42 protein-coding genes and 1 pseudogene (1 of these 43 running past the window's edge) are annotated in these 57,671 nt (G+C 71.4%); 18 read left to right on the top strand and 25 right to left on the bottom strand.

Annotated features, from left to right (window positions below; genetic code table 11):
• The 11 genes from ACH4SP_RS20765 to ACH4SP_RS20715 all read right to left on the bottom strand — a co-directional run.
• On the bottom strand, positions 1-646 hold the beginning of the coding sequence (locus ACH4SP_RS20765) for a tetratricopeptide repeat protein (protein ID WP_398416955.1). It extends 2,150 nt beyond the left edge of the window; the window shows 646 of its 2,796 coding nt (coding positions 1-646); its start codon is at positions 644-646; its stop codon lies beyond the left edge, outside the window.
• Complete coding sequence (locus ACH4SP_RS20760; protein ID WP_398416953.1) at positions 643-1,971, bottom strand: hypothetical protein; 1,329 nt, start codon at positions 1,969-1,971, stop codon at positions 643-645. The genes ACH4SP_RS20765 and ACH4SP_RS20760 overlap by 4 nt, the downstream gene beginning before the upstream one ends.
• 143 nt (positions 1,972-2,114) lie before the next feature.
• Positions 2,115-3,224, bottom strand: coding sequence for a glutamate ABC transporter substrate-binding protein (locus tag ACH4SP_RS20755; RefSeq protein WP_398416951.1), 1,110 nt, complete (start codon positions 3,222-3,224; stop codon positions 2,115-2,117).
• A complete protein-coding gene (locus ACH4SP_RS20750) occupies positions 3,224-4,615 on the bottom strand; it encodes a hypothetical protein (protein ID WP_398417208.1) in 1,392 nt (463 codons plus the stop codon). Before ACH4SP_RS20750 ends, ACH4SP_RS20755 begins: the two co-directional genes overlap by 1 nt.
• 359 nt (positions 4,616-4,974) lie before the next feature.
• On the bottom strand, positions 4,975-5,955 hold the full coding sequence (locus ACH4SP_RS20745; protein WP_398416949.1) for an N-acetylglucosamine kinase: 981 nt from the start codon (positions 5,953-5,955) through the stop codon (positions 4,975-4,977).
• Positions 5,952-7,217: a 6-phospho-beta-glucosidase gene (locus tag ACH4SP_RS20740; RefSeq protein ID WP_398416947.1), complete on the bottom strand. Its 1,266-nt coding sequence runs from the start codon at positions 7,215-7,217 to the stop codon at positions 5,952-5,954. Before ACH4SP_RS20740 ends, ACH4SP_RS20745 begins: the two co-directional genes overlap by 4 nt.
• 9 nt (positions 7,218-7,226) lie before the next feature.
• Entirely contained in the window at positions 7,227-8,129 is a 903-nt protein-coding gene (locus ACH4SP_RS20735) for a carbohydrate ABC transporter permease (RefSeq protein ID WP_398416945.1), read from the bottom strand.
• 5 nt (positions 8,130-8,134) lie between these two features.
• Positions 8,135-9,076: a carbohydrate ABC transporter permease gene (locus tag ACH4SP_RS20730; RefSeq protein ID WP_398416943.1), complete on the bottom strand. Its 942-nt coding sequence runs from the start codon at positions 9,074-9,076 to the stop codon at positions 8,135-8,137.
• A gap of 7 nt (positions 9,077-9,083) precedes the next feature.
• Positions 9,084-10,418, bottom strand: a complete 1,335-nt coding sequence (locus tag ACH4SP_RS20725) for an ABC transporter substrate-binding protein (RefSeq protein WP_398416941.1) — start codon at positions 10,416-10,418, stop codon at positions 9,084-9,086.
• Positions 10,419-10,542: 124 nt separating this feature from the next.
• Positions 10,543-11,748: an ROK family transcriptional regulator gene (locus ACH4SP_RS20720; RefSeq protein WP_398416939.1), complete on the bottom strand. Its 1,206-nt coding sequence runs from the start codon at positions 11,746-11,748 to the stop codon at positions 10,543-10,545.
• A 264-nt stretch (positions 11,749-12,012) separates the two neighbouring features.
• Positions 12,013-13,134, bottom strand: coding sequence for a mechanosensitive ion channel domain-containing protein (locus tag ACH4SP_RS20715; protein WP_398416937.1), 1,122 nt, complete (start codon positions 13,132-13,134; stop codon positions 12,013-12,015).
• A 238-nt stretch (positions 13,135-13,372) separates the two neighbouring features.
• Between ACH4SP_RS20715 and ACH4SP_RS20710 the strand changes: the two genes are divergently transcribed.
• Entirely contained in the window at positions 13,373-13,924 is a 552-nt protein-coding gene (locus tag ACH4SP_RS20710; protein ID WP_398416934.1) for an HNH endonuclease, read from the top strand.
• Between the two features lie 120 nt (positions 13,925-14,044).
• Here the strand turns inward: ACH4SP_RS20710 and ACH4SP_RS20705 are convergent, their stop codons facing one another.
• A complete protein-coding gene (locus tag ACH4SP_RS20705) occupies positions 14,045-16,996 on the bottom strand; it encodes a beta-N-acetylglucosaminidase domain-containing protein (RefSeq protein ID WP_398417207.1) in 2,952 nt (983 codons plus the stop codon).
• A 282-nt stretch (positions 16,997-17,278) separates the two neighbouring features.
• Between ACH4SP_RS20705 and ACH4SP_RS20700 the strand changes: the two genes are divergently transcribed.
• The 4 genes from ACH4SP_RS20700 to ACH4SP_RS20685 all read left to right on the top strand — a co-directional run bounded on the left by ACH4SP_RS20700 (position 17,279) and on the right by ACH4SP_RS20685 (position 21,250).
• Positions 17,279-17,521, top strand: coding sequence for a hypothetical protein (locus ACH4SP_RS20700; protein WP_398416932.1), 243 nt, complete (start codon positions 17,279-17,281; stop codon positions 17,519-17,521).
• The gene (gene malQ / locus ACH4SP_RS20695; protein WP_398416930.1) at positions 17,522-19,738 is read left to right on the top strand and encodes a 4-alpha-glucanotransferase; all 2,217 of its coding nucleotides are present in this window, start codon (positions 17,522-17,524) and stop codon (positions 19,736-19,738) included. It abuts the gene before it with no gap.
• A 101-nt stretch (positions 19,739-19,839) separates the two neighbouring features.
• A complete protein-coding gene (locus ACH4SP_RS20690; protein ID WP_398416928.1) occupies positions 19,840-20,067 on the top strand; it encodes a hypothetical protein in 228 nt (75 codons plus the stop codon).
• Between the two features lie 214 nt (positions 20,068-20,281).
• Positions 20,282-21,250, top strand: coding sequence for a DMT family transporter (locus ACH4SP_RS20685; RefSeq protein ID WP_398416926.1), 969 nt, complete (start codon positions 20,282-20,284; stop codon positions 21,248-21,250).
• Here ACH4SP_RS20685 and ACH4SP_RS20680 read toward each other — a convergent pair.
• Complete coding sequence (locus ACH4SP_RS20680) at positions 21,244-22,044, bottom strand: polysaccharide deacetylase family protein (protein ID WP_398416924.1); 801 nt, start codon at positions 22,042-22,044, stop codon at positions 21,244-21,246. The two genes, ACH4SP_RS20685 and ACH4SP_RS20680, sit on opposite strands and share 7 nt — an antisense overlap.
• A 64-nt stretch (positions 22,045-22,108) precedes the next feature.
• On the opposite strand from ACH4SP_RS20680, the gene ACH4SP_RS20675 reads away from it, so the two are divergent.
• On the top strand, positions 22,109-23,014 hold the full coding sequence (locus ACH4SP_RS20675; RefSeq protein ID WP_398416922.1) for a LysR substrate-binding domain-containing protein: 906 nt from the start codon (positions 22,109-22,111) through the stop codon (positions 23,012-23,014).
• 169 nt (positions 23,015-23,183) lie between these two features.
• Positions 23,184-24,332 carry an allantoicase gene (alc, locus tag ACH4SP_RS20670; protein ID WP_398416920.1) on the top strand — a complete coding sequence of 383 codons (1,149 nt, stop codon included), beginning with the start codon at positions 23,184-23,186 and terminating at the stop codon, positions 24,330-24,332.
• A gap of 86 nt (positions 24,333-24,418) precedes the next feature.
• Here alc and pepN (ACH4SP_RS20665) read toward each other — a convergent pair whose 3' ends face one another.
• Positions 24,419-26,998, bottom strand: coding sequence for an aminopeptidase N (pepN, locus tag ACH4SP_RS20665; protein WP_398416918.1), 2,580 nt, complete (start codon positions 26,996-26,998; stop codon positions 24,419-24,421).
• A gap of 200 nt (positions 26,999-27,198) precedes the next feature.
• A complete protein-coding gene (locus ACH4SP_RS20660; RefSeq protein ID WP_398416916.1) occupies positions 27,199-28,227 on the bottom strand; it encodes an aspartate-semialdehyde dehydrogenase in 1,029 nt (342 codons plus the stop codon).
• Between the two features lie 174 nt (positions 28,228-28,401).
• Between ACH4SP_RS20660 and ACH4SP_RS20655 the strand changes: the two genes are divergently transcribed.
• Positions 28,402-29,103 carry a nitroreductase family protein gene (locus ACH4SP_RS20655; protein ID WP_398416914.1) on the top strand — a complete coding sequence of 234 codons (702 nt, stop codon included), beginning with the start codon at positions 28,402-28,404 and terminating at the stop codon, positions 29,101-29,103.
• 92 nt (positions 29,104-29,195) lie between these two features.
• On the opposite strand, the gene ACH4SP_RS20650 is transcribed toward ACH4SP_RS20655, so the two are convergent.
• Positions 29,196-32,498: a S8 family serine peptidase gene (locus ACH4SP_RS20650; RefSeq protein ID WP_398416913.1), complete on the bottom strand. Its 3,303-nt coding sequence runs from the start codon at positions 32,496-32,498 to the stop codon at positions 29,196-29,198.
• 235 nt (positions 32,499-32,733) lie between these two features.
• On the opposite strand from ACH4SP_RS20650, the gene ACH4SP_RS20645 reads away from it, so the two are divergent.
• Both ACH4SP_RS20645 and ACH4SP_RS20640 read left to right on the top strand, forming a co-directional pair.
• Positions 32,734-33,198 (top strand): NUDIX hydrolase, encoded by a 465-nt coding sequence (locus ACH4SP_RS20645; RefSeq protein ID WP_398416911.1) that lies wholly within the window; start codon positions 32,734-32,736, stop codon positions 33,196-33,198.
• Positions 33,199-33,351: 153 nt separating this feature from the next.
• Positions 33,352-34,605 (top strand): serine hydrolase domain-containing protein, encoded by a 1,254-nt coding sequence (locus tag ACH4SP_RS20640; protein WP_398416909.1) that lies wholly within the window; start codon positions 33,352-33,354, stop codon positions 34,603-34,605.
• A 42-nt stretch (positions 34,606-34,647) separates the two neighbouring features.
• Here ACH4SP_RS20640 and ACH4SP_RS20635 read toward each other — a convergent pair whose 3' ends face one another.
• Together ACH4SP_RS20635 and pepN (ACH4SP_RS20630) are read right to left on the bottom strand one after the other, a co-directional pair.
• Positions 34,648-35,859 (bottom strand): hypothetical protein, encoded by a 1,212-nt coding sequence (locus ACH4SP_RS20635; RefSeq protein ID WP_398416908.1) that lies wholly within the window; start codon positions 35,857-35,859, stop codon positions 34,648-34,650.
• A gap of 329 nt (positions 35,860-36,188) precedes the next feature.
• A complete protein-coding gene (gene pepN / locus ACH4SP_RS20630) occupies positions 36,189-38,780 on the bottom strand; it encodes an aminopeptidase N (protein ID WP_398416906.1) in 2,592 nt (863 codons plus the stop codon).
• 158 nt (positions 38,781-38,938) lie between these two features.
• Between pepN (ACH4SP_RS20630) and ACH4SP_RS20625 the strand changes: the two genes are divergently transcribed.
• Both ACH4SP_RS20625 and ACH4SP_RS20620 read left to right on the top strand, forming a co-directional pair.
• A complete protein-coding gene (locus ACH4SP_RS20625) occupies positions 38,939-39,571 on the top strand; it encodes a DsbA family protein (protein WP_398416903.1) in 633 nt (210 codons plus the stop codon).
• Positions 39,572-39,916: 345 nt separating this feature from the next.
• Positions 39,917-40,450, top strand: coding sequence for a hypothetical protein (locus tag ACH4SP_RS20620; RefSeq protein WP_398416901.1), 534 nt, complete (start codon positions 39,917-39,919; stop codon positions 40,448-40,450).
• Positions 40,451-40,629: 179 nt separating this feature from the next.
• Here ACH4SP_RS20620 and ACH4SP_RS20615 read toward each other — a convergent pair whose 3' ends face one another.
• The 3 genes from ACH4SP_RS20615 to ACH4SP_RS20605 form a co-directional block, all read right to left on the bottom strand.
• The gene (locus ACH4SP_RS20615) at positions 40,630-41,277 is read right to left on the bottom strand and encodes a superoxide dismutase (protein WP_398416899.1); all 648 of its coding nucleotides are present in this window, start codon (positions 41,275-41,277) and stop codon (positions 40,630-40,632) included.
• A gap of 193 nt (positions 41,278-41,470) precedes the next feature.
• Positions 41,471-42,922 (bottom strand): amino acid permease, encoded by a 1,452-nt coding sequence (locus tag ACH4SP_RS20610; protein ID WP_398416897.1) that lies wholly within the window; start codon positions 42,920-42,922, stop codon positions 41,471-41,473.
• Positions 42,923-43,052: 130 nt separating this feature from the next.
• Complete coding sequence (locus tag ACH4SP_RS20605) at positions 43,053-44,441, bottom strand: amino acid permease (RefSeq protein WP_398416895.1); 1,389 nt, start codon at positions 44,439-44,441, stop codon at positions 43,053-43,055.
• 271 nt (positions 44,442-44,712) lie between these two features.
• Here ACH4SP_RS20605 and ACH4SP_RS20600 point away from each other — a divergent pair, with 271 nt between their 5' ends.
• On the top strand, positions 44,713-45,297 hold the full coding sequence (locus ACH4SP_RS20600) for a biotin transporter BioY (protein ID WP_398416893.1): 585 nt from the start codon (positions 44,713-44,715) through the stop codon (positions 45,295-45,297).
• A gap of 150 nt (positions 45,298-45,447) precedes the next feature.
• Here the strand turns inward: ACH4SP_RS20600 and ACH4SP_RS20595 are convergent, their stop codons facing one another.
• Positions 45,448-46,236, bottom strand: coding sequence for a hypothetical protein (locus ACH4SP_RS20595; protein WP_398416891.1), 789 nt, complete (start codon positions 46,234-46,236; stop codon positions 45,448-45,450).
• Positions 46,237-46,307: 71 nt separating this feature from the next.
• Here ACH4SP_RS20595 and ACH4SP_RS20590 point away from each other — a divergent pair.
• Both ACH4SP_RS20590 and ACH4SP_RS20585 read left to right on the top strand, forming a co-directional pair.
• Positions 46,308-47,174, top strand: a pseudogene (locus tag ACH4SP_RS20590) (serine/threonine-protein kinase); the annotation flags it as partial.
• Positions 47,175-49,304: 2,130 nt separating this feature from the next.
• Positions 49,305-50,120 carry a hypothetical protein gene (locus tag ACH4SP_RS20585; protein WP_398417224.1) on the top strand — a complete coding sequence of 272 codons (816 nt, stop codon included), beginning with the start codon at positions 49,305-49,307 and terminating at the stop codon, positions 50,118-50,120.
• Here the strand turns inward: ACH4SP_RS20585 and ACH4SP_RS20580 are convergent.
• The gene (locus tag ACH4SP_RS20580; RefSeq protein WP_398416889.1) at positions 50,084-51,655 is read right to left on the bottom strand and encodes an amino acid permease; all 1,572 of its coding nucleotides are present in this window, start codon (positions 51,653-51,655) and stop codon (positions 50,084-50,086) included. The genes ACH4SP_RS20585 and ACH4SP_RS20580 overlap by 37 nt on opposite strands.
• A gap of 255 nt (positions 51,656-51,910) precedes the next feature.
• Here ACH4SP_RS20580 and ACH4SP_RS20575 point away from each other — a divergent pair, with 255 nt between their 5' ends.
• Together ACH4SP_RS20575 and ACH4SP_RS20570 are read left to right on the top strand one after the other, a co-directional pair.
• A complete protein-coding gene (locus ACH4SP_RS20575) occupies positions 51,911-52,399 on the top strand; it encodes a ribose-5-phosphate isomerase (protein ID WP_398416887.1) in 489 nt (162 codons plus the stop codon).
• A gap of 334 nt (positions 52,400-52,733) precedes the next feature.
• Positions 52,734-53,564, top strand: a complete 831-nt coding sequence (locus ACH4SP_RS20570; RefSeq protein ID WP_398416885.1) for an Fpg/Nei family DNA glycosylase — start codon at positions 52,734-52,736, stop codon at positions 53,562-53,564.
• Positions 53,565-53,573: 9 nt separating this feature from the next.
• Here ACH4SP_RS20570 and ACH4SP_RS20565 read toward each other — a convergent pair whose 3' ends face one another.
• The gene (locus ACH4SP_RS20565) at positions 53,574-54,821 is read right to left on the bottom strand and encodes a GNAT family N-acetyltransferase (protein WP_398416883.1); all 1,248 of its coding nucleotides are present in this window, start codon (positions 54,819-54,821) and stop codon (positions 53,574-53,576) included.
• 106 nt (positions 54,822-54,927) lie between these two features.
• Between ACH4SP_RS20565 and ACH4SP_RS20560 the strand changes: the two genes are divergently transcribed.
• The gene (locus ACH4SP_RS20560; RefSeq protein WP_398416881.1) at positions 54,928-56,070 is read left to right on the top strand and encodes a PP2C family protein-serine/threonine phosphatase; all 1,143 of its coding nucleotides are present in this window, start codon (positions 54,928-54,930) and stop codon (positions 56,068-56,070) included.
• Between the two features lie 101 nt (positions 56,071-56,171).
• Here the strand turns inward: ACH4SP_RS20560 and ACH4SP_RS20555 are convergent, their stop codons facing one another.
• The gene (locus tag ACH4SP_RS20555) at positions 56,172-57,365 is read right to left on the bottom strand and encodes a cation:proton antiporter (protein ID WP_398416879.1); all 1,194 of its coding nucleotides are present in this window, start codon (positions 57,363-57,365) and stop codon (positions 56,172-56,174) included.
• Positions 57,366-57,671 lie beyond the last annotated feature (306 nt).

Here is a 57,671-nt window from a genome sequence, read left to right as displayed (position 1 = left end):
AGACCCAGCCGAGACCGCCGTGCGCCAGGCAGCCCACGACCTCGTACTGGCCGTGCACGACGTCGCCCGTGCTCAGCTTGGGCACGAAGGAGTACGGATTGCCGCACTTGGTGCAGAAGCCCTCGGTACGGCCGATCCGCTCGCCGCGCGTACGGCCCACCGGGGCGCCGCACTCGGAGCGGGAACAGAACCGCTTGCGCTCCGGGACCTCCGGGTTCGTCATGATCGCGGTGCGCGGATCGGGGCGCGGCACCTCGGGAACGGTGACCAGGCCCGCGCCCAGCCGGTTGCGGCCCGAGGCCGCGGTCGACGTGCCGGAGGAGCGCACCGACACCGAACGGGACGCCGTCGCACCGGACAGCGCACGCGACAGGCGGCCGGAGACCGAGCGGCGGGACGTCGCAGAGCGCGAGGACCGGGAGGACTGCGAGGAGGCGCGCGAACTGCTCCGCAGGGAGCTGCTGCCGGAGCCGCGGGACCCTCTTGAGGACTCCTTGCCGCCGCCGGTGACGCCGGTGGTGGTCGCGGCGATCATGCCGTTCGGCGACACCACGGGGGCGAGCCCGCAGGTGTCGCAGTACATCTCGCCGCCACCCATGTCCTCGTACGTGCCCCCGCAACCGGGGCGCTGACAGGACGTGCTCATGGATTACCCCCGTTGGTGCGGTCGTTGGGCGCCAGGATTTCCCTGGCGGTCTGCTGGTAGCGCAGCACCGCCTGCTCGGCCACGCGCAGGTCGCACGGAGCGCTCCACAGCATCCGGCGGGCCGCGTCGTACCGCTCGATGAGCTGCGGGTCCTCCGCCAGGCCGTGCCGGGCCACCTTCGCCTTGTACGCGTCCAGCCTGCCGCGCAGCTCGGCGCGGACCGCCAGCGGTGCGGTGACCGCCGTCAACGACTCGCGGGCCCGCAGCAGTTCGTCCTCGGCGTCCCGTTCGAGGGAGTCGAGCAGCGGGGAGAGCCGGTGCCACTGGGCGTGCCTGCGGTAGTCGCCGGCCGTGGCGAGCAGCTCCTGGAGCGCGGTGGGCGGGCCGCTCACCGCGGGTACCTCGGACGCCGCGATCTTCGCGAGGACCTCGCCGCGCGCGGACCGGGCCTCGGTGAGGGTGCGGTCCGCCCGCGAGAGCACGTCGCGCAGCCTCAGCAGCCGCTGCTCGGCGTCCTGCCGCACGGTCAGCACCGCGTCGATCTCCCGCCGCACCTCCTCCAGCGCACGGGCCGCCCGGTCGTAGCGGCCGGTGTCGGGCCGGCCGCCGCCGGGCGCCGAACTCCCGGGCGCGGAGCGCCAGAAGGCCAGCGGGTCGGACACCACCTGGGCGCGCAGCGTCGCCAGCTCCTGGGTGATCGACTCCAAATCGTCGCCCGCCGGGTGCTCGCCGGGACGCACGCCGACGGAGTGCGCAAGGGAACGGGTCCGGTGCAGCTCCGCCGCCAGGAGGTCTATCCGGGCGGGCAGCGCCGACCACACCGCGTCGGCCGTGACGACCATGTCGAGGGAGGACGCGTACAGCTCGTTCATCCGGCCCACCAGCTCGGCGAGCGAGAAGTGCTCGGAGAGCTTCGCCGGACCGGTGATCGACGGAGGGGCCCCGTGCGCGTGCGCCCCGCCGGAGACCGTGACGCCCTGGCCCCGCAGGGCGTCGGTCAGCTCGACCAGGTCCTCCCGGCTGGGCCAGCGCCGCCGGGAGCGCACCTCACGGGCGCCCCGGAGGGCGGCGGTGTACGCGTCGAAGTACGTCCACAGCAGCGTGATCGACTGCTCGGCGGACGCCCACCGGTCCTTGGTGACCCCGGTCAGATCGGCCCCTTCGAGCAGCCGCCGCCCCGCATGGTCCTGGAGGGCGAGCAGCGACGTCTCGATCGCCTCGTGCTCGGCGCCGAGCCGGGCCAGCGCACGGTCCACCTGGTCCCGGTCCAGGACCGGGCCCGGGGGACTCCCCGCGGAGCCGGGGGAGGATCCCGCGACGCCCATCGATCACCTCTCCGCTTCTGCCGTCAACTGCTGTTGTGCCGTGGGTTGTCGGTGCCGGTCCTGTGCTGCGCCGGTGCCGGTCCGGCCGGTCCTGCGCCGCGCCCGGTCCGGTCCGGCCGGTCCGGTGCTTCCCGGTGGGCCGGTCAGTCCTTGAACTTCGGGGCCGGTGGTCCCGTGCTCTCGCCGAGGCCCGCTTCGAGCCAGGTCTTGTACGACGCCGCCCAGCGGGCCTTGCTGTACTCCGCGAGGACCTTGTTGATCCGGCGCACCAGATCGTCGTCGTCCTTGTTCGTCGCGACTCCGTAGTACTCGGTGGTGAACGGGGTGCCCTTCACCTCGATCGCCGGGTCCTGCGCCGCCTGGCTGGCGGCCAGCGCGTTGTCCGTGACGATCGCGTCGGCCTCGCCCAGCTGCAGCCGCACCAGGCAGTCCAGCTGGTTGGGCACGATGTACTTCGGATCGTCGAACAGCGCGCCGTGCGACTCCTTCCTCATCGCGTCGAACGCGGTGGAGCCCGCCGCCGTGCAGACCCGCTTGCCCTTCAGCGAGTCGTCGTACCCGGTGATCCCGGGCCCCTTCGGGGCCAGGACCTGCTGCCCGGCCCGGAAGTAGGCGTGGGAGAACGCCACGTCCTTGATCCGGTCGCAGTTGACCGTCATCGTCCGCACCACGATGTCGACCTTGTGGTCCTGCAGCGCCACAATGCGCTGACTGGTCGGTATCGCACGGTAGATGACCTTGTCGGGGCTGCCGAACAGCTCCGTCGCGATCGCCTTCACGATGTCGATGTCGAAGCCTTCGAGCTGACCGCTGGCCGGGTTGCGGTAGCCCCAGCGGTAGCTGTTCTGGTCGATGCCCGCGACGAGCTTGCCCTCGGTGTCACCGGTCCGGGACTTGATCCGCTTGATCGCGGGCCCGTCCAGGGGGGACGGGCGCAGGCTCGCCTCCGGACTCTCGCACTCGTCGGCCTTCCCGGACAGCGCGGCGACCGTACCGCTGCCGGGCGAGGACACCGGGTCCGAGCCGCCGCCCGCGGCGTCCGGCAGCGGCAGCACGGCCACGCCCGCCGTCAGCACACAGGCCGAGGCCAGCGCGACGAGACCCAGCCGCCAGCCGCCCCGCAGGGTGCGTGCCCTTCCGCTCCCGGCCGTCCGGGCCCCTGCCGATCCGGTCCGTCCCATCGCACTCCCTCCGGCCACCTGGTCCCGCGCCTCCTGCCGGTCCCGCGCCTCCTGCGCGTCGCGCGCGCTCATCACCTGAACTCCGAAAGCCTGCGCCCGATGCCCAGCAGCGCCGCCGCCGCGGCGAGCACGGCCAGCACCGCCGCTCCCACCGCAAGACCCGACAGCGCGCTCCGGCCGCCCTCGGCGGCCTCGGTGAACTCGCGCTGCTCCCACTCCAGGGCCTTCGCCAGTGCCTCGTCAACCTCGCCGAACGACTCACCGGTCGAGGTCTTCTCCCCGATGACCTTGTCCAGCGCCTTGTCGTAGTTGCCCTGGTCGTCGGTCCTGCGCGCGTCCGCGTGCCGGGTCTGCCACTCCTTGACGCCGGCGGCGGCCCGCTCGACCGGGGCGCTGCCCCCGTCGTCCTCGGCGAGCTGCTGCGCCCGGTCCAGCTCCCGCTTGAGGGCGGCCATCCCGGTCGTGTAGTCGACGTCGTACTTGTCCTTCTTGTCCTTCGTGGAGACCGCGCCCCGCGAGACCAGCGTGAGGTTCTCGTTGGCGCGGGCCTGGAGGGAGCTGATCCGGGCGTCGTTGAGGACCTTCAGCGACTCCTGGCCGTTCGCCCGGGAGTCCGCCAGACCGGCGGACGCGACCGTGTGCCCGACGGCGAGCCACAGCAGGACGGCGGCCGAGGCGACGGTCGCGGTCAGCAGGCCCTGGTTGAACACCCGGTTCGTACGGCGGTAGTTGCGGCGTTGGGCCCAGCCGAGGCCGCCGAGCGCCACCACACCGAGCCCCAGCGCCAGATACGGCAACGCGCTCGCGTCGTCGTAGTCGCGGTAGAGGCGGTCGGTCTCCTCGTCGTACAGCTTCTTCGCGGCGGGCAGCAGCTGGGTGGTCATCTGCTCGTTGGCGTACCGCAGGTAGGCGCCGCCGAGGGGGAGGCCCTGACGGTTGTTGGCGCGGGCCCGCTCGATCAGGCCCGTGTACCGGGGGAGCCACTGGTTGAGCCGGGTGATCTGCTGCCCCGACGCGCTCTCGCCCGAGGTGTTCGCCGCGGCCTTGACCAGCAGGCGGGACGCCTCGGCGATGTCGTCGTTGTACTTCTTCGTCACGGCGGGCGGCTCCTGCGCGCCCGCGAGGAAACCGCTCGCTGCGGAGGTGTCGGCGTCGGCCAGCGAACGGTAGATGCTCGCGGCGTCGGCGGACAGCGGCTGGCTGCGCGTCACCACGTCGTCGGCGGCCGTCGCCCGGTCGGAGACCTGCCAGGCGGTCACCGCGCCGAACGCGATGACCAGGGCGGCCACCACGGCCCCGATGATCCGCAGCCGTCCGGGTTCGGTCGTCGCCCCGGCCCGCAGCCGGTCCATGCCCTCGGCCCATGCGCTGGTGCGCACCGGCGGTGGTTGCTGCGGCCCCGGTGCGCCGGGCCCGGGCGCGGTCGGCGCGGGCGCCACCGCGGTCCCCGCTGGGCCGCTCATCGGCGGGTGTGCCACGTGACCTCCCCCTCGGTCGTGGACGGCTGGCCCGTCTCCCGGCGGGCTTCCCTCCTCATGAATACGTCGGAGAGATCCGTTTGGTTCCCGTACGGGGCCCGCGGGCGATCAGCGCGCCGGTCGGTCCGAGGACCGGGACGGTGATCGGCCGGGAGAGACCGTTCGTTGCCAAATCGCGCCAGGGACATGCCACTTCGCGGCCAAATCCTATGCCGACGCGGGGTCCGGGGCCATGGGGCTCCGGACCCCGCCCGTGTCGTCCCCAAATGCTCGGGTACGGCGCGGGCGGCGGCCGGCGAAAGCGCTGGTACGGGGGCGGCCGGTGAGGGTGCCGGGTACGGGTGTTACGCGTAGTGCGCCCGCAACGTCCGGTGCGCCCGCGCCGGGGCCGCGACGTGGTCGAGGCCCAGCAGGGCCGCGCCGAGCACCGGCGCCGCCGTGACGACCCGTACGGCCGCCTTCGGCGCCCGCTCGGCCAGCAGGGCCGCGATCCGGCCGTCCAGCTCCGGGTGCCGGGCGGCCAGCACGCTGCCGCCGAGCAGCACCGGCGCCTCCTCCTCCAGGAGGCCGAGCCGGTTCAGCGCCACCGACGACATCGCGACGACCTCGTCGGCCAGCCGGTGCACCAGGGACCGCGCCGCCACGTCCCCCCGCGCACTGACCGCGAACACCAGGGGCGCGACCTCGTGCTGACGCACCGCCGGGATGCGGCCCAGGTGCAGCGCCTCTATGAGGGCGTACATCGACGGCAGCCCGTAGTGCGCGGGCAGCGCGTGCGCCAGCTCCGTCGGCTCCCCGCGGCCGTCCTCCGCGCGGGCGGCGAACCACAGGGCCTCCTCGGCGAGGCCCCCGCCGCCGCCCCAGTCGCCGGAGATCTTCCCGATCGCGGGGAAGCGGGCGGTGCGCCCGTCGGGCAGCATCCCGACGCAGTTGATGCCCGCCCCGCACACCACCGCGACGCCGCGCGGCTCGTCCACGCCGGCCCGCAGGATCGCGAAGGTGTCGTTGCGGACCTCGGTGCTGCGGCCCCAGCCGCGCGCCTGCACCGCGGCCGCCAACTCCTCCTCCTCGACCGGCAGATCGGCGTTGGCGAGGCACGCCGACACATGGTCGACGCCGTCGGCCCCCGCCTCCTCCAGGGCCCGTACGACCGCGTCCGCGAGGACGTCGACCGCCGCCTGCACGCCCACCAGGGGCGGCTGGAACCCGCCGCCCCTGCCGGTGCCCAGGACGTCGCCGTCCGCGCCGACGACGGCGACGTCCGTCTTGCTGTTTCCCGCGTCGATGGCCAGTACGGAGCCACGGGCCCGGGATGCCGTACTCACGCCCACGCCAGGTGCTCCCGGTTGTGCGCGATCAGCTTGTCCGTGAGCGCCTCGGCGTACTCGAACTGCCCGACCAGGGGGTGCGCGAGGAGCGCCTTGAAGACCCGCTCGCGGCCGCCGTGCAGGGCCGCCTCAAGAGCGAGGTTCTCGTACGCCGTGACATGGGAGATCAGCCCCGCGTACATCGGGTCGAGCGCCGGCACCTCAAGAGGCGTCGCCCCGGACGCGTCGATGCGCGCCTGCGTCTCGATGACCGCGTCGTCGGGGAGGAAGGGCAGCGTGCCGTTGTTGTAGGTGTTGACCACCTGCACCGGCGAACCGCCGCCGCCGAGCAGCCCGGACGCCAGGTCCACGGCCGCCTCCGAGTAGAAGGCGCCGCCGCGCTTGGCGAGCAGCTCCGGCTTCTCGTCGAGCGCCGGGTCGCCGTACATGGCCAGCAACTCCTTTTCCATGGCGGCCACTTCGGCCGCCCGGGACGGCTTGGTGCCGAGCTCCCGCACGACCTCGTCGTGCTGGTAGAAGTACCGCAGGTAGTACGAGGGGACGACGCCGAGGCGGTCCACGACGGCGCGCGGCATGTGCAGATCGGCGGCGATGGCGTCGCCGTGCTCGGCGATCAGCTTCGGCAGCAGGTTCTCGCCCGCCGGGCCCCCGAGCCGTACGCCCAGCTCCCAGGTGAGGTGGTTGAGCCCCACGTGGTCGAGGTGGACCTCGGCAGGGGCGACGTCGAGCAGCTTGGCGAACTTCCGCTGGAAGCCGATCGCCACGTTGCACAGGCCCACCGCTTTGTGGCCCGCGTTCAGCAGCGCACGGGTCACGATGCCGACCGGGTTGGTGAAGTCGATGATCCACGCGTCCGGGTTCGCACGGCGGACGCGCTCGGCGATGTCCAGGACGACGGGGACCGTGCGCAGCGCCTTGGCGAGACCGCCCGCGCCCGTCGTCTCCTGGCCGACGCAGCCGCACTCCAGCGGCCACGTCTCGTCCTGGTTGCGGGCCGCCTGGCCGCCCACGCGGAGCTGCAGCAGCACCGCGTCGGCGCCCGCGACGCCCGCGTCCAGGTCGGACGTGGTGGTGATCGTGCCCGGGTGGCCCTGCTTGGCGAAGATCCGGCGGGCGAGGCCGCCGACCAGGTCCAGGCGGTCGGCCGCCGGGTCGATCAGGACCAGCTCGGTGATCGGGAGGGTGTCCCGCAGCCGGGCGAAGCCGTCGATCAACTCGGGTGTGTAGGTGGAACCTCCACCGACTACTGCGAGCTTCATGTGCGTGACCTAGCCCTTCACTCCGGTCAGCGTGACACCCTCGACGAACGCCTTCTGGGCGAAGAAGAAGACGAGGATCACGGGGGCCATGACCAGTACGGTCGCGGCCATGGTCAGATTCCAGTTGGTCTGGTGGGCGCCCTTGAAGGACTCCAGGCCGTAACTCAGCGTCCACGCGGCCGGGTTCTCCGACGCGTAGATCTGCGGGCCGAAGTAGTCGTTCCACAGGGCGAAGAACTGGAACAGGGCGATCGCCGCGATGCCGGGCTTGGCCATCGGCAGCACGATGCGGATCAGCGTGCGGAACTCGCCGCAGCCGTCCACCTTCGCCGCGTCCAGGTACTCGTTGGGGATGGTCAGCAGGAACTGCCGCAGCAGGAAGATGGAGAACGCGTCGCCGAACGCGAGCGGGATGATCAGCGGCCACAGCGTGCCGGTCAGGTCCAGCTGCTTCGACCAGAACAGGTACATCGGGATGATGACGACCTGCTGCGGCAGCATCATCATCGAGATGACCAGCATCAGGGAGAGATTGCGGCCCCTGAAGCGGAACTTGGCGAGCGCGTACGCCACCGGTACCGACGAGACGACCGTCAGGACGGTGCCGAGGCCCGCGTACAGCAGGCTGTTCTTCCACCAGGTGAGGAAGCCCGGCGTCTCGAAGACCTTGACGTAGTTGCCCCACTCCCAGGTGTGCGGCACCAGGTCGCTGGTGAGCGCCTGCTGGTCGCTCATCAAAGAGGTGAGGAAGAGGAAGACGAACGGCAGCACGAAGAACAGTGCCGCCGCGATCCCCAGGGAGTGCACGCCGATCCAGTGCAGCGCGGCCTTGCGGCGTGCGGTGCGGTGGGCGGGGGTGGGCGCACCGGGGCCGTCCGAGTTGAGCGTTCGCTCAAGTGTCGTGGTGGACATGGGAGTTAGTCACCTGCCTGGAGGAGGCCGCCGCGACGTCGCATCAGCAGGGCCGTGAAGGCCATCGCCAGGACGAACAGGACGAGCGCGGTGACCGCGGCCGCGCCGTAGTCGAAACGCTGGAAGCCGAGGTTGTAGACGAGCTGCGGCAGGGTCAGGGTCGACTTGTCCGGGAAGCCGGGCTCGAACTGCTGGCCCGAGTTGCCGATGATGCCGGAGGCGACCTTCCCCGCCACGTACGGCTGGGTGTAGTACTGCATCGCCTGGATGACGCCCGTGACGACGGCGAACATCACGATGGGCGAGATGTTCGGCAGCGTCACGAAGCGGAACCGCTGCCAGGCCGAAGCGCCGTCCAGCTCCGCCGCCTCGTACTGCTCCTTCGGCACGTCGAGGAGCGCGGCCATGAAGATGACCATCAGGTCGCCGATGCCCCACACCGCGAGGATGGTGAGCGCCGGCTTCGAGAAGGCCGGATCGGTGAACCAGTCGGGGGTGGGCAGACCGAGGTTGCCCAGGATCTCGTTGACCGGTCCCGTGCCCGGGTTCAGCAGGAAGACGAAACCGAGGGTGGCGGCCACCGGCGGCGCCAGATAGGGCAGGTAGAAGAGGGTGCGGAAGATTCCCGTAGCCGTCTTGATCTTGGTGATCAGCAGGCCGATGCCGAGGCCGAAGACGACCCGGCACAGCACCATCACGACGACCAGCCACAGCGTGTTGCGCATCGCGGGCCAGAAGTTCGGATAGTCCTCGAAGACGTACTTCCAGTTGTCGAAGCCGTTGAACACCGGTGCGGCGAAGCCGTCGTACTTCGTGAACGAGAAGTACACGATGGAGATCAGCGGGTACGCGAAGAAGACCGCGAAGCCGATCAGCCAGGGAGACAGGAAGGCCGCCGTGCGAAGCGCTGACTTCCTGCGCTTCGTACGGAGCGTGTGCGTGGTCATGACGGGACTACTTCGCCTTCGCGATGTCGGTGTCGATCTGCTGGGCGAGCTTCTCCAGACCCGCCTTCAGGTCCTTCTCGTTGCCCTTCTCGTACCGGTAGCCGAACTCCTGGATGGAGTTCAGGTACGAGGCGCCGTTGATCGCACCGGACGGGGTGTTGGACTTCTGGTGCTGGGCGATGTCGAGGAAGGTCTTGAACTCCGGCCCGTTCTTCAGCTTCGGGGACTTCAGCGCCTCGAAGGTCGACGGCACGTTGTGGATCGCGTTGGAGAACTCCACGAGCGTGTTGGTGTCCGTGGTCATGAACTTGATGAGTTCCCACGCGGCGTTCTGCTTCTTGCTCTGCGGGGCGATGCCCATCACCGTGCCGGACAGGAAGCCCTTGCCGTAGTCGGCCCGCTGGCTGTCCGGAACCGGCATCGGCGCCACACCGATCTTGAACGGCACCTTGGCCTTCTCCGCCATCCCGAGCCGCCACTCGCCGTCCAGCTGCATTGCGACCTGGCCGGTGTGGAACGGGTGCTTCGGGCTGAACTCGTCGCCGAAGGTGTTGCGGAACTTCTCCAGCTTCTGAATTCCGCCGAGGTCGTCCACGAGCTTCTTCTGCGTCGTGAACATCTCCGCGAAGGCCGGGTCCTTGGCGACGTTGGACTTGCCGTCCTTGTCGAAGTACTCCGGACCCCAGGAGCCGAGGTAGTGCTCGGTGGTCGTCTCGTAGCCGTGGTAGGCGGGCATGAAGCCCAGCTGCTCGAAACCGTCGCCCTTGGCCTTCGTCAGCTTCTTCGCGGTCGCGGCGAGCTCGGACATCGTCACCGGCGGCTTGGCGATCCCGGCCTTCTCGAAGGCGTCCTTGTTGTAGTACAGGCCGTACGCGTCCGCGAGCAGCGGCAGCGCGCAGCGCTTGCCCTCGAACTGCGTGTAGTCGAGCAGGACCTTCGGGAAGGTCTTCTCCAGATCCAGCTTCGACTTCTCGATGAACGGCTTCAGGTCCGCGAAGGCGCCCGAGGAGCAGAACTTGCCGATGTTGGACGTGGTGAACGACGACACGACGTCCGGGCCGTTGGAACCGCCGCTGCGCAGCGCCTGGTTGAGCTTGTCGTCATTGATGTTGCCGACGACCTTGACCTTGATGTTCGGGTGGGCCTTCTCGAAGCGGTCGACGTTCTCCTCGATCGCCTTGACCTCGTCCGGGGAGGCCCAGCCGTGCCAGAAGTTGATCGTGGTGTTGGCCTTCGGGTCGTCCTTCGCCGTGTTCTCGGCGGAGCCGGTACAGGCGGTCGCGGCGACGGATATCGCGGCGACGGCGAGGGCGGCGGCGGACAGGCGACGGTTTCTGCGCATGACAGGGCTCCCAGGGGCAGGACGGGGACACAGGGGGGACACAGGGGACACAGGTGGGGACACAGGGTCGGTACGGGACGCGGGGGACTTGGCGGGACGCGGGGGTGTCACGGGACGCGGGGTCTCAGCGCGACGAGGTGTCGAACACCTCGTCGCGGGTGGCCTCCAGGGCGCTCTGCAGCGCACCTCTGAGCACGGGATCCTGCTGGATCTCACCGATCACGAGACGCGGACGGGGCGCGGCCAGATCGGCCAGCTCCGTCTGTACGAGGGCCCGCAGCGGCTCGCCGCCCGCGGCGGTCACCGCCCCGGACAGCACGATCAGCTCGGGGTCGAGCACGGCCACCACGGAGGCGAGCCCGGTCGCCAGCCGCTGCGCGAACTCCCGCAGCAGTCCGGCCAGTTCGGCCTCCCCCTCGGCGGCCTTCGCCAACAGTCCGGCGGCCACCTGCACGGCAGGCTGCTCCGGGGTCTCGTAGCCGAGCTCCCTGGCGATCCGCGGTACGGCGACCGCGCCGGCCAGCTCCTGGAAGCCGCCCCCGTTGGCCTGCGCCACCCGCCGCATCAGCGGGGCGCCGGGCACCGGCAGGAAGCCCACCTCGCCCGCGCCGCCGGTCCGGCCGCGGTGCAGCCGGCCGCCGAGGACGAGGGCCGCGCCGAGGCCGCCCTCCGCCCACAGCAGCACGAAGTTCTCGTGGCCGCGTGCCGCACCGAGCCGCTGCTCGGCGACCGCCGCCAGGTTCACGTCGTTCTCGTACACGACCGGCATCGGCAGCACCGCAGCCAGCTCGTCGAGCAGCGTGGGGGAGTGCCAGCCCGGCAGGTGCGAGGCGTACCGCAGCCGTCCCGTGCTCGGGTCGAAGGCGCCCGGCGTGCCGATGACGACCCGGTGCAGGTCGCCCCGTGCCAGACCGGCGTCCTGCGCGGCGCCGTCGACCGCCTGCGTCACCTGACGTACGACACCCGTCGACGAGCGCCCGGGCGTGAGGAGTTCGAAGCTGCCGACGGTCTCGCCCGTGAGGTCGGCGACGGCGGCGCGGATCCGGGCCGGGGTGACGTCGAGGGCGGCGACGTGGGCGGCGCCCGCGTTCACCGCGTACAGCTGCGCGCTGGGTCCTGGACGGCCCTCGCTGGTGCCGGTGGCGACGACGAGCCCGGCCGCTTCGAGGCGGGCCAGGAGCTGGGATGCGGTCGGCTTGGAGAGCCCGGTGAGCTTGCCGATCCGGGTGCGGGAGAGGGGCCCGTGCGCCAGCAGCAGGTCCAGCGCGGCACGGTCGTTCATCGCGCGCAGGACGCTCGGAGTACCCGGTGTACCAGGCGTTGTGGCCATGACGATGTCACCCGCCTCTCGGCTGCCCGCTCTCCCAACCACGTTGTTAGGAAAGTTTCCTATTCGGTGGAAGGAACGTAAACGCAGGTGAAAGGAGCGTCAATGGGAAGCGCCCCCGAGGCAACCAAAGCGTTACCTGCGGGGGCGCAGAAAGGGGTTCTCGCGGTACGAAGCCGGGCGTACCGCCGCCTCTTTGAGGAGCGGGCGAGGAGCGGGCCCGGCGTCGGCCGCAGCGTGCTTCTTCGGCTGCGGCCGCGGCCACCGCTACGGCTTGCTGAGGTTCGGGTTCGGTGCGGGGGCCGCCGGGCCGGATCCGGGAGCCGCCCCCGCCGGCGGTATCGGGTTGGACGCCAGCGCCTGCGGGGACAGCGGGTTGGACATCGCGGACGGGGCCGCGACACCCGCCGACGGGTCGGCCGGGTCCGCCTCGACGACCGGGACGGGGCCGCCGACGATCCGGATGCCCGCCTTGTCGAAGGCCTCCTTGACCCGCCAGCGCAGCTCGCGCTCCACCCCGAGCGCCTTGCCCGGCATGGTCTTCGCGGACAGTCGCACGATCATCGAGTCCAGCAGTACGGAGTCCAGGCCGAGCACCTCGATGGGGCCCCAGAGCCGCTCGTTCCACGGCTCGGCCTTCGCCATGTCGTCGGCGACCTCGGACAGCACGGCCCTGATGTTCGCCAGGTCCTCCGACGGACGGACCTGGACGTCGACGCCCGCCGTCGCCCAGCCCTGGCTGAGGTTGCCGATCCGCTTGACCTCGCCGTTGCGGACGTACCAGATCTCGCCGTTGTCGCCGCGCAGCTTGGTGACGCGCAGCCCGACCTCTATGACCTCGCCGGAGGCGACGCCCGCGTCGATGGTGTCGCCGACGCCGTACTGGTCCTCCAGGATCATGAAGACGCCGGACAGGAAGTCGGTGACCAGGTTGCGCGCACCGAAACCGAGCGCCACACCGGCCACACCGGCACTCGCGAGCAGCGGCGCCAGATTGATGTTCAGCGCACCCAGCACCATCAGCGCCGCGGTGCCGAGGATCAGGAACGACGCCACCGAGCGGAGCACGGAGCCGATCGCCTCGGAGCGCTGGCGGCGGCGCTCCGCGTTGACCAGCAGGCCGCCGAGGGCGGTGCCCTCCACCGCCTGGGCGCTGTTGTTCATGTGCGCTATCAGCTTGGTGATCGTGCGCCGGATCACCGACCGCAGGACGGTGGCGATCACGATGATCAGCAGGATGCGCAGGCCGACGCTCAGCCACGTGGACCAGTTCTGCTCCACCCAGCTCGCGGCGTTGCTCGCCTTCTCGGCGGCCTCGTCGAACGTGACGGGATCGGCGGGCGGTTCTGCGACCGGTCGGGCGGACCAGGACACCTCGGGCACCTCCATGGGATGTGGCAGACCCACCACACTAACGGGGCAAGGTGAAGGACCCTGTTGACATCGCGCCGCGGGGGCTGTGGTCCGCGACACCACGGCGGGCCGGTTCCTCCATGCAGGTGCTGTGGTGCAAAACACTCCCGGCCCGTTACCCGGACGTGGTGGCGCCGCGACCAGGCATGAGGGGAGACTGGTCCTGAATCGTCCCGGCGCGAGCCACGCGCCGCCGGCGTCATAGGAGGCATCCGTGCCGCATGTCCTGGTCCTCAACGCGTCGTACGAGCCTCTCGGCGTCGTACCGCTCCGCCGTGCGCTCGTCCTCGTCCTCGAAAACAAGGCTCTCTGCCTGGAGGAGTCCGGCGCCTTCCTGCACAGTGCGACCCGGGTCGTCCCCGCTCCCAGCGTGGTCCGGCTGAAACGGTTCGTAAGGGTCCCCTACCGGGGTCCTGTTCCCCTCACCCGCCGTGCGCTCTTCGCCAGGGACGGCGGGCGCTGTATGTACTGCGGTGGCGTCGCAACCAGCGTCGACCACGTCATTCCGCGCAGTCGCGGCGGACAGCACGCCTGGGAGAACGTGGTGGCGGCCTGCCGTCGCTGCAATCACGTCAAGGCCGACCGGCACCTTCTGGAGCTCGGCTGGCGGCTGCGCCACCAGCCCGCTCCGCCGTCCGGTCTCGCCTGGCGCATCATCGGGACCGGGCACCGGGATCCGCGCTGGCTCCCCTATCTGCAACCTTTCGGTGCGGATGACGCCCTGGCCCGGATCGACGGGACTTCGGTGAGAACCGGAGTCGCCTGAGACCGGGACTTTTTTGTCTGTACGGGTACGTCCGTGGGGTTGAGCGAACGCTTTGAGCGGTCGCTCAACCCCACGGGGCGTTTCCCGCGCTCTTCCCCGACCTGCGGAACCCTCCCCGGCCTACGGAGCGACCGCGTACGCCTCCACCGACCACAGCGAGTACCCGAACCGGGTCGCCCGCTCGTCGCCCTGCACCCGTACGAACTTCGCGTCCGGCGCGTCGAAGCGGACCGTCTCCCGGCCGCCCCTGCCGTCCCGCACGGTGGCCGCCGTGCGCCAGCTGCGGCCGTCGGCGGACACCTGGACGCGGTACGCCTTCGCATAGGCGTCCTGCCAGGTCAGGACGACCTGACCCACCCGCGTCGGCTGCTCCAGCTCCAGCTGCCACCACCCCGAAGGACCGGCGGGCGACGACCAGCGGGTCCCCGCGTTGCCGTCGGCCGCCGCGGCGGCCGGGAAGTCGGCCGTCTCGTCGCCCGACGACGACGCCTTCCCGGTACGTACGAGATCGGGGCCCGCGGTGCGCGGCGCCGCCCGTACGGTGAGCACCTGCTCCTCGCCCCCGCTGAACGACACCGGGATGCGGTACTCGCCCGCCGGAGTGCCCTTCGCGACCTTGATGTCGAGCGGTACCGCCGCGTCCGTGCCGCGCGGCACGACGGTCGCCTTCGGGGCCACCACCTCGATGCCCTTCGGCGCCTTCGCGACCAGCCCCCCGCGCACCTCGCCGGGCCGCTGCCCGGTCAGCGCCGCCTGCACGCGCGCGGCAGGCCCGCCGATCTCGGCGTCGACCTCCTTGCGGGACAGGGAGAGCCGGGCCTCGGGCTCGTCCGCGAACCACGGCACCATCCGGTGCACCTCCGGCTCCCCGGACGTCCACGCGAGCCGCACCGCGTCCACGCGCGTGCCGCCGACGGGCGTCTGCGTCCAGCCGTCGGCGGTGAGCACGCCCACCTTCCGCCAGCCCTCGCCCGGCACGTGCACCTCCACCGCGGCACCGGTCGGCCCCGGGGCGGTCATCGTCGTCACCGCCGACACCGGCCGCGGATGCTTCAGCCGCACCGTGTACGTGCCCGGCCCCCGCGAGACGCTGCCCGGCTCGCGGTCCGCCCCGGTCCACGCGGCCCCCTGCCGCACCGCCTTCGACAGGAACGGGTCGAGCACCCCCTTGCCGACGGTCACCCGGGGCGCCTTCAGCGCCGCACGGGAGGAGTCCAGGGCGAGCGACGCGCGCCAGGCGCCCGCACCGTCCCCGGCCGCCTGTGCCTGGAGCATGTCGACGGCCTGCTCGCCCGCCGCGCCGACCCGCGCGAACCGGTCCATCCAGGGCCGCACTTCGTCGTCGAAAGCGCCCCCTGCGGCCTTGTCGAGACGCTGCGGGGTCTCCCTCATCACCGTGAACGCGGCCCGCAGCCGCTGCGCCGCCGCGTCCCTCTTCGAGGCGTCGGCGGACGAGCGGGACTTCCAGAACGCGTCGATCAGCGGCCGCAGGTACGCCGACTCGTGCGCCGGGTCCAGGATCGACGAGGCGTGGTTCCCGGCGAACGCGCGCATCGCCTCGCGGGCCTTGGCGTCGCCGCCCGCGAGGTCGTCGATCGCCGCCTGCCAGGACTCCTGCGGCTGGTAACCACGAGGGTTCCAGGCGAAGTCGGCAGCCGTGAACAGCGGAATGCGGGACGCGGAGGGCTGCTCCATGGCGTTGGACAGCAGAGCGGCGCTGCGGCCCGCCACGGCCGGTTCACGGCCCGTGTAGGGGCCGAGGAAGATGCGGTCCTGCGCGTAGTCGTTGACCGGGTAGTTGTCCATGGTCACCAAGGGGTGGCCGAACGCGGCCCGGGTGGTGACCAGTTCGCGCCCGCTGATGGTGCGCGGCACCACGCCGACACCCGTCCACGCGACCTGCACACGCGGATCCAGCTCGGTGGCCAGCGCCCGCCGGTAGGCGGTCGCCCCGTCCTGGTAGAACTCGGTCGGCATCAGCGACAGCGGCTCGGCGCCCGGGTGCCGTTCGGAGAGGTGGCGGGCCACCGCGCTCGCCACGCGCGCGTGCGCCTTCGCGGCCGCCTCGGGTCCCGAGCCGAACACGTCGGCGTCCTGACCGCAGTGCCACTCGCTGTAACTGACGTCCTGGAACTGCAGCTGGAAGACCCGCACCCCCAGCGCCCACATCGCGTCCACCTTGCGGGTGAGGGCGCGGACGTCCCGGTCGTCGGACATGCACATCGCCTGCCCCGGCGCCACCGCCCAGCCCAGCGTCACGTGGTTGCGGCGGGCGTGCTCGGCGAGCACCCGGAAGGAGGTCCGCTCGGCGGCCGGGTAGGGCTCGCGCCACAGCGCCTGCCGGTACGGGTCGTCGCCCGGCGCGTACAGGTAGCGGTTCTGCTTCGTACGGCTCATGAAGTCGATCTGGGCGAGCCGCTGTTCGGTGCTCCAGGGGCGGCCGTAGAAGCCCTCCGTCATGCCCCGCACCGCCGTTCCCGGCCAGTCCCGGACGACGACGCCCGCGATGCTGCCCCCGGCCCCGCCCGCGGCGCTGTCGGTGCGGACCAACTGCCGCAGCGTCTGCGCCGCGTGGAACATGCCGTCCCCGCCGACGCCGTCCAGCGCGACCGTGTCGCGCCCCGCGACCTGTCCGACCGCGACCCGGTAGCCGCCCTGCGGCAGGTCCGCGCGGGCCGGCGCCCGGAGCGCCTTCAGCGCGTCCTCCGCGTCACCCGCCCGTACGACCAGGCCGCGCGGCGGCAGTGCCTCGCCGGGCGCCACCTCATAGAGGGTGTGGGCGCCGGCGCCCCTGAGCACGCTCCGCAGGGCGTCCACCGCGTACGGGTCGGTGCCCGGTGCGACGACCAGCACCGCCTCGTCACCCACCGGTACGCCGGGACCGGCGGCCCGCATCGACTGCGGACGCGGCCACACCGGCGGCAGCGAGGCGTCACTGTCGCGGTCCCGGGCGGCGGGGGTGGGGACGTCCGGCGCGGGCGGTGCGGCGGCCGCGACCGGCGCACCGCCGAGCAGACCGCCCATCACGGCGAACGCGACAGCGGTCGCACCCCTCCTGCGCCCCAGCTGCACGCCGTACTCCTCAGTGTTCATCGCTTCGTGACCTACGGGCGCCGAGCCCATCACCCGTCTGCCAAGGGTGTCAATGCGAGCACCTCGCTGTGTCGCATTTGCCCGCAGAGGTGTGGCGGACAGTCTGCGGCCGTCCGTCCGTTTCCTTCAACTTCTTCCTCCAACTCCCGCCCCGCGGCGCAGATGTGACCCGAGTCACCTTCAACGGCCGGAAATGTCTGCGGTTCCGTCCTGTGGGTATGGCTGCTGTAGTCCGCGTACCCCCACCAAGGGAGGCCCTCCGTGGCCGCTTCCGCCCAGCTCCTCCTCTCGGCCCTGTCCAAACAGGTCTCGGGCCCCGACTCGGGTCTCGACGGATCCTGTGCCTGCGGCTGCGCCGAGCCGCCCCTCACGAGCGAGCCCCCGCTCGCCGACGCGGCGCCGCTGACCAGTGAGCCGCCGCTCACCGACGCCGCACCCCTCACCAGCGAGCCGACGTCGTACGGAACGGCGTCCGGCATGGAGTACCAGTACCCGGGGGTCTAGATGGCCGCAGCAGGGGGGACGGCGCCGGGAGATCCGGCCTCGGGGGACCCGGCGCCAGGGGACCCGGAGCCAGGAGGTCCGGGGTCAGGAGGTCCGGGGTCAGGAGACCCGGGGTCAGGGGCGCTTGCCCGGCTCGCCGCGCTGCACGGTGTCGCCACGTCCTACGCGCCGTCCGAGGACCGCACCGTCCAGGTTCCCGCCGCCACCGTCGTCGAGGTCCTCGCCGCCCTGGACGTCGACGCCTCCACGCCGCACGCCGTGGACGCCGCCCTCGCCGCCCACGGCGCCGCCGCCCCGGAGCGGCTGCTGCCGCCGACGGTCGTCCTGTGGCGGGACGCCCCGGCCCTCCCGGACGCCCTGAGGAGGCTGCCCGAAGACGCCGTCGTGCGCGTCACGACCGAGCAGGGCGAGGCCAGGCAGTGGCCTGCGCCGCCCCCCGCACCCGGCGAAGGGCCCGACGCCCCCGCCGCCCACTGGGCGGAACTGCCGCTCGGCGTCCACGCGTTGGCCCTCCTGCTGCCCGACGGCCGCGAGGCCTCCTGCCACCTCGTCGTCGCCCCCGCGCGCGTACCCGCGCCGCAGGGCCCCCGGCACGGCTTCCTCGTTCAGCTCTACTCCCTCCTGTCCGCCCGCTCCTGGGGCATGGGCGACCTCGCCGACCTCGGCGAACTGGCCGCCTGGTCGGGGCGCTCGCTCGGAGCCGGGTTCGTCCAGGTCAACCCGCTGCACGCGGCCGTGCCCGGCACACCGACCGACCCGTCCCCGTACCGCCCGGCCTCGCGGCGCTTCCCCGACCCGGTGCACCTGCGGATCGAGGACGTACCCGAGTTCTCCTACGTCACCGACCCCGCCGACCTGGAACGCCTCACGGACCTGCGCGCCCGCGCCGCCGCCCTGCGCGACGACGTGCTCAACAAGGGCGCCCTGATCGACCGGGACGCCGTCTGGCACCTCAAGAGGCAGGCCCTGGCGATCCTGTGCGCACTGCCGCTCGGCCCCGGCCGCCGCGCCGCCTACTGCGACTTCCTGGCCGAGCAGGGCGCCGCCCTGGAGGACCACGCCACCTGGTGCGCGCTCGTCGAGCTGCACGGCCCCGACCGGCGGAACTGGCCGGGACTGCTCGCCGACCGCGACTCCGCCGACACCGCCCGCGCCCGCACCGGACTCCGGGACCTCATCGACTTCCACAGCAGGCTCGCCTGGCTCACCGACTGCCAGCTCGCCGACGCCCAGCGGGCCGCCCGCGAGGCCGGCATGGCCGTCGGCCTCGTCCACGACCTCGCCGTCGGCGTGCACCCGGGTGGGTCCGACACCTGGTCGCAGGGGTACGCCTACGCGCAGCGCATGTCCGTCGGCGCACCCCCCGACGCCTTCAACGCACACGGCCAGGACTGGGGCCTGCCGCCCTGGCGGCCCGACGCCCTCGCCGAGTCCGGCTACGCCCCCTACCGCAGCCTGCTCCGCAACCTCTTGAGGCACGCGGGAGCCGTCCGCATCGACCACGTCATGGGCCTCTTCCGGCTCTGGTGGGTGCCCGAGGGGCACGAGCCGGCCGACGGGACGTACGTCCGCTACGACGCCGAGGCCATGCTCGCCGTCCTCGCCCTGGAGGCCGACCGGGCCGGAGCCGCCGTCATCGGCGAGGACCTCGGCACCGTCGAGCCGGGCGTGCGCGACGCCCTCGCCGCACGCGGCGTGCTCGGCACCTCCGTGCTGTGGTTCGAACGCGACTGGACGGGCACCGGCCGCCCGCTGCCGCCCGAGGCCTGGCGCGAGGGCTGCGTGGCCACCGCCACCACCCACGACCTGCCGCCCACCGCAGCCCGCCTCACGGGCGACCACGTCGCCCTGCGGCACCGGCTGGGGCTGCTCACCCGCCCGCTGGAACAGGAGCGCGCCGAGGACGCCACGGAGGTCACCGACTGGCTCTCGTACCTCACCCGGCTGGGTCTGCTGCCCGAGGGCAGGGGCGACGAGGAGGCCGCCGTACGGGCCGTGCACCGCTTCCTGTGCGCCACCCCGGCCCGGATGGTCGGAGTGTGGCTGCCGGACGCCGTGGGCGACCGCCGCCCGCAGAACCTGCCCGGCACCTGGGACCAGTACCCGAACTGGCGGCTGCCCCTCGCCGACGCCGAAGGACACCCCCGCACCCTGGAGGAACTGGCCGCCTCACCACGCCTCCACGCCCTCATGGAGGTGCTCCGGACGCCCTCATAGAGGTGCTCCGGACCGCTCATGGAGGTGCCCCGGGCCGCGCCCGGCCCCCTTACGGCACCCCCGGGCGCGCGCCCCACTCAGACGTTCGCTACTTTTGCACCGTGGACAAGAAGAACGCTCTGCGCGCCGGCGCTGTCGCGACCGGTACGACGCTGATGATGCTGCTCCTGTCGTCTCCCGCGCTCGCGGCCGTACGGGACGACGGTGACGACCCGGGCCCCGGCCTGAGCGTCGCCGAGACCCTCGGTCTCTTCGTTGCGGCCCCGATCGGCCTCTTCGTGATCATCGCCGGTCTGGTGATGGTGCTCGACAAGTCGCGCAAGGTCTGACACCGGGACCCACCTCCCCGGAAGCCTTCCGAGGGCGCCGGCGCCCGTACGCATCGACGTACGGGCCGCCGGCGCCCTCGTTGCGTTGTCCCGCCACTCCATCATTCACTTCTGCTGAACAGATTCGTCGAAAAGTTTCGATGGACCTGAATAACCCCTCGGTGTCACGGTGGATCCCTCACCAAGATCCACCGATCACCTCATGGGGGCAGCGATGGCACTTCTAGACCGCATCCGCACACCGGCGAAAGCATCCCCGGCAGCACCGGGGACCGGGGCAGCACCGGGGACCGCGGCGAAGAGCGCGGGCCTCGGCCTCCTCCTCGCCGCCGTCGCCACCGTCGTCTGGTCCGGCAGCTTCGTCACCTCGCGCGGACTGCACGACTCCGTGCCGCCCGTCCAGGCCGCGTTCTGGCGCTGGATCGTCGCCCTCGTCGCCGTCGCCCCCTTCGCCGCCCGCGAGGCCTGGCGCCAGCGCGCCCTGCTCCGCGAGCACCTCGGCTTCCTCGCCCTCGCCGCGCTGCTCGGCGTCACCGTCTACAACACCCTCGTCAACCAGGCCGGACTCGACACCCCGGCCGGCACCATGGGCATGATCATGGCCGCCTCGCCCGTCGTCATGGCGGGGTACGAGCGGCTGGGCGGGCAGCGGCTCGGCGCCCGCCGTGTCGTCGGCATGCTGATCGCCTGCGCCGGAGTCCTGCTCCTGGTCAGCAAGGGCTCGCTCACCCTCGGCCTGTCCGTCGGCGCGTTCTGGATGATCGCCGCCGCCCTGTGCTTCGGCTCGTACAGCGCCCTGCTGCGCCGCAGGCCCGCGGAGATCGGCTCACTCGCCTTCCTCTTCGCCACGTTCGTGCTCGGCGCGCTGATGCTGGCACCGGTGTACGGCGTCAGCCTCGCCGTCCAGGGCGGCTTCGAGGCGCGCCCCGGCACCGTAGGACCGCTCGTCTACGTCGGTGTGTTCTCCTCCGCCGTCGCCTTCTTCGCCTGGAACAAGGCCATCGCGCTCATCGGCGCCGCCCGCGCCGGCATCGTCTACTACCTCCAGCCGGTCTGCGTGGCGCTGCTCTCGTACGCGGTCCTGGGCGAGCAGACCGGAGTGCTCCAGGTCCTGTGCATGGTGCTGATCCTGGGCGGCGTGGTGCTGGGCGCCGCGACGGGCCCGCGCACGAAGCGTCAGTAGGTGGGCCGCAGCACCTGTCCCGGCTGGGCCACGGCGGGCGCGATCATCTGCGGCACGGTCACGAAGGTGTACCCCCGCTTCTTCAGCTTCGCGACGATGCCGGGCACCGAAGGGACCGTGCCGTCGTAGATGTCGTGCAGCAGGATGATGCCGTCGCGTTCGGCCTGGGCGAGGATGCGGCTCTCGATGAGGGCCGGGTCGGTCGTCGAGTAGTCCCGGGCGGTGGCGTTCCACAGGACCTGGGTGAGGCCGAGTTCGCGGGCGACGCCGGTGACCATCGGGTTCGTACGGCCCTGCGGCGGGCGCATCAGGGTCGGCGTGACGCCGGAGACCTGCCGGATCGCGTCCTGGGTGCGGGACAGTTCGCTCCTGACCTCCTCCTCGCCGAAGTGGATGAGGATGCGGTGCGTCCAGGTGTGGTTGGCCAGTTCGTGGCCCTCGCGGTGCATCCGGCGCACGACGTCGGGATAGCGCAGTACGTGCTTCTCGCCCAGCAGGAAGAACGTCGCGGGGACCTTCTCCTCCTTGAGGATGTCGAGGAGCTTCGGGGTGTCCTTGCCGGGACCGCCGTCGAAGGTCAGCGCAATGCACTTGGCGACCCGGCAGTCGACCTTCCCCGACCCCTTCGCATCGGCCGCGGCCTTCGCGTCCGCGGCCCGGCCCTGGGCGACTCCCGCCTGGAACCTGACCATGTCGGGCGCGTTCGGTTCGACCGAACAGCCGCTCAGCGCAAGCGAGATCACCGCCGCTGCCGCCGCCACCGTCGTACGTCCGAACCCCGCCCGTCGCCTCATGAGGGGACGGTATCGCGGGAAACAGGGTGACGGCGGGGCCAAAGATTCCGGATAGGTTGCGGTCATGGCCGAGTGGGACATCAAGAAGCTGCGCATCCTGCGGACACTGCGCGACCGCGGCACCGTGACCGCGACCGCCGAGGCACTGCTGATGACGCCCTCGGCCGTCTCCCAGCAGCTCTCCAACCTGGCCAAGCAGCTGAACGTGACGCTGCTCGAAGCACACGGCCGCCGGGTCCGCCTCACCGACGCCGCGCACCTCGTCCTGCGCCACGCAGAAGCCGTCTTCGCGCAACTGGAGCGCGCGGAGGCCGAGTTGGAGGGGTACGCACAGGGAGATGCCGGGGAGGTGCGGATCGGGGCGTTCTCGACCGCCGTGCCGGCCCTCGTCGTACCGGCCGTGCGGCGCCTGCGCGAGACGCACCCCGGCCTGGACGTACGGGTCAGGGAGGCGGAGGCGGCCGAGGCGTACGAACTCCTCTCCGACGGCGCGGTCGACCTCGCCCTCTCGCTGGCGGCCCACGCGCCCACCGCCCGCGACCCGCAGTTCGCCCGCATCCCGCTCCTGGCCGACCCTCTTGATGTGGCGCTCCCGACGGGCCACGCCCTCGCCACGGCCCCCGGCCTGCGGCTCGCGGACCTCTCCGGCGAGGCGTGGATCTTCGGCGGCAGCGGCCCCTGGTCGGAGATCACCACCGCGGCCTGCGAAGCGGCGGGCTTCGTCCCGGAACAGGCGCACAGCGCGGCGGGCTGGACCGCGATCCTCGCCATGGTCGAGGCGGGGATGGGCGTCGCCCTGGTGCCGCGGATGGCGGCGGCGGAGCGCCGGGCGGGGGTGGTGATGCGCGTCCTGGAGGCGGACCAGCCCCGGCGGCACGTGGTCGCTGCGGTACGGCGGGGCGCGCAGGACGGCCCGGCGGTGGGGCGGGTGCTGGCGGCACTGCGGGGGATCGCGGCGGAACGGACGTAACAAGGGGGCGCTGCCAGGCAAACGGGGCACTGCCAGGCCAGGGGGCACGGCCCGGCCAGGGAGCGCTGCCGGACAAGGGGGCACTGCCAGCAACCGTTCACATCTGCTTAAAAGCCTGTGCGGAAACTTTCGATGGACCTGAGAGGTCTTCCCGCGTCACAGTCATGACATGACGACGACCGACGTGAACGCGACCGCGAACCCCGACGACCCGCACGCCAACGACGCCGCACCCTACGGCGGAGGCGACCCGTACGCCGACTACCGCGGCGCGGGCGACCACGCGTTCACCGAGCTCGTCGACCTCGCGGACCGCCGCCTCGGCGCTGGCGTCATCGCCGCCAACGACGAGTTCTTCGCCGAGCGCGAGAACCTCCTGATCCGCGAGCGCGCCGTCTTCGACCCCGAGCACTTCGGGCACAAGGGCAAGATCATGGACGGCTGGGAGACCCGCCGCCGCCGCGGCACCGGCGCCGACCGGCCCTTCCCCGAGCCCGAGGACCACGACTGGGCGATCGTCCGCCTCGGCGCCCCCGGCGTCATCCGCGGCATCGTCGTCGACACCGCCCACTTCCGCGGCAACTACCCGCAGCGCGTCAGCGTCCAGGCCACCGCGGTCGAGGGCTCCCCGAGCCCCGAGCAGCTCCTCGCCGACGACGTGAAGTGGGAGGAGATCGTCCCGGTCACCCCCGTGAAGGGGCACGCGGCCAACGGCTTCGAGATCGCCGTCGAGCGCCGCTTCACCCACGTACGCCTCTGCCAGCACCCCGACGGCGGCGTCGCCCGCCTCCGGGTGCACGGCGAGGTCGTCCCGGACCCCGAGTGGCTCCAGCTCCTGGGCACCGTCGACCTCGTCGCCGTACAGAACGGCGGCACCTACGAGGACGCGTCCGACAAGTTCTACTCGTCGCCGACCCAGATCATCCTGCCCGGCACCTCCCGCAAGATGGACGACGGCTGGGAGAACCGCCGCCGCCGGGTCCGCGACACCAACGACTGGGTGCGCTTCAAGCTCGTCGCCCAGGGCGCGATCCGCGCCGTCGAGATCGACACCGCTTACCTCAAGGGCAACTCCGCCGGGTGGATCGCGCTCAGCGGGCGCAACGGAGACACCGGCGACTGGTTCGAGATCCTGCCGCGCACCAAGCTGCAGCCCGACACCCTGCACCGCTTCAAGCTCGCCGCACAGGCCGTCGCCACCCACGTGCGCCTCGACGCCTTCCCCGACGGCGGCGTCGCCCGGATGCGCCTGCACGGCGCAGTCACCGAGCAGGGCCAGGCCGAACTCAAGGCCCGTTACGAGGACCTGAGCAACTAGTCCGTCCCAGCGGTCGACGCAACCCCAGAACGACAGAGGGCCCCGGTGCGTACTCCCGGGGCCCTCCGTCACTTCACCGGACCGGATCAGGCGGAAGCGGCCTCGTCCGCCGCCTGCGCCTTGAGCGCCCGCTCGACGCCCGCCCGCGACTCCGACACCAGCCGGCGCAGCGCCGCACTCGGCTCCGCCGACGCCAGCCAGCTGTCCGTCGCGTCCAGCGTCTCCTGCGAGACCTGCAGCGCGGGGTACAGGCCCACGGCGATCTGCTGCGCGATCTCGTGCGAACGCGAGCCCCACACGCCCTTCACCGCCGCGAAGTACTTCTCCGTGTACGGAGCGAGCAGCTCACGCTGGTCGGTCTGTACGAAGCCGCCGATGACGGCCTCCTGGAGGGAGTTGGTCAGCTCGTCGGACTCGACGACCGACGCCCAGGCCTCCGCCTTCGCCTCGTCCGTCGGACGCGCCGCACGCGCGGACGCCGCGTGCTGCTGGCCCGCCGAGGTGTTGTCGCGCTCCAGCTCCGCCGCGATCTCCTCCTCGTCCATGATCCCGACGGCGGCGAGACGCCCGACGAACGTCCAGCGCAGATCGGTGTCCACGGCCAGGCCCTCGACCGTCTCGGTGCCCTCAAGAAGGCCCCGCAGCAGGTCCAGCTGCTGCGGCGTGCGCGCCGTCGCCGCGAACGCCCGTGCCCACGCCAGCTGGTGGTCGCTGCCCGGCACGGCGGACTGCAGGTGGGCGAGGGTCGCCTCGGTCCACTGCGTCAGCCCCGCCTCGCGCCACGACGGCGCCGCGTACAGGTCCAGCGCCAGCTTCACCTGACGGTGCAGCGACTGCACGACGCCGATGTCCGACTCCTTCGAGATGCCGGACAGCACCAGCGCGAGGTAGTCGCGGGTCGCCAGCTCGCCGTCGCGCGTCATGTCCCACGCGGACGCCCAGCACAGCGCACGCGGCAGCGACTCGGTGAAGTCGCCCAGGTGCTCGGTGACGAAGGCGAGCGACGCCTCGTCCAGACGCACCTTCGCGTACGACAGGTCGTCGTCGTTGAGCAGCACGACATCCGGACGCGCACGGCCCACCAGGGCGTCCACGGCGGTCAGTTCGCCGTCGACGTCCAGCTCGATGCGGTCGGTGCGCACCAGCTTGCCCGCGCCGTCCAGGTCGTACAGGCCGATCGCGATGCGGTGCGGACGCAGCGTGGGGGAGCCCTTGGCGCCGGTCGGCAGCGCCGGGGCCTCCTGCAGCACCGCGAAGGAGGTGACGACGCCGTCGGCGTCCGTCTCGATCTTCGGGCGCAGCACGTTGATCCCGGCCGTCTGGAGCCACTTCTGCGACCACGTTTTGAGGTCGCGGCCACTGGTCCGCTCCAGGGCGCCGAGCAGATCGCTCAGCTGCGTGTTCCCGAAGGCGTGCGCCTTGAAGTACGCCTGCACACCGGCGAAGAACTCGTCCATGCCGACGTACGCGACGAGCTGCTTCAGCACCGACGCGCCCTTGGCGTACGTGATGCCGTCGAAGTTGACCAGCACGTCGTCCAGGTCACGGATGTCGGCCATGATCGGGTGCGTGGAGGGCAGCTGGTCCTGGCGGTACGCCCACGTCTTCATGGAGTTGGCGAACGTGGTCCAGGAGTGCGGCCACTTCGTGCCCTCGGCGTACGCCTGGCAGGCGATCGAGGTGTACGTGGCGAACGACTCGTTCAGCCACAGGTCGTTCCACCACTCCATCGTGACGAGGTCGCCGAACCACATGTGGGCGAGCTCGTGCAGGATCGTCTCGGCACGCGTCTCGTACGCGGCGTCCGTCACCTTCGAGCGGAACACGTACTGGTCGCGGATGGTCACCGCGCCCGCGTTCTCCATCGCGCCCGCGTTGAACTCCGGCACGAAGAGCTGGTCGTACTTGGCGAACGGGTAGTCGTAGTCGAACTTCTCCTGGAACCAGTCGAAGCCCTGCCGCGTGACGGCGAAGATGTCGTCCGCGTCGAGGTGCTCGGCCAGCGAGGGGCGGCAGTAGATGCCCAGCGGCACGGACTGCCCGTCCTTGCCCTCGTACGACGAGTGCACCGAGTGGTAAGGGCCGACGATCAGCGCGGTGATGTAGGTCGAGATGCGCGGCGTGGGCTCGAAGACCCACACGTCGTCCTTCGGCACCTCGGGCGTCGGCGAGTTGGAGATCACGGTCCAGCCCGTCGGGGCCTTCACGGTGAACTGGAAGGTCGCCTTCAGGTCGGGCTGCTCAAAGCTGGCGAACACCCGGCGCGCGTCCGGCACCTCGAACTGCGTGTATAGATAGGCCTGCTCGTCGACAGGGTCCACAAAGCGGTGCAGGCCCTCACCGGTGTTCGTGTAGGCGCAGTCCGCGACGACCTTCAGTTCGTTGGCCCCGCCGCGCAGTCCGGCGAGCGCGATGCGCGAATCGGCGAAGACCGCCTTCGCGTCCAGCGCCGCACCGTTCAGCACGACCTCGTGCACGGCCGGCGCGACCAGGTCGATGAAGCTCGCGGCCCCGTCCTCGGCGGACTCGAAGCGCACCGTGGTCACCGAGCGGTACGTACCGCCCTCCTGCGCACCACTGAGGTCGAGCTCGACCTCGTACGCCTCAACCGTGAGCAGCCGCGCGCGCTCCTGCGCTTCTTCGCGGGTCAGATTGGTACCGGGCACCCTGTCATCTCCTCGGATCGTGACGTTCTCGGCCATCCTTCCACGGCAGGGGCGCTCACCGGCAGTGAGATTTACGGCGGATCCGGCGCGGGGACGGCAGAACGGCGGGCGGCGACGGCGAAGGGCGGTGACACCGGTCGCCCGGTGTCACCGCCCTTCGGCCCACGAGGTGCCTCGGCCCTCGGGCTCCGCGAGGTGCGTCAGCCCTTCAGCTCCGCCGCCACCAGCTCCGCGATCTGCACCGCGTTGAGTGCGGCGCCCTTGCGGAGGTTGTCGCCGGAGAGGAACAGCGCGAGGCCGTTGTCGACGGTCTCGTCGACGCGGATGCGGCCCACGTACGACACGTCCTGGCCCGCCGCCTCAAGAGGCGTCGGAATCTCCGACAGGGCCACGCCGGGGGCGCCGCCGAGCAGCTCGTACGCGCGCTCCACGCTGAGCGGCCGCTCGAAGCGCAGGTTCACCTGGAGCGAGTGGCCGGAGAAGACCGGGACGCGCACGCACGTGCCGGAGACCTTGAGGTCAGGGATCTCCAGGATCTTGCGGGACTCGTTGCGGAGCTTCTGCTCCTCGTCCGTCTCGAACGAACCGTCGTCGACGATGCTGCCCGCGAGGGGGAGCACATTGAAGGCGATCGGCTTCTTGTAGACGTTCGGCTCGGGCAGCTCCACCTTGTCGCCGCCGTGCGTCAGCTCGGCCGCGTGGTCGACGACCTTCTTGACCTGGCCGTCGAGCTCCGCGACGCCGGCCAGCCCCGAGCCGGACACGGCCTGGTAGGTGGTGGCGATCATCGTGAGGAGCCCGGCCTCGCCGTGCAGCGGCTTCAGCACCGGCATCGCGGCCATCGTCGTGCAGTTCGGGTTGGCGACGATGCCCTTGGGGCGGTCCGCCACCGCGTGCGGGTTGACCTCGGAGACGACGAGGGGGACCTCGGGGTCGCGGCGCCACGCGGAGGAGTTGTCGATGACGACGGCGCCCTGGGCGGCGACCTTCTCGGCGAGGGCCTTGGAGGTGGCACCACCGGCGGAGAAGATCACGATGTCGAGGCCCGTGTAGTCGGCCGTCGAGGCGTCCTCGATGGTGACCGGCCTGCCGTCCCACTCCAGGGTGTTTCCGGCGGAGCGCGCCGAGGCGAACAGCCGCAGCTCCGTCACCGGGAACTTCCGCTCCGCCAGGATCCGCAGCACAACTCCGCCGACCTGACCGGTGGCTCCGACGATTCCGACCCTCACAGTGACTCCTCAGTGCTGTGCGTGTGCAGGCATGACGACCTGCGGCGATGGCACCCATGATGCGGGAGGTGCCGTCCGGCTTGTCCAATCGATTGTCCGAAGGACGGGACACGGTGTCCGGCCGATTCTTCGAACGGCGGGACAAGAGCCGCCTGCCCCGGCCATGCTCTGGCCATGTCTGTGACAAAGAACAAGTGGACACCCACCCACGGCGACCCCTACCGGCCGGTGCCCTACGCCCCCGCACGGATGGACGCGGCCGAATCCCTGGCCCGCGCCACCGAGCTCCGCGTCCGCATGGACGAGCGCCGCACCGTACGGCAGTTCTCCACCGATCCCGTCCCCGACCAGGTGATACGCGACGCCATCGCGTGCGGCGCGACCGCCCCGTCCGGCGCCCACCAGCAGCCCTGGACCTTCGTACTCGTCAAGGACCCGGACGTACGGCGCCGGATCCGCGAGGCGGCCGAGGAGGAGGAGCAGATCTCCTACGACGGCCGGCTCGGCGAGGAGTGGCTCGACGCGCTGCGCCCGCTCGGCACCGACGAGGTCAAGCCGCACCTCACCGACGCCCCCGGCCTGATCGTCGTCTTCCAGCAGCGCTACTGGCTCGCCGAGGACGGCACCAAGCACAAGCACTACTACGTGGACGAGTCCGTCGGCATCGCGGTCGGCATGCTGCTGTCCGCCCTCCACCTCTCCGGCCTCGCCGCGCTCGTCCACACCCCGAGCCCCATGCGCTTCCTCTCCGAGGTGCTGGGCCGCCCGGTCAACGAGAAGGCGTTCGCGGTGATCCCGGTCGGCTACCCGGCACAGGACTGCGTCGTACCCGATCTCGTACGGAAGTCCCTGGACCAGGTACTGATCGAGATCTGAGCGACGCCGGTACAGCAGGTACGACGGTACGAGGAAGGGGCGGGCCGGATGTCCGGCCCGCCCCTCACCTCACCGACGCCTCAAAGAGGTGGTCACGGCGTGACCTTGTCGATCTGGACGCTGCCCTTGCCCGCGGCGGTGCCGCGCGCGTTCAGCAGCTGCACCTCGCCGAAGAACTGACGTCCTTCGGGAGCCGCGCCCCCGACCTTCACCTCGCCCTTGACCTGCGCCGAAGCGCCGCCTGCGAGCTGCACGGTCTGCGTCTCGTCGGTCGTGACCGAGCCGAGCGACGGGGCGAAGAACACGTCCCGGTAGTCGTACGTGGTCGTGCCCGAGGGGATCGAGTAGCCGTCCACGACGACCGTGTACGTACCGGCGGCGGGCTTGAGGAGGCTGACGGACTCCTCCGAGTCGCCCTCCGCCGACTTGCCGACCTCGACGCCGTCCTTGAGGACCACCAGGTCCAGGTCGGCCTTGGTGTCCGAGACCTTGCCGATGGCGATGTCCAGGCGCTCGGCGCCCGCACCGAGGACGACCGTTGTCCTCTGCGACTCACCCTGCTTGATGCTCGGCTTTGCGATCTTCGCGGAGCCCAGCGAGCCGCCCTTCAGCCTGCCCTCCAGCGCGGCGAAGTTGTTGGTGACCTTCCACTCGACGGGGGCCGGGGTGCCGGCCTTCGCCTCGGGGACGACCTTGACCGCCGGGTCGAAGTCCGCGCCGAGGAGCGTCACGTCGAGCGTGTACGGGTTGTCGAGGAGCGGCGACGTACGACGGGCCTCGACCTCGATCTCCCACACGCCCGGCGTCGGGTCCGCGTACGAGCGGACGTCGGGACGGCAGGTGTTGGCCGGGTTGGCGTAGTTCGGGTAGCAGTTGACCGTCGACGTCGGGTCCGACGGCACGCCGTACGGGTGGATCGAGACGAACCGGGTCTGGCTGCCCTGCGAGAGCCCGCCCATCGCCACCTCAAGGGACTTCGCGCCCTCGGGGACGTTCACGAAGTACGAGACGGGGCCGTTGCGCTGCACCGTGCCGGACTTCTTCAGCGTGTACGAGGGCTTCGCCAGCTCGTCGGCGGCGACGACCGTGGTGAGGATCTGCTTGTCGATGCCCTCGGTGGCCTTGTCGGACACCTCCAGGATCGCGCTGTGGATGCCGCCGGAGCGGGGCTGCGCGGAGACCTTGACGGTGACCGGCTGGTTCAGCGGCAGCTGCACGACGTCGTTGCCGACGATTTTGAAGGTGCCGTCGTTGTTCTCGAAGTGCAGCTCGTGACGGACGGCGCCGGCCGGGCCCGTGGTGCGGGTGACCGTGATGTCGTACGTCTTCTTCTGGCCGGTCTTCAGACCGCCCTCGCGGTCGTACAGACCGGTGCCGAAGCCGGGCTCCTTCAGGGCCTCGTCGATCGCGGTGTCGACCGGGGCCTTCACCGTGTACTCGTGCGCGGTGGCGCCCTTCTTCAGGGACTTCCACGCGTCGACGACGTTGAGGAGACCGGCGCCCTCCTCGTGCGGCTGCGCCCCCTTGATGTGGTCCGCCTGGCTGACCAGCGCGGTCCGCAGCTTCGCGGGCGTCAGGTCGAGTTTGGCCTGCTTGGCGGCCGAGATCAGCAGCGCCGAGGCGCCCGCCGCCTGCGGGGACGCCATCGAGGTGCCCTGCAGCATCTGGTAACCGGCCGGGAGCGGGTAGCCCGCCTCGGCGACCGGGCCGCCCGGCAGCCAGGTCTGCGTGGTGTTGATCGCGGCGCCGGGCGCGGTGATCGTCGGCGCGAAGCCGCCGTCCTCGCGAGGGCCGCGCGAGGAGAACGGCATCATCGCGTACTCGGTCTTCACCGCGGAGCCGTAGTTGGCCGCCCAGGTCTCCTTGGAGATGGACGCGCCGACCGAGATCACCTTGTCGGCGAGCGCGGGGTCACCGATGGTGTTCGTACCCGGGCCGCTGTTGCCGGCCGAGATGACCAGCTGGACGCCGTAGGTGTCGATGAGGCGCGTGTACAGCTGGGCGCGCGCGTTGTTGCCGTCGTTGAGCGCGGGCAGGCCGCCGATCGACATGTTGACGATGTCGACACCGCGCTTGGTGACGAGGTCGATCATGCCCTCGGTCAGCGCGACGTTGGTGCAGCCGCCGCCCCAGGTGCAGGCGCGCGAGGAGACCAGCTTGGCGCCGGGCGCCGCACCGTTCATCCTGCCGCCGAAGAGGCTGTTGGCTGCGGTGATGCCGGCGACGTGGGTGCCGTGCTCGCTCTCGATGACGCCGATGTTCACGAAGTCGGCCTTCGCGCCGGCCGCGTTGTAGACGACGTCCTTGCGGGACTCGACGACGAACGGAATCCGCTCCGCGACGTCCGTCTTCGGGTCGTCCTTGCCGAAGTAGCCGACCTGGAACTTGTCCTTGTACGGGCTCATCGCGACCTCGTCGGCGAAGTCGCCGTCGTTGTCGAGGTCCACGCGGACGGTCCCGGTCGCCGGGTCGTACAGCACGCCCCACACGTCGGTGGTGTCACCGTCGCGGTTGAGGTCGCCCTTCATGTCGCCGCCCGTGGTGGCGGCCTCGCGGAAGACGTTGAACTTGTACGTGCCCGCGGGCGCCGTCCAGGTCCGGCCCGAAGCGGTGAAGGTCGGCCCGCTGACCTCGGTGATCATCGGCCGCCAGGTGGCGTCGGCGTCGGCGACCGGGTCGGTGGCGGTCACCCAGTCGACGATCTTGCGCTCGCCGGTGGTGGTCTTCTGCAGCGCCGGGTGCCCGAGGTCGACGCCCGAGTCCAGGATGCCGATGGTGACGCCGCGGCCGTCCGCCTTCGGGTTCTTCTTCACGAAGTCGACGGCGCCGATTTCGAAGGACGGGTTGTACGGGTTCTCGGCGGGGGTGTTCTTCCCCGGTGCCGGGTACGCCCCCTTGGCCCCGGCCGCCCCGCGCGCACCGTCGGCCCGGTCGCCCGACGGCGTCGGGTCGTCCAGCTCGATCTCCTGCTTGAGGTCGATGCCCTGCACGCTGGAGAGCTTGGCGGCCGCCTTCAGCGCGGCCTCCGCCTTCGCGGTGGGCAGCGTCGCCCGTACGTAGCCGAGCTTGTCGTCCGTGCGGCCGACGAGCGCGCCCTGTACGTCACCGAGCTGGTCCGCGACCTGCTCGGTCGCGCCGGGAGCGGTCGCCACCATCACGGTGACGTCCTTGGCACCGGCGGCCTGCGCCTTGGTGAGCAGCGCCGAGTCCACGCTGCCGAGCTTGGTCTCGGCCGACTTCGGGGCCGGGGGAGTGGGATCGGGTGCACCGGCCGCGAAGGCGGGCAGCGGCGCGGTCGCACACAGCGCGGCTACGAGCGAGGCGGCGAAGGCTATTCGCGCGGTACGTCTGACGCCGCCCGCGCGAGGCGCGGAGGGCTGGGGGGTGGCGGTCATGTGCTTCCCTGAATGTGAAGGATCTGGAAGAAGTCAGGACAGAAAAGGTCCGGATTTCGGTGCCCAATGACCGGTCAGCATGTCTTAAGTGACAGTTGTTTGGGGAGAGTTGATTGAGGCGGATTACGGCCGTGGCACACATCCGCCACCGGCCGCCTTCCGCCACCGGGTGCGACAGGGGTCGACTTCTTGCGTCCAAAGCGCAATCCACAGCCCGGACGCCTAGCCTCTGCAGATGAACGCAGAGCTGAGAGTCGCTGCCTACGCCGTGTGCGTACAGGACGAGAAGGTGCTGTTGGCCCGGTGGGTGGCACGGGACGGGGCCAAGCGGTGGACGCTGCCCGGCGGCGGCCTCGAACACGGCGAGGACCCCCTCGAAACGGTCGTCCGCGAGGTCGACGAGGAGACCGGCTACGCCATCGAACCCGTCCAGCTCCTCGGCCTCGACTCCATCCGCCGCCGCTACCCGCGCCGGCTCGGCTCCTTCGCCGACTTCCAGGGCCTGCGGATCGTGTACGAGGCACAGATCGTGGGCGGTGAACTCCGCCACGAGACCGGCGGCTCGACGGACCTCGCGGCCTGGCACCGCCTCGACGCGGTCGACGCCCTCGACCGCGTCGAACTCGTCGACACCGGCCTCGAACTCTGGCGCACCCGGCCGGCGACGGGCCGGGCCACCCCACCGCCCCACCGCACCTGACGGAACATACGGTTCCGCAGGGTCCCCGGAATGGCTGAAATCGGGTCACTCCGGGAGGGGTGGGGCAACCGTGCTGCCCCACCCCCGGGTCATCCCCCACGACGTGCCGCCGCACCCGTTGCCCGGCCCGCACCCGACCAGCAGGGGAATCAGATGCCCGCATCCACCGCCCGTGCCCGCCACGCGTCCAGTGCCGCCCGTGCCCGCCACGCGTCCAGTGCCGCCCGTGCCCCCCACGCGTCCCGTGCTCCCCGTGCCACCCGCACCGCAGCCCTCGCAGCCCTCGCCGCCGCCGTCCTCACCGCCGGCTCCCTCTCCACCGCGCAGGCCCGCGCACGTACCGCCGGAGACCCCCACGCCCGGACCCGAGCCGCCGTCGACGCCCTCGTGCGGGACGGGGCACCCGGCGCCGTCGCCCGCGCCGAGGGGCCCGGCGGGTCCCGGGTCTGGACGGACACCGCGGGGGCGGGCGACCTCACGACCGGACGGGAGCGCGATGCGCGCGACCGGTTCCGGATCGGGTCGCTCACCAAGACGTTCGTCGCGACGGTGCTGCTCCAGCTGGAGGCCGAGGGGAGGCTGAGCATCGACGACCGCGTCGAGAAGTGGCTGCCCGGCGTCGTCCGCGGCCACGGCCACGACGGCCGGAAGATCACCCTGCGCCGGCTCCTCCAGCACACCAGCGGCGTCTACTCCTACACCAAGGACCCGGAGTTCGTCCGGGAGCGGCTGGGCATCGGATTCCTGGAGCACCGCTACGACTCCCTCCCCGCCCGGCAGCTCGTCGAGGTCGCCATGGGACACGCCCCCGACTTCGAGCCCGGTGCCAGGTGGCAGTACTCCGACACCAATTACATCCTCGCCGGGATGGTCGTCGAGCAGGCGACCGGCCGCCCGTACGAGAGCGAGATCGAGCGGCGCGTCATCCGCCCGCTCACGCTGCGCGCCACCTCCGTCCCGCACGACGAGCCCCGCATGCCACGGCCCGCCAGCCGCGCGTACAGCAAGTTCTCCACCGACCCGGCCGCCACGAAGAAGTACGACGTCACCGAACTCAACCCGACCGTCGCGGGCGCCGCGGGCAGCATGATCTCCAGCACCGCGGACCTCATCCGCTTCTACCGCGCCCTGCTCACCGGCACGCTCCTGCCGGAGCGGCAGCTCAAGGAGATGACGACCACGGTCCCGGTCGGCGACCAGTTCCCCGGCGTGGGGTACGGACTCGGCATCTTCGAGCAGCGGCTGTCCTGCGGCAGGGCCCTCTGGAGCCACACCGGCGAGATCTACGGCTCGCTCACCCGGGCGGGCACGACCAGGGACGGCCGGCAGTCCCTCGCCGTCCATCTCAACGGCGACTGGGGCCGGGACGCGGGCGCGGTGTTCGAAGCCGAGTTCTGCCCCGAGTAGCGGTTTCGCGAGGCGGGTTCACCGGTCGTCGCGAGTCTCCCGTCACCTGGGCAGGACGACCAGGTAGGCGGCCGGGTCGCGGTCCACGGACGCCATCAGCGCCGTCCGCACCACGGCCGCCTGCTGGTCCATCGCCTCGCGCAGCTTCCTCGGAGTGAGGTGCACGACCGTGATGCCGAGCCGCTCCAGGTGCTCCCGCTTGCGCACGTACTCCGACCAGAGCGAGTCCTCGTCCTGGCGCGGCGCCCGCGTGTCCAGCTCGACGGCCACCGACTGGTCCGGCCAGAACGCGTCCACGCCGCCCAGGTGCGGGCCGCCGGGCAGCCGCAGGTCCACGTTCCACAGCGGGTCCGGCAGCCCGAAGCAGCGCACCATCTCGTACAGCCGCTCCTCGGCGATCGACCGGCTCTCGGCGAGGATCGAGTTCACCGCGTCCTGCACGTGCGGCCGCGTCAGCAGCCGTGCCATGTTCAACTCCCGCACCAGCGCGGCCGGTTCGCAGTGGCCGCCGCCCACCGCCTCGGTCAGCAGCCGCCGCACCGTGTCCGTGTCCGTCAGATGCGCCACCGCGTCGGCGACCGCGCGGGCGACCGGGGCCACCGGGAGCCCGGTGATGATCCGGGTGCCGGGCAGCGCGTGCGCCCGCACGATCCGTACGCACCCGGTGGAACGCAGCCGCCGCGTCCTCGGCACCATGACGTCGATCTGTGCCAGCGCCGGCAACGGCGGCGCCGAGGCGAACCCGTGCAGGGCGAGGGCAGCGAGCCCGGTGACGACCGCCTCGCTGTCGTCCCGCCCGGGACGCCCCGCGTACAGCAGCGCCGCGTGCAGCCGCTCCTCGCTGGTCGGCGGACCCTGGTGCAGTACGAACACCCCCGGCAGCAGCTGCTGCCACGGCCCGCCGGGCCCGCACTGCGCGGCCGCCCCGGCCGCCGTCACTCTGTGCTCACGCAACTGGGCGGTCGTCAGAACGCGCCGCTGGGCGGAGGCGGAAGCGGGGGCGACAGGGGTGGCAGGGGCGACGGGCGCGGCAGCGGATTCGGTGCGGGCGGAGTCGGTACGGGGGGAGTCGGTACGGGGGGATTCGGTACGGGCGGAACCGGTACGGGCGGAACCGGCGCGCGGCTGCGGGGCGATGTGCACCTGCGGGGCCGCCTGCGCCTGCCGCGCGTTCTGCGCCGGTGCCGTCTGCTCCTGCGCGGAGCCCTGTGCCTGCGGGGTGCCGGGTGCCTGGGGGTGCGTGTTGTTGTTCATGCCGAGGGCTTGCCCGCGCCGACCCCTGCCTCTAACCGCTGTTACAGTCCCGTCGACATTCCGGGACAACCCCGCCCTAAAGTACGGCTGTTCGACTGCCGAGCAGTGCCCGGGAAAAGCCCCCGGAAACCCTCAGGAATCCACCGCAATCCCCTCTGCGGCGGATTCGCAGCCGCAGCCGCCGACGGCGCGCAATCACCCACGACAGGGCTTCACGCTCTCCGAGAACCCTCAACGGGCGGGCGGGGTGGGGTGGAAACGTGGAGGGCCGGCCCCCGGATGCCGTGGCGACACCCGGGGGCCGGCCCCCATCCCCGTAACCCTGCCGGCTAGGCCGCGTCGCACTCCTGCGCGCGCTGTGCCCGTGCCAGCCCGTCCCGTGCCTCCAGCACCAGGCGGCGCAGCGCCGGGGCCGCGTCCGCGTGGGACGTGAGCCACTCGTCGGTGGCGGCCAGTGTGGCCGCCGGGTCCTGCAGTGCCGGGTACAGGTCGCGGACGATCAGGACCCCGATCTGGATCGAGCGCTCCGCCCACACCCGCTCGATCGCTTCGAAGTACTTCGCGGCGTACGGGGCGAGCAGCTCGCGCTGACTGCCGCGCACGAAGCCCCCGTTGGTGGCCTCGACGAGCGCGTTGGAGAGCGCGTCGGACTCCACGACCGTCGCCCACGCCTGCGCCTTGACCGCCTCGGAGGGGCGGGAGGCCAGGCAGCGCACCTGGTGCCGCTTGCCGGACGCCGTGTCGTCCCGGGCCAGTTCGGCGTCGATCGCCTTCTCGTCGGCACGGCCGTGCGCGACCAGCGGGGACAGGAGCGCCCAGCGCAGCTCCTGGTCCACGTCGAGGCCGTCGATCCGGGCACTGCCGGCGAGCAGGCCCTCCAGGAGCTGGAAGTCGGTCTCGGACGAGGCGCCCGCGGCGAAGAACCGCGCCCAGGTCAGCTGGTGCTCACTGCCGGGCTCGGCGGTCCGCAGCTCGCGCAGCGCACCCTCGGAGAGGAGCCGGCCGCCCTCCTCGCGCCAGCCGGGGGCCACGTAGTGGACGAGCGCCGACTGCGTCCACGTGTGCAGCATCTGGAGCACGCCGACGTCCGACTCGCGGCCCGCGAAGCGCAGTACGAGGTCGATGAAGTCGCGGGCCGGCATGAGGCCGTCCCGGGTGAGGTTCCACAGCGCGGACCAGCACAGGGCGCGGGCCAGGGGGTCGGTGAGGTCGCCGAGGTGGGCGCGCAGGGTGTCCAGCGAGCCCGTGTCGAAGCGGATCTTGCAGTAGGTGAGGTCGTCGTCGTTGACCAGGATCAGCGCGGGCTTCTCGGCGCCGGTCAGGCCGTCGACGACCGTGCGCGGACCGGCCACGTCCGTCTCCGTACGGGCGTACCTGACCAGCTCGCCGCCCTCCAGCCGGTAGAGGCCGATCGCGATGCGGTGCGGGCGCAGCTCCCCGGCGTCCGCCGACGGGTCCTGATGCGCGGGCAGGGCGGCCTGCTGGACCACCGCGAGCTCGGTGATCCGGCCCTCCGCGTCGTAAGTGACCTCCGGCGTGAGGGAGTTGACCCCGGACGTCTGGAGCCAGGCGCGCGACCACTCGGCGAGGTCGCGGCCGCTGGTCTCCTCAAGGGCGGAGAGCAGATCGCCGAGCCGGGTGTTCCCGTACGCGTGCGCCTTGAAGTAGACGCGGGCGCCCTCCAGGAAGGCGTCCCGTCCGACGTACGCGACGAGCTGCTTCAGCACGGACGCGCCCTTGGCGTACGTGATGCCGTCGAAGTTGAGCTTCGCGTCCTCCAGGTCCCGGATGTCGGCCGTGATCGGGTGCGTGGACGGCAGCTGGTCGGCGCGGTACGCCCAGGACTTGCGGCGGTTGGCGAAGGTGATCCAGCCGTCGGTGAAGCGGGTCGCCTCGACCATCGAGAAGGAGCCCATGAAGTCCGCGAAGGACTCCTTCAGCCACAGGTCGTCCCACCACTGCATGGTGACCAGGTCGCCGAACCACATGTGCGCCATCTCGTGCAGGATGACGTTCGCCCGGCCCTCGTAGGACGAACTCGTCGTCTTCCCGCGGAAGATGTACTCCTCGCGGAAGGTGACCAGACCCGGGTTCTCCATCGCACCGAGGTTGTACTCGGGGACGAACGCCTGGTCGTACTTCCCGAAGGGGTACGGGTAGTCGAAGTGGTCGTGGAAGAAGTCCAGGCCCTGCTTGGTGATCAGGAAGACGTCGTCCGCGTCGAAGTGCTTGGCGAGGCCCTTGCGGCACATGGCGCCGAGCGGGATGTCGAGGGTGCTGCCGTCCTTCAGGGTGCGCGTGTAGGAGTCCGTGACGTAGTGGTACGGACCTGCCACGACGGCGGTGATGTACGTCGAGATCGGCTTGGTCTCGGCGAACGTCCAGGTGCCGTCCTCAAGGGAGCCCACGCCGTTGCTCCACGCCGTCCAGCCCTCGGGCGCCCGTACCGAGAAGCGGTACGGCGCCTTCAGGTCGGGCTGCTCGAAGTTGGCGTACACACGGCGGGAGTCGGCAGGCTCGTACTGCGTGTAGAGGTAGACCTCGCCGTCCTCCGGGTCGACGAAGCGGTGCATGCCCTCGCCGGTACGGCTGTAGGCGCACTGGGCGTCCACGACGAGGACGTTCTCGGCGGCGAGGCCTTCGAGGGCGATGCGGGTGCCGTCGAAGACGGCCGACGGGTCGAGCGCGGTGCCGTTGAGGGTCACCGCGTTCACGGCGGGTGCGACCAGGTCGGCGAAGGTGGACGCGCCGGGCGTGAGCGCCCGGAAGCGGATCGTGGTCACCGAGCGGAACGTGCGCGGGCCGTCCCCCTCGTGGTCGCCCACCGCGGAACGCAGGTCGAGCGCGACCTCGTATCCGTCGACGGACAGCAGCTCGGCCCGGATCTGGGCTTCGTCGCGGGACAGGTTCTCACCGGGCACGGGCACTCCTTCGTGACGCGTTCGACGCTTTTCGATACTCCTCGAAACAGCCCCGATCCTCCCATGTGCGCCTGAAGCGTCGTACACGGGAATGGTGCCGGGGCCCGGATGGTTGTGAGGCACAACGCGCGACGCTTGAAACATCAACGAGGAGAGACATGTCCCAGACCGCGAAAGTCCCCGCCGACTTCTGGTTCGACCCCCTGTGCCCCTGGGCGTGGATGACGTCGCGCTGGATGCTCGAAGTGGAGAAGCAGCGTCCGGTCGAGGTCCGCTGGCACGTGATGAGCCTGGCCGTGCTCAACGAGGGCCGCGACGGCCTCTCGGAGGGGTACCGGGAGGGCCTGAAGACGGCGTGGGGCCCGGTCCGCGTGGTCATCGCCGCCCAGCAGCTGCACGGCGAGGAGATCACCGGCGCGCTGTACACGGCGCTCGGCACCCGCATCCACAACGAGGGCCGCGGCATCACCGACGAGGTCATCGCGGAGGCGCTGGCCGAGGTCGGCCTGCCGGCCTCCCTCGCCTCCTACGCCACGTCCGACACGTACGACAAGGAGCTGCGGGCCTCGCACGGTTCGGGCATAGCGCTCGTGGGCGAGGACGTCGGCACGCCGATCATCGCGGTCCCGGGCCTGGACGGCGAGCAGGTGGCCTTCTTCGGTCCCGTCGTCACCCCGACGCCCAGGGGCGAGGCGGCGGCGAAGCTCTGGGACGGGACGCTGCTGGTCGCCTCGACCCCCGGCTTCTTCGAACTGAAGCGAACCCGCACCCAGGGCCCCGACTTCACCTGAGGGCACGGCGGGTGGGCTTCGTGCGGGCTGCTCGGCGCAGGGCGGCGGGTGGTCACCTGCGGGTGCGTCGTGGCTGATCGCGCAGTTCCCCGCGCCCCTAACTGCCTGCCCCCTAGCCCCTTGGGCCGTGAGCCCGCCCCAGCCTCCTTGGGCAGCGGGGCCGCCCCCCGGGGGCAGTGGGGTCTCCCCTGCTCCTTAAGAGCTTGGGGAAGGGTGGGCAAGGGGGCGGCCCCCCACTGCGGCACGCCCCCTCCGCGACCGCACGCCCCCGCGCCCCTGAGGTGCCCCGACCCCGACCGGCCCACCCAGCAGGCACCCCCGCCCGAACCCCCGTACCGTCCCCCTATGGAGACTGGCGAGATACGCGGCGACAGCCACATAGGTCACGCAGGCCGCATAGGCCGCATAGGCATGGACAGCACCCCCCATGCCCCCCACGCCACCCTGCCCGTACGCCCGACCGACCGAGCTGTACGGGCAGGGTGTTACGCCCTCGCCGCCCTCTGGTGGCTGACCGGCCTGCGCCGAGCCGCCGGAACCCTCCGCCACTACCTCGCCGGCACCGGCGCCCCGTACGCCCTCGACGCCAGCACCCTCGTCGCCCTCCCGCCCGTACGGGCAGCCGTCAACGCCCGCCTCATGGAGGCGGAGGCGGGCCACTGGTCCGGCACCGACGGCTGGCAGGGCCTCCGCATCGCCCCCTCCACCAGCCCCGACTGGTGGCTGGCCGTGCGCGGAGTCCAGTACCGCGTGGTCCGCCCCAACCCGCACTACTACCGCGTCGAGTTCCACAAGACCTGGAACTTCGCCCGTCTCCACGAGACCGGTCTGGCAAGGGAGTTCACTGCCACCGGCCGCACCGGCTACCTGCCGCGCTGACCTGCCGCGCCGACCCGCCGCCCCGCCGACCCGCCGCGTGCACGCAGAAGAGCCCCCGCGAGTCATGTCCTCGCAGGGGCTCTTCGTTCATCCACCCGCCCGGTGAAGGTTGAGAAGACGATCACGAGCAGGGCGTTCGGGGTCCCGCCGGTCGGGCGGGGATCACCACCGGCTCCGGGTCACGGAGTGATCAGCGGCGTACGGTCCTTCGCCTCGGCGTAACGCTTCGCCACGTCCTGCCAGTTGACGACGGCCCACATGGCCTCGATGAAGTCGACCTTCTGGTTCTTGTACTGCAGGTAGAAGGCGTGCTCCCAGGCGTCGAAGACCAGGACCGGGACGGAACCCTGGCCGACGTTGCCCTGGTGGTCGTAGACCTGCTCGACGATGAGACGGCCCGAGACCGGCTCGTACGCGAGAACGCCCCAGCCGGAACCCTGCGTGGTCGCGGCGGCCTTCGTCAGCTGCGTCTTGAACTTCGCGAAGCTGCCGAAGGACTCGGTGATCGCGTCCGCGAGGTCGCCCACGCCGTCGGCGGCCGTCGGCTCGCCGCCGCCGCTGCCGTCCTTCGGGCTGGCCATGTTGTGCCAGTAGATGCTGTGCAGGATGTGGCCGGAGAGGTGGAACGCGAGGCTCTTCTCCAGTCCGTTGATCGAGCCCCAGGCGTCCTTGTCACGGGCCTCGGCAAGCTGCTCAAGGGTGTCGTTGGCGCCCTTGACGTAAGCCGCGTGGTGCTTGTCGTGGTGCAGCTCGATGATCTGCGGGTTGATTACGGGCTCAAGTGCCGCGTAGTCGTACGGAAGTTCAGGAAGCGTGTAAATGGCCATGTCGTCCGACCCCTCCGATTGCTTATTGCAAGTCTTATGCAGCTGCACGCTACCAGCACTTATTTGACTGAGCAGCTTAGGTATGCCTCAGTAAATGGGCCTAGGGCCAAGGGTCGAGAGCCCCGGAAAACACCGGAAGCCCGGCCCGCGCACAGTGCGCGAACCGGGCTTCCGACAGGGCCGGAGAGCGGGATCAGTCCCGGGCGGTCCCCGCCTTCTCCTTCTCCTTCTCCTTCGCCTTCTGCCGTACGAAGCCGAGCGCGGCCAGCGCCGCCGTCATGGCGACCGTCATCCACAGCTGTTCCTGGGTGCCCTCCTGGAGCGCCATCAGCACGAACACCCCGAGCATCGCCACCAGCGCCAGCACCGTCAGCACCGGATACAGCCACATCCGCACCACCAGCTTCTCGGGCGCCTCGCGCTCGGTGCGGCGGCGCAGGATCAGCTGGGAGACGGCGATGAAGACCCAGACGACCAGGACGACCGCACCCGTCATGTTCAGCAGCCAGACGAAGACGTCGTCGGGCCGCCAGTAGCTGAGCAGCACGCACAGGAAGCCGCCCAGCGAGGAGGCGACGACCGCGCGGCGCGGCACCCCGCCGGAGACCTTGCCGAGGAACTTGGGGCCCTGGTCGCGCTGGACGAGGGAGTTGGCCATCCGGGACGCACCGTAGATGTTGGCGTTCATCGCGGAGAGCAGGGCGACCAGCACGATCACATTCATGATCTGGCCGGCGCCGGGGATGCCCAGGTGATCGAGGGTGGCGACGTACGGGCCGTCCTTGACCACCTTCGGGTCGTCCCACGGGACCAGCGTGACCACGACCGCCATCGAGCCGACGTAGAACAGCGCGATCCGCCACATCGCGGTGCGCACCGCCTTGGCGACGCCGCGCACCGGGTTCTCCGACTCGGCCGCCGCGATGGTGACCGTCTCCAGGCCGCCGTACGCGAAGAGCGAGGCGAGCAGGCCGATGATCAGTCCCTCGCTGCCGTTCGGGAAGAAGCCGCCCTCGCCGGTGAGGTTGGCGGAGCCGGGCGCCGGGGCGTCCGAGCCGGGCAGCAGACCGACGATCGCCAGCGCGCCGATGATCAGGAAGAGCGCGATCGCGCCCACCTTGAGCGCGGCGAACCAGAACTCGAACTCCCCGAAGTTCTTCACCGCCGCGAGGTTGGCGCTCAGGAACACCAGCATGAACAGGGCCACCCACGCCCATTGCGGAGTCCCCGGCAGCCAGGTCGTCATGATCTTGGCCGCGCCGATGCCCTCCATGCCGACGGCCACACACAGCAGCACCCAGAACGACCAGCCCGCCGCGAAGCCCGCCCACGGCCCGATCGCCCGCTCGGCGTGCACCGAGAAGGAACCCGAGGCCGGGTTGGCCGCCGACATCTCGCCCAGCATGCGCATCACGAGCATGACGATGACGCCGGATATCGCGTACGCGATCACGATGGACGGGCCCGCGGCGGCGATTCCGGTGCCGGAGCCCACGAAGAGCCCGGCGCCGATCACCCCGCCGAGGGCGATCATCGACAGATGGCGCTGTTTGAGGCCGTTGCCGAGCGAGGCGTCGGCCGGTGCGGCGTCGGCCGGCCCCCCTTCGGCACGTGGCGGCGGCGGGGGCGCGGAGGTCCGAGACATGGGCGTGCCCGTTCACTAGCTGAGTCGATGGGGAGCAAGCTGAGAAAGAGGGTCACAGTCTCGGCATGCGTACCGCTCAGAGGGAACAGTCGACCGCTATACGGACACCACGCTCACACAAGGTGAACGCTTAGGCACGCCTCGCGCGCAACTCCCGCACCAATGACACCAGAAGCACAGCCGCGGTCGCCCCCGCCGACCACAAGAGCTGCGGCCGGGCCGTGTCGTCGAGGAGCATCAGCACCAGTACGACCCCCATCGCGGCCAGCGCCACCCACGTCAGATACGGGAACGCCCACATCTTGAGGGTGAGGCGCTCCGGCATCTCGCGCTCGATGCGGCGGCGCAGCCTCAGCTGCGAGACGGCGATCAGCGCCCACACGAAGAGCAGCACCGCGCCGACCGCGTTGAGCATGTAGAGGAAGACCGTGTCCGGCCAGAGCAGATTCAGTACGACGGAGAGGAAACCGAAGGCGACGGAGGCGAGGACCGCACGGCGCGGGACGCCGCCCCGGCCGATCCGCAGCAGCCCCTGGGGAGCCTCGCCGCGCTCGGCCAGCGAGAAGATCATGCGGGACGAGCCGTAGAGGTTGGCGTTGAGCGCCGAGAGCAGGGCCACGAAGACGACGATGTTCATCAGGGTGCCGGCCGAGGGAACGCCGATGCGGTCGAGCACCGCGACGTAAGGACTCAGGCCCGGCGTCATCGAGTTCCACGGCAGCAGCGTCACGATGACCAGCATCGAGCCGACGTAGAAGAACAGGATCCGGAAGAGCGCGCTGCGCACGGCACGGCCGACCGCGCGGGCCGGGTCGTCGGTCTCGGCCGCGGCGATCGTGACGACCTCCAGGCCGCCGAACGCGAAGACCACCGCGAGGACACCGGAGATCACACCGGACCAGCCGTGCGGGAGGAAGCCGCCCTCGCCGGTCAGATTGGCCATGCCGATCGGGTCCGTGTCGGGGAGCACCCCGAAGATCGCGAGCAGGCCGAGCACCAGGAAGAGCACGATCGCGCCGACCTTGAGCGCCGCGAACCAGAACTCGAACTCGCCGAAGTTCTTCACCGAGGCCAGGTTGGCGGCCGTGAAGACCACCATGAAGATCAGCACCCAGGTCCACTGGGGCACCCCCGGCACCCACCCGTTGGCGATCTTCGCCGCGCCCGTCGCCTCCACCGCGAGGACGACCACCAGCAGGAACCAGTACAGCCAGCCCACGCTGAACCCGGCCCACCGGCCGAGCGCCCGCTCCGCGTGCACCGAGAACGACCCCGACGCGGGCATCGCCGCCGACATCTCGCCCAGCATCCGCATCACCAGCATCGCGATGGCACCCGCGATCAGGTACGAGAGGACGATGCCGGGGCCTGCCACGGCGATGCCCGCGCCCGAACCCACGAACAGGCCGGCGCCGATCACCCCGCCCAGGCCGAGCATGGTCAGATGGCGCTGCTTGAGCCCGCCGGACAGGGGCTCCTTCTCGCCGGGGCCGGGCGTGCGGAGCTGCTGGTCTTGCATGACGCTCGTACTCTCGAAGGACCACGGAGGATCAGTGGAATTTAGCAGGACTCCACAGTCTCTCCCCGTTCGGCCACCGCGTGCAAAAGGGATCTCATACGCTCCGCCGCAAGTGACGCGCGTCACGTCGCCCCACTTCGACCTCGGGGGCTTTGTACGAACCCCACCAAGCCTCTGTTCTCGGCTTTGTCGGCGCTCTAGGGTGATCGGGCGGCGGGCCCTGGGTAACGTCGCCATGTCCCCCACCCTTCTTCTCTCCTGCGGAGTCCCGATGAGCACTGCTGCCGTAACCACCCGCCCCGGCGCGGTCCTTGCCGACCTGCTGCCCGCCAGTCGTGTACGAGACATCGCGCTCGTCGTCGGCGGCGCGGCGCTCACCGGCATCGCGGCCCAGATAGCGGTGCCCGTCCCGGGCACCCCGGTGCCGGTCACCGGGCAGACCTTCGTGGCGCTGCTGGTCGGTACGGCCTTCGGTGCGCGCCGCGGCTTCCTGGCGCTGGCGCTGTACGCGCTGGTGGGCATGGCGGGCGTGCCGTGGTTCCAGAACGGCACCTCGGGACCGGGCGGCTCGTCCTTCGGTTACGTCATCGGCATGCTGCTGGCCGCCACCGCCGTCGGCGCGCTGGCCCGCCGCGGCGGCGACCGCTCGGTGCTGCGGACCGCGGGCACCATGGCGGTCGGCTCGGCGATCATCTACGCCGTCGGCGTCCCGTACCTGATGGCCTCGAACGGCATGGGCCTGGGCGCGGCGCTCGCGGGGGGCGTCGTCCCCTTCCTCATCGGCGACGCGCTGAAGGCGGCCCTGGCGATGGGCGCGCTGCCGACCGCGTGGAAGCTGGCGGGCCGCAAGGGCTGATCCGTTCCGTACATACGAGAGGGGGCTTCCGGCATCTTGCCGGGAGCCCCCTCTCGTTCATCGGGGCGCAGGGGGAGATACCCAGGGGCGCGGGGAACTGCGCGACAAGCCCCCACGCACCCGCAGTCGACACACCTCCTGCGGGATCCCTCAGTGCTGTCCGGCCCCTCGGCCCCGGCGGGACCACCAGAAGCCCGCTCCGCCCGCCGCAAGCAGCACCGCGCCGGCGATCCCCCACGGGAGCGCGTCGGATTCCACCCCGGTCGGCGGCAGCTTCCCCGGCTTGCTCTCACCCGGTGCGGGAGAGGTCGGCCCGGGCGACGCCGGAGACGGCGACTCCGGCCCGAACGGCACGTTCGAGGTGCCGAGCAGCAGCGGTGTGTCCGGTGCGTTCGGCGTCGGCGTCGTGGTGCCGAAGTCGACCGGGCCCTGCTGCCAGAGCAGCTTCTCGCTGGTGCCCTCGGTCACCGGCAGACAGATCTTCCCCTTCTTCTTGAGGTCGAAGGTCGCGTCGACCTCGTACGACTTGGACTTGCCCGCGGCGAGGTCGGCGACGACGCACGCGAACCCGCTGTTGGAGCCCGGCGGGAACTTGTTGGCCGGGATCGGCACGCAGCCCGCCACCCCGTTGACCTTCAGGCCGTCGAAGCCGACGACGGCCATGGTGATCTGCCCCGTTGCCTTGGTGCCCTTGTTCGACACTGTCGCGGTGATTTTTGTCTTTCCTGTTTTGTTGTCGACCGAAATCTTTCCGGGGAGTTCGGTGGAGATCTTCAGGTCCGCCGGAGCGCTGGGGCCGGGAGACCCGCCCTGAGTACTGCCGGGCGTCGGCTCGGCGGCGAACGCACCGTACGGCAAAAGGAGAACGGACGCCGCCGCGACCGCCAGACAAGATCCCGTACGTTTCCCGGTGATCTCTTTCCCGATCTTTTCGAGCATTTCCCAGCCCCCTTATTCTGGACAGCGTCAGCTGTACTTGCAGGAGTACCACAAGATTGCGTCCAACTGTGATGCAATGGTGGGAAGTTAATGCTTCTGTCCTGGTCGCAGCAGGTGCTGAGGAGGGGGCGGGGATGCCGGGATATACGAGTGGCGGGGTACAAGGGTTACTGGTCGCCGGTCGTTACCGGTTGGGGGAGACGATAGGCCAGGGCGGTATGGGGCGGGTGTGGCGTGCCTATGACGAGATCTTGGACCGCCCCGTCGCCGTAAAAGAAATGCGCATGGACGGACTGGATGCAGAGGACAGTCGAATTCGGCGGGAAAGGACTTTGCGGGAAGCACGGGCCACAGCTCGTATAGACCACCCGAATGTGGTGCGGGTCTACGACGTCGCCGACGAGGGCGAACGGCTGTGGATCGTGATGGAACTGGTGGATTCCCGCTCCCTGGAGCAACTCCTCGTGGAGGACGGCCCGGTGGCGCCGCAGGAGGCGGCGCGGATCGGGCTCGGGGTGACGGCGGCGCTCCGCGAGGTGCATGTACGGGGGGTACTGCACCGGGACATCAAGCCGGGCAACGTGCTCCTCGGCCGGGGCAACGGGCGGGTCGTCCTCACGGACTTCGGCATCGCCGCGATCCAGAACACGACGGCGCTGACCATCGTCGGGATGCTGGTCGGCTCGCCGGACTACATGGCGCCGGAGCGGGTCGGCGGACGCCCGCAGGGAGCGCCGTCCGACCTGTGGTCGCTGGGGGCCACGCTGTGCGCTGCGGTGGGGGGTACGTCCCCGTTCACCCGCCCCACGACGATGGCGACGCTGCACGCGGTCCTCTATGAGGAGCCGCAACTCCCGGCGTCGGCCGCGGAGCTGATCCCGATCCTGACCGCCCTCCTGGCCAAGGACCCGCAAGCCCGCCCGACCGTGGACGAACTCCATGAGTCGCTGACGGCGCTGGCGGCTGCGCCGAGGACACCGACGCTGGTGGAGCGGGCGCCGGGGGAGCCGGGGGAGGGGGAGACGGAGGGGCCGGAGGGCCCCACGCAGGAGCGAACGCCGTCCGCACCGCAGTCCCCGCCGACGTCGGCCCCTCCGGTCCTGTACGAGCCGACCCGAGTGGATTCTCCGCCGCCATTCCCGAGGCCGGAGCCGGAGCCGGAGCCGGTGACGGAGGCCGAGCGGCCCGGGGAAGGGGTCGGACGCGAGCCCGAAGCGGAGCCCGATCCCGAGACCGGGCCGGGGGGCGAACCGCCCGGTGCGGCCGCGGGATCCCCCCGGTCGGAGACCACGGAACTACGCGTTCCGGCAAGGTTGGTGTCGCCTGGGGGCCGACCGGAACCACCGGACCACGGCCAGGAGCCCGTACCGGATCCGGAGACCGGCGCGCCCGTACGGGCGAACGACCCGAGGATCCCGCCGGGAAACGGCCCCGGCGCAGGACCCGAGGGTCGCGCGAGGCAGGCACCCGCAGCCCAAGGAGAACCGGAAGCGGCCGCAGGGGAAGAGGCCAGGACCGCAGCGGGAGCAGCGCCCGCCGCCCCCACCCCCGCCGCCGCTCCGGGCCGTTCCGGCGGACGAGGCGTGCGGTTCAGGCGCAGCAGGCCGGCACCACGAGAGGCCGCGGACACCGACCCAACGGAACCGACGGGCGGAACGCCGGCCGGCGCGGGTCCCGCGACCACTGCCACACCCACGGACGGAGCGGGCGAAGCAGCCGGTCCGGAACCCGCATCAGGAGCCGGACCGGAACCTGCCCCCGGACCCGCGACAGGACCTGGCCCCGCAGCGGGAGCGAGCCCCGCGTCCGGAGCTGGACAGGTCACAGAACCTGGCCCCGCAGCCGGTCCGGAACCTGCACCCGCACCTGCAGCCGCAACCGGAGCCGGACCGGACCCCGCGACCGGAGCCGGAACGGCAGGTGGGCCTACGCCCGCGCCCGGATCCGGAGTCGACCCCTCGAACGGGCCGGGAGCGGTAGACGGTCCTGGGCCCGAGACCGGAGTCGGACCCGCATCCGGAGTCGCCCCCGAGAGCGGAGGCAGCCCGGCGGGCGGACCGGAGCCCGCGACCGAACCCGGAGCCGAGCCGGGACCCGCGAGCGGAGCTGGATCCACATCCGGATCTGGCCCCGCGTACGGAGTTGGAGCGGTAGGCGGGCCTGGGCCTGCAGGTGGACCGGAGCCTGCGACTGGATCCGGAGTGGAGCCGGGGCCCGGGAGCGGAGGTGGCCCGGCAGGTGGACCTGGGGCAGCGGGTGGACCGGGGTCCGTGTCCGGAGTCGAGCCTGGCTCGGCGTACGGAGTTGGAGCGGTAGGTGGGCCTGGGCCTGCAGGTGCGGAGCCTGCGACCGGATCCGGTGCCGAGCCGGGCCCCACGAGCGGAGGCGGCCCGGCAGATGGACCTGGGTCAGCGGGCGGCCCGGGGTCCGTGTCCGGAGTTGAACCTGGCCCGGCGTACGGAGCTGGATCCGCAGGTGGGCCTGGGCCTGCAGGTGGACCGGAGCCCGTGACTGGATTCGGAGTGGAGCCGGGGCCCGCGAGCGGAGTGGGGTCCGCGACGGGATCTGGCCCTACGAGCGGAGGCGGCCCGGCAGGTGGACCTGGGTCAGCGGGCGGACCAGGACCCGTGTCCGGAGTCGAACCAGGGCCCGTGACCGGGGGAGGACCTGGCCCCGCGAACGGAGCCGGAGCGGCAGGCGGGCCTGCGCCCGCAGCCGGACTCGGACCTGGCCCCGCGAACGGAGCCGGAGCGTCACCGGGACCTGGAGCATCACCCCGACCCCGACCCCGACCCGGACCTGGCCACGGAGTCGGACCCGGGCCCGCAGTCGGTCAGGTGTCCGGGCCCGGCCCCGGGGCTCCCGAGGATGCCGTTCCGCGGGCCTCTCGGCCCACCTACGTTCCCCCTCCCGCCACGCAGCCGGGCGAGGAGACTCCCGGGCCTTCGCCCGATGCCTCGGCCCTGGCGCCCGGGCAGCCGCCCGCGTCGGCCCCGGCCACAATTCCCGGGCCCGCAGCAGACGTGGAACCCGCATCTGCAGTTGAGCCCGAATCCGCGTCAGCGCCTGTGCCCGCGCCCGCACCCACGGCTGTTCCCGATGCTGAGTCCGCGCCCGAACCCGCCCCCGCCCCGTTCGAACAGCCCACGACAGACGTCCCGGTCCGCCCCCGTACCGCTTCGGAACTCCCGGTTCCGGCACCCGAAGGGCCCGTCGGCCCCGTCCCCGGCCAGGCCCCTCGCCGTACTCACACCCCCACCCGTACCAGCAGCCGCACCCGCACCCGCGCCCTCGCATCCGCCGGGGCCGCAGTCCTCGTGGCCGGTGTGGCGGTGACCGTCGTGCTGCTGGGGCGCGGTGACGACCCCGGCCAGAACAACAGCGGCAGCAGTAGCGGCGGCAGCAGCAGGCCGTCCGTCGCCCCCACGGTCGCCGGGACCGCCCGGCCGCCCACCTCCGGGGTCCGGCCGGGCAGCCGGAACGAGATCGGGTTCTCCTGGGTGCCGCCCACCGGCTGGACGCGCAGCGCGCGCAGCCCGTCGAACGTGCACTACCACTCGCCCGACGGCACACAGGAAATCGCCGCCGCGTACACGCTCGTACGGGGCGGCGATCTGCTCACACAGTGGGAGAACTTCGAGAAGGAGTCCCACGACGTGCAGGACTACCGGAAGATCCGGCTGGAGCGGACGACGTTCCAGGGGCGGCCGGCCGTCATCTGGGAGTACACCTTCGCCCAGGAGGGCAAGCCCCGGCAGGGCCGCCAGACCGGCTTCAACGCGGGCGGGAAGTCGTACCAGATCAACGTCTGGTTCGAGATCCCCGCCCGCGCCGAGGCCTTCCGCAACTACGACCGGGTGACGGAGTCCTTCGTACCGCTCTGATCCACCGGGTCCACCGAGTCCGCCGGGTCCGCCGGGTCCACCGAGTCCGCGGTGGCCCCGGAGGCCACCGGGGCCACGTAGGCCGCCGACGCCGCCGGAGGAAGCGTGCCGTTCCTCTTCTGCACGACCTCGCGGACCAGCGCGAAGCCCACCACGAGTGCCGCGACCAGCAGTGACAGGAGCACCTGGGTGCGGCCCGCGTCGTCGGTCAGCATGTAGACCAGTACGAACGAGATCATCGCGATCGTCGCCCAGGTCAGGTACGGGAAGAGCCACATCTTCACGACCAGCTTGGACGGGTCCTCGCGCAGGATCATGCCGCGCATCCGCAGCTGCGTGAAGCAGATGACCAGCCAGACGAAGAGCGCGACCGCGCCCGAGGAGTTCAGCAGGAACTGGAAGACCGTGTCCGGCCACATGTAGTTGAAGAAGACGGCGACGAAGCCGAAGACGACCGACGACAGGATCGCGATCTGCGGCACGCCCCGCTTGTTCACCTTGGTGAAGGAGGCCGGCGCGTCCTTGCGCTGGCCGAGCGAGAAGGCCATCCGGGAGGCGGTGTAGAGGCCCGAGTTCAGGCAGGACAGCACGGCGGTCAGCACGATCACGTTCATGATCTGACCGGCGTGCGGGATGCCGATGGACTCCAGGGCCGCGACGTACGAACCGCCGTCCGCGACGAGCGACTTGTCGTTCCACGGCAGCAGCGTCAGCACGACGAAGATCGAGCCGAGGTAGAAGATGCCGATGCGCCAGATGACGCTGTTGGTGGCCTTGGTGACGGCGCGCTGCGGGTCCTCGGACTCACCTGCGGCGAGCGTGACGATCTCGGAGCCCATGAACGAGAAGACGACCATCAGGATGCCGGTCAGTACCGCCCCGTACCCCTTGGGGAAGAATCCCCCGGTATCGGTGAGGTGCGCGAATCCCGCCCCCGGGTTGTCCGAGCCGGGCAGCACGCCGAAGACGGCCAGCAGACCGATGACCACGAACGCACCGATCGCGACGACCTTGATCCCCGCGAACCAGAACTCGAACTCGCCGTACGACGAGACCGAGGCGAGGTTGGTGGCCGTCAGCACGAGCATGACGATCAGGGCCCAGCCCCACTGCGGCACGTCCGGTATCCAGCCCTCCAGGATCTTCGCGCCCGCGGTCGCCTCGACGGCGAGCACCACGACCCAGAAGAACCAGTAGAGCCAGCCGATGGAGAAGCCCGCCCAGCGGCCGAGCGCCTGGTCGGCGTAGGCGGAGAAGGAACCCGACGACGGCCGCGCGGCAGCCATCTCGCCGAGCATCCGCATCACGAAGACGACCATCGCGCCGACCAGGGCGTACGACAGGAGGATCGCGGGTCCGGCGGCGGCGATGCCCGCACCGGAACCGACGAACAGGCCTGCGCCGATGACGCCGCCGATTGCGATCATGGAGAGGTGGCGGTTCTTGAGACCGGCCTGGAGGCCGCCGTTGTCGGCGGAGCCGCCATCTGCGGAGCTGCTGTCCTGCTTCTCCGTCAGGGTCGGGTGCGCACTCATGCACAAACCTCATTCGTTACTTCGGGCACGTCGTCGGGCCGCAGGGTCATGACGCTCGGTGCAGGCGAAACCGGTCTGCCGGCGGCCTGTGAGCCCCCGCATTCAAGCCGAGCCCGGGACATTCCGGAAGAGTTGATTCCGGATCGTTGTACGGACAAAGGCCCTGGATGTACGGCTGTACGTCCCGAATCGCGAGGGACCAAGGTCCTTACCCCGATGCGCCCTACCCCGCGCAGCACATGCCACACTCGTCACATGCGCGTGTACCTCGGTTCCGACCATGCCGGATACGAACTCAAGAACCACCTCGTCGAGTGGCTCAAGGCCCACGGCCACGAGCCCGTCGACTGTGGTCCCCACATCTACGACGCCCAGGACGACTACCCGCCGTTCTGCCTGCGTGCCGCCGAGAAGACGGCCGCGGACCCGGACTCGCTCGGCATCGTGATCGGCGGCTCCGGCAACGGGGAGCAGATCGCCGCGAACAAGGTCAAGGGCGTACGGGCCGCCCTCGCCTGGAGCGAGCAGACCGCGGCCCTGGGCCGCGAGCACAACAACGCGAACGTCATCTCCATCGGCGGCCGGATGCACACCGAGGCCGAGGCGGTGAAGTTCGTCGAGATCTTCCTCTCGACCCCCTACTCGGACGAGGCGCGGCACACGCGGCGCATCGAGATGCTCTCGGAGTACGAGACGACGGGCGTGCTCCCCGAAATCCCGTCCCACCACCCGCAGCAGGGCTGAGTATTCGGGTCCGGGGGCTCACCCCCTCGGACCGCCGCGGGGCTCCGGGTGGTCTTCGTGCGGGCTGCTCGGCGCAGGGCGGCGGGTGCGTGTCTCCGTGCGGGTGCGTCGTGGCTGATCGCGCAGTTCCCCGCGCCCCTAACTGCCTGCCCCCTAGCCCCCGTGGGCGGCTGACGCTGCCGCCCCCCTAGCCCCCTTGGGCAGCGGGGGCCGCCCCCCCCGGGGGGGCGGGACGGGTGGGCAAGGGGGCGGCCCCCGCTGCGGCACGCCCCCTCCGCGACCGCCCCACCCCGCTCCCGCCCCGCGAGCCCGTCCCGTCCCCCCGGAGGCCCCCGTGCCCGAAGGCCACACCATCCACCGCCTCGCGCACGAGTACGCCACCCGCTTCACCCCCGGCAAACCCCTCCAAATCACCAGCCCCCAGGGCAAGTTCGCCGACTCCGCCGCCCTCCTCGACACCCGCCCCCTCACCACCACCGAAGCCCACGGCAAGCACCTCTTCCTCGGCTTCGGCCCCCTCGGCTGGGTCCACATCCACCTGGGCCTCTTCGGCAAGGTGGCCTTCGAGAACACGGAGTCCGGGTCGACGGCCAAGGCGGCCCCCAAGCCGGACACCGTCCGCCTCCGCCTCGCCACCCCCACCGCCTGGGCCGACCTCCGCGGCCCCACCACCTGCACCCTCATCACCGACGCCGAGAAGCAGGCGGTGCAGGACCGCCTCGGCCCCGACCCCCTCCGGGCCGACGCCGACCCCGACCGCGCCCGGCGCCGCATCGCCGCCTCGCGCACCACGATCGCCGCGCTCCTCATGGACCAGAAGGTCGTCGCGGGCGTCGGCAACGTCTACCGCGCCGAAGTCCTCTTCCGCCACGGCATCGACCCGTACACCCCGGGCCGGGACATCACCGACGCCCAGTGGGCAGCCCTCTGGCAGGACCTCGTCGACCTCATGCACGAGGGCGTCCGGCTCAACCGGATCGACACCGTCCGCCCCGAGCACACCCCCGAGGCCATGGGCCGCCCGCCCCGCCGGGACGACCACGGCGGCGAGGTGTACGTCTACCGCCGCGCCACCCTGCCCTGCCACCTCTGCGGCGGCGAGATCCGCACCGCCGACCTCGCCGCCCGCAACCTCTTCTGGTGCCCCACCTGCCAGCAGCCGTAACAGCCGGGACTAGAACCCGTGCGCCAGCCAGGGCGCCACGTCCGACCCGAACGCCACCGAAGCCTCCGCCACCGCCCCCTCGCGCAGCTCCCGCACCCGCCCGGCCGCCGCGAGCCCGGTGAGCGGCACACCGCCCAGGTAGGCCGCGCCCAGCTCCCGTACCGACAGGGCGATCTCCGCCGGGTCAGCGGTCCGTGCGCACACCGCGCCCTTCGCGTCGCCGGTCAGCCGCCAGCGGCCCTCGTTCCACGGGCAGAAGGCGTCCTCCACCTCGAACACCACGTCCACCGGCGCCCGGTAGGTACGCGCCTCCAGCGCGGCCCCCACGTCCACCAGCCGTACGTGCATCGAGTCCCGCAGCGTCACCGCGCTGCGCCGCACGTCGGTCACCAGGTGCTGCCACGCGTCGTCCGACGGCCGGTTCAGCGCCGTCAGCCGCGACGTCAGGTCGATGCCGAAGAGGAAGCGCCAGAGGGCCGCGTACGCCTGCGGGGCGTACGGACCGGCCGCCTCCAGGTCGTCCAGCAGCACCACCCCGTCCGCGCCGGCCGCGCTCCACTCCGGCTTCACCCGGAACCGCGCGAAGCCCAGGACCGTACCCTCGGCGTCCGACGCGAGCACGCACTGCAGCGCCGACGCCCCGTCGCGGTCCTTCTCCGGGTCGAGGAGCGGCACCCGCTCCCAGCCGGGCTGCCGGGCGAGCATTCCCGGCCGTCCCGCCACGGCCCGCGCGTAGATCTCCTCACACGTGTTCCGTACGACCTCGTCGGTCACCGGCGCGTACCGCAGTCGTATGTCGTCCGTACCCTCCGGTACCGCGATCCCCACCCGTGCGGTGTCGATCCCGGCCCGCATCTCGAACGTCCCGACCCCGTACCCGAACCGGCCGTAGATCATCGGCTCCGACGCGGTGAGGACCGCGACCGCCTCGCCGCGCGCCCGCACGTCGTCCAGCTGCCGGCGCATCATCGACGTCAGCACACCGCGCCGCCGGTGCGTCGCGGCCACGCTGACCATGGTCACGCCCGCCACGGGCAGCTCCGCCCCGCCCGGCACCGTCATCCGGAAGGAGAACGCGCCCGCCGTCCCGACGCACGCCTCGCCGTCCCACACACCCACCGAACGGTCGAACTCGGTCAGGTCACGCCACAGGGCGTGCTCCTCCTTCGACTCCTCGACCCCGCCGAAGGCCCGCTCCAACGTCGCGTACCAGGTGTCCCACTCGGCCGGAGCCAGTACTCGCAGTTCCGTAGTCATATGCCATGCCTACCAGCGGCCCACCATGACAAGCCACTCATTTCGAACGCGATGTCATGGGGGTCCCCCTGCGAAGCGGCCGCGCGGGTGGATAAGGTCCACGGCAATGGGCGGTGCCACGAGAGTCGATTCGTACCCGGCCCGGCTGCGCAAGTCAGCGCACCGGGTCCGCAACGGGCTGCGCCGGTCCGGGGTCGACTACTTCCGCGGCGACGGCTCCGACTGGATCGCCCTCGCCGCCCTCCTCCTCACCGTCCCGGCCATCGCCTTCGGCACGATCGTGACGCCGGTGTGGATCGCCCCCTCGATGCTGGTGCTGCCGATCGTCGCGGGCGGACTGCTGCTGCGCCCGGCCAGCCTGCTGGGCCTGTACGCGGCCGCGGCGACGGCACTGATCGTCGAGTCCGTCGTGCTCGGCCCGTACACCCAGGGACCGGCCCGCGTCACCCCGGGCACCGTCCTCACGGTCGCCGCCTGCGGTTTCTTCGGGCTGGTCATCGCCCAGTTCAGGGCCCGGGTCGGAGTGCCGTGGAGACGCGGCGGCACCATGCTCTTCGACCTGCGCGAACGGATCCGCGTACAGAGCGCGCTGCCCGCCCTCCCCAAGGGCTGGCACCGCGAGATGGCGCTGCGCCCGGCCGGCGGCCAGTCCTTCTCCGGCGACTTCGTCGTGGCCGCCCGTACCAACGGCGGGCGCACCCTCGAAGTCGTCCTCACCGACGTCTCGGGCAAGGGCATGGACGCGGGCTCCCGCGCACTCCTCCTGTCCGGCGCCTTCGGCGGACTGCTCGGCTCGCTGCCGCCGCACGACTTCCTCCCGGCCGCCAACGGCTACCTGCTGCGCCAGGACTGGGACGAGGGCTTCGCCACCTCCATCCACCTGGTCCTGGACCTGGAGACCGGCGAGTACGAACTCCTCTCCGCGGGCCACCTCCCCGCCCTCCAGCTGCACGCGGGCAGCGGCCGCTGGGAGGAGAAGTCCGGCGAGGGCCCTCTCCTCGGCGTCTACGACGGCGCGGAGTTCGACCCGGGCAAGGGCGTGCTGGCCCCCGGCGACGTCCTGATGCTCTTCACGGACGGCCTGGTGGAGGCGCCGGGACGCGACATCAGCGAGGGCGTCGACCGGCTCACCGGCGAGGCCGACCGCTACGTCTCGGCAGGCTTCGAGGGCGCCGCCTGGCACCTCATCGAAGCCGTCGCCAAGGACGTCAACGACGACCGCGCCCTGCTGCTGCTCTGCCGCAACTGACCGGCCTCCCACCCCTCTCACCGGCCGCCCACCACGACAGCGCCCGCCGCCACCTCTATGAGGTGACGACGGGCGCGACAGGAACAGCGAACGGCAAGCGGTCAGCGTGCCGCGGAAGGCTCCTTCTCCAGCGGTACGGGCCCCGGCGGCAGGTCCTTGTCCCGGCCCGGCAGGATCCGCGCCAGCCAGTGCGACTGCCCGGCGGCCAGCGGCCCCAGCACGGCCAGCAGCAGCACGTACCCGGCGATGAACGGCGAAAGCCGCTCGTCGAGTCCAGCCCCCGCCGCCATCGTCGCGAGGATCAGCGCGAACTCGCCGCGGGCGAGCAGCGTGGTGGCGATGTTCGCGGCGGGCTGCGCCCCGAACCCGTAGATCCTCGCGGCGCTCACGCCCGCGACCACGTTCATCACCAGCGTCACCGCGACGGCGGCCAGTACCGGCCACAGCACCACCGGCAGGTCACCGGGGTCGATGGACAGTCCGAAGGCGAAGAAGAAGATCGCACCGAACGCGTCCCGCAGCGGATGCACCAGCTTCATGATGCGCGGCCCCGAGGACGTGCTGCCGAGCATCAGACCGACCATGAACGCACCGATCGCGTCCGCCACTCCGAACCACTCGGAGACGCCCGCCACGAAGACGGCCGCACCGAGGAAGGAGATGACGAGCAGCTCGTTGTCCTCGGTGCCGATGAGCCTGCCGATGACCTTCGTACCGAACCGGGCCACCAGGGCGAGCAGCAGCAGGAACCCGAACGCCCTGCCCGCGTCGACGGCTGCGGCGGCGAGGCTGTCCGCGCCGGACAGGATGGGCTGGAGCGCGGCCAGATACAGGGCGAGGAAGATGTCCTCGACGACGATGATGCCGAGGATCGGCTTGGTCTCGCCGTTCCCGATCCGCCCCAGGTCCACCAGCACCTTGGTGACGATCGCGGACGACGAGATGCCGAGCACACCGGCCAGCACCAGCGCCTCGGAGGTGCCCCAGCCGAGCGCGAAGCCGAAGCCGAGACCCGCGCCGACGTTCAGCGCCAGATACGCGCCGCCGGCGAGCGCCATCTTGCGCCCGCCCTCTTTGAGGTCGTCGAGATGGAATTCGAGGCCGAGATAGAAGAGCAACAGGACCAGACCCAGCGCGGAGAGCATCTCCAGGTCGTGCGGGTCCTTCAGCAGCACCCAGCCGGGGGTGTGCGGGCCGAGCAGGATCCCGGCCAGGATGAACAGCGGAATGGTCGGCAGGCCGATCCGGCCGCCGAGCCGGGCGAGTACGGCGGCGGCGAGAAACGCGCCGCCCATGGCTATGAGGGTGTCTGCGTGTCCGATGGGGCCGCTCCTCCTGTGTGGTGGGGCACTGCGCGGTGGGCAAACTGGTCAAGACGGCGTCAAGAAACCGTCAGTAATTAGTTTACCGAACGTTTTACGTCGCAAGTAGTCCCCGGGCACGTACGCACACACAGGCACACGCACACACCACGCAGGCACACGCACACACGCGGGCACACGCACACACAGAGGGGGGGGGGCCGGGCCCCCCCCCCCCCCCCCCCCCCCACCCCCCCCCCCCCCCCCCCCACACACACCCCCCCCCCCCCCAACCACAAA

It is taken from the genome of Streptomyces sp. NPDC021093 (genome assembly GCF_044333135.1).
Lineage (GTDB): Bacteria > Actinomycetota > Actinomycetes > Streptomycetales > Streptomycetaceae > Streptomyces.
This window is presented reverse-complemented; position numbering and strand designations above follow the sequence as displayed.

Coding starts and splice junctions, on each gene's coding strand:
- ACH4SP_RS20760 (WP_398416953.1), bottom strand. CDS start 1,971: ATGGGCGTCGCGGGATCCTCCCCCGGCTCCGCGGGGAGTCCCCCGGGC.
- ACH4SP_RS20755 (WP_398416951.1), bottom strand. CDS start 3,224: ATGAGCGCGCGCGACGCGCAGGAGGCGCGGGACCGGCAGGAGGCGCGG.
- ACH4SP_RS20750 (WP_398417208.1), bottom strand. CDS start 4,615: ATGAGCGGCCCAGCGGGGACCGCGGTGGCGCCCGCGCCGACCGCGCCC.
- ACH4SP_RS20740 (WP_398416947.1), bottom strand. CDS start 7,217: ATGAAGCTCGCAGTAGTCGGTGGAGGTTCCACCTACACACCCGAGTTG.
- ACH4SP_RS20735 (WP_398416945.1), bottom strand. CDS start 8,129: ATGTCCACCACGACACTTGAGCGAACGCTCAACTCGGACGGCCCCGGT.
- ACH4SP_RS20730 (WP_398416943.1), bottom strand. CDS start 9,076: ATGACCACGCACACGCTCCGTACGAAGCGCAGGAAGTCAGCGCTTCGC.
- ACH4SP_RS20725 (WP_398416941.1), bottom strand. CDS start 10,418: ATGCGCAGAAACCGTCGCCTGTCCGCCGCCGCCCTCGCCGTCGCCGCG.
- ACH4SP_RS20720 (WP_398416939.1), bottom strand. CDS start 11,748: ATGGCCACAACGCCTGGTACACCGGGTACTCCGAGCGTCCTGCGCGCG.
- ACH4SP_RS20715 (WP_398416937.1), bottom strand. CDS start 13,134: ATGGAGGTGCCCGAGGTGTCCTGGTCCGCCCGACCGGTCGCAGAACCG.
- malQ (WP_398416930.1), top strand. CDS start 17,522: ATGGCCGCAGCAGGGGGGACGGCGCCGGGAGATCCGGCCTCGGGGGAC.
- ACH4SP_RS20685 (WP_398416926.1), top strand. CDS start 20,282: ATGGCACTTCTAGACCGCATCCGCACACCGGCGAAAGCATCCCCGGCA.
- ACH4SP_RS20680 (WP_398416924.1), bottom strand. CDS start 22,044: ATGAGGCGACGGGCGGGGTTCGGACGTACGACGGTGGCGGCGGCAGCG.
- ACH4SP_RS20675 (WP_398416922.1), top strand. CDS start 22,109: ATGGCCGAGTGGGACATCAAGAAGCTGCGCATCCTGCGGACACTGCGC.
- alc (WP_398416920.1), top strand. CDS start 23,184: ATGACGACGACCGACGTGAACGCGACCGCGAACCCCGACGACCCGCAC.
- ACH4SP_RS20655 (WP_398416914.1), top strand. CDS start 28,402: ATGTCTGTGACAAAGAACAAGTGGACACCCACCCACGGCGACCCCTAC.
- ACH4SP_RS20650 (WP_398416913.1), bottom strand. CDS start 32,498: ATGACCGCCACCCCCCAGCCCTCCGCGCCTCGCGCGGGCGGCGTCAGA.
- ACH4SP_RS20645 (WP_398416911.1), top strand. CDS start 32,734: ATGAACGCAGAGCTGAGAGTCGCTGCCTACGCCGTGTGCGTACAGGAC.
- ACH4SP_RS20640 (WP_398416909.1), top strand. CDS start 33,352: ATGCCCGCATCCACCGCCCGTGCCCGCCACGCGTCCAGTGCCGCCCGT.
- ACH4SP_RS20635 (WP_398416908.1), bottom strand. CDS start 35,859: ATGAACAACAACACGCACCCCCAGGCACCCGGCACCCCGCAGGCACAG.
- ACH4SP_RS20625 (WP_398416903.1), top strand. CDS start 38,939: ATGTCCCAGACCGCGAAAGTCCCCGCCGACTTCTGGTTCGACCCCCTG.
- ACH4SP_RS20620 (WP_398416901.1), top strand. CDS start 39,917: ATGGAGACTGGCGAGATACGCGGCGACAGCCACATAGGTCACGCAGGC.
- ACH4SP_RS20615 (WP_398416899.1), bottom strand. CDS start 41,277: ATGGCCATTTACACGCTTCCTGAACTTCCGTACGACTACGCGGCACTT.
- ACH4SP_RS20610 (WP_398416897.1), bottom strand. CDS start 42,922: ATGTCTCGGACCTCCGCGCCCCCGCCGCCGCCACGTGCCGAAGGGGGG.
- ACH4SP_RS20605 (WP_398416895.1), bottom strand. CDS start 44,441: ATGCAAGACCAGCAGCTCCGCACGCCCGGCCCCGGCGAGAAGGAGCCC.
- ACH4SP_RS20600 (WP_398416893.1), top strand. CDS start 44,713: ATGAGCACTGCTGCCGTAACCACCCGCCCCGGCGCGGTCCTTGCCGAC.
- ACH4SP_RS20595 (WP_398416891.1), bottom strand. CDS start 46,236: ATGCTCGAAAAGATCGGGAAAGAGATCACCGGGAAACGTACGGGATCT.
- ACH4SP_RS20580 (WP_398416889.1), bottom strand. CDS start 51,655: ATGAGTGCGCACCCGACCCTGACGGAGAAGCAGGACAGCAGCTCCGCA.
- ACH4SP_RS20575 (WP_398416887.1), top strand. CDS start 51,911: ATGCGCGTGTACCTCGGTTCCGACCATGCCGGATACGAACTCAAGAAC.
- ACH4SP_RS20565 (WP_398416883.1), bottom strand. CDS start 54,821: ATGACTACGGAACTGCGAGTACTGGCTCCGGCCGAGTGGGACACCTGG.
- ACH4SP_RS20560 (WP_398416881.1), top strand. CDS start 54,928: ATGGGCGGTGCCACGAGAGTCGATTCGTACCCGGCCCGGCTGCGCAAG.
- ACH4SP_RS20555 (WP_398416879.1), bottom strand. CDS start 57,365: ATGGGCGGCGCGTTTCTCGCCGCCGCCGTACTCGCCCGGCTCGGCGGC.